53 protein-coding genes (1 of these 53 running past the window's edge) are annotated in these 56,629 nt (G+C 60.6%); 23 read left to right on the forward strand and 30 right to left on the reverse strand.

The window, feature by feature from the left end; all coding sequences use genetic code 11:
• Nucleotides 1-162: 162 nt before the first annotated feature.
• The 3 genes from NH234_RS14470 to NH234_RS14480 form a co-directional block, all read right to left on the reverse strand.
• Nucleotides 163-528, reverse strand: a complete 366-nt coding sequence (locus NH234_RS14470) for a histone-like nucleoid-structuring protein, MvaT/MvaU family (RefSeq protein WP_085696023.1) — start codon at nucleotides 526-528, stop codon at nucleotides 163-165.
• Between the two features lie 235 nt (nucleotides 529-763).
• The gene (locus tag NH234_RS14475; RefSeq protein WP_282317606.1) at nucleotides 764-2,299 is read right to left on the reverse strand and encodes an EAL domain-containing protein; all 1,536 of its coding nucleotides are present in this window, start codon (nucleotides 2,297-2,299) and stop codon (nucleotides 764-766) included.
• 115 nt (nucleotides 2,300-2,414) lie between these two features.
• Nucleotides 2,415-3,287, reverse strand: a complete 873-nt coding sequence (locus NH234_RS14480) for a LysR family transcriptional regulator (RefSeq protein WP_085730811.1) — start codon at nucleotides 3,285-3,287, stop codon at nucleotides 2,415-2,417.
• A 77-nt stretch (nucleotides 3,288-3,364) separates the two neighbouring features.
• Here NH234_RS14480 and NH234_RS14485 point away from each other — a divergent pair, with 77 nt between their 5' ends.
• Together NH234_RS14485 and hppD are read left to right on the forward strand one after the other, a co-directional pair.
• A complete protein-coding gene (locus tag NH234_RS14485; RefSeq protein WP_367253155.1) occupies nucleotides 3,365-4,312 on the forward strand; it encodes a DMT family transporter in 948 nt (315 codons plus the stop codon).
• 246 nt (nucleotides 4,313-4,558) lie between these two features.
• Entirely contained in the window at nucleotides 4,559-5,635 is a 1,077-nt protein-coding gene (gene hppD / locus NH234_RS14490) for a 4-hydroxyphenylpyruvate dioxygenase (RefSeq protein ID WP_085730812.1), read from the forward strand.
• A gap of 61 nt (nucleotides 5,636-5,696) precedes the next feature.
• Here the strand turns inward: hppD and rarD are convergent, their stop codons facing one another.
• The 3 genes from rarD to NH234_RS14505 all read right to left on the reverse strand — a co-directional run bounded on the left by rarD (nucleotide 5,697) and on the right by NH234_RS14505 (nucleotide 8,700).
• A complete protein-coding gene (gene rarD, locus NH234_RS14495) occupies nucleotides 5,697-6,578 on the reverse strand; it encodes an EamA family transporter RarD (protein ID WP_367253157.1) in 882 nt (293 codons plus the stop codon).
• A 139-nt stretch (nucleotides 6,579-6,717) separates the two neighbouring features.
• Entirely contained in the window at nucleotides 6,718-7,731 is a 1,014-nt protein-coding gene (locus tag NH234_RS14500; protein WP_367253158.1) for an aldo/keto reductase, read from the reverse strand.
• A 69-nt stretch (nucleotides 7,732-7,800) separates the two neighbouring features.
• Nucleotides 7,801-8,700 carry a LysR family transcriptional regulator gene (locus NH234_RS14505; protein WP_367253160.1) on the reverse strand — a complete coding sequence of 300 codons (900 nt, stop codon included), beginning with the start codon at nucleotides 8,698-8,700 and terminating at the stop codon, nucleotides 7,801-7,803.
• A gap of 99 nt (nucleotides 8,701-8,799) precedes the next feature.
• Between NH234_RS14505 and NH234_RS14510 the strand changes: the two genes are divergently transcribed.
• Both NH234_RS14510 and NH234_RS14515 read left to right on the forward strand, forming a co-directional pair.
• The gene (locus tag NH234_RS14510; RefSeq protein ID WP_085730816.1) at nucleotides 8,800-9,504 is read left to right on the forward strand and encodes an SDR family oxidoreductase; all 705 of its coding nucleotides are present in this window, start codon (nucleotides 8,800-8,802) and stop codon (nucleotides 9,502-9,504) included.
• Nucleotides 9,501-9,875 (forward strand): hypothetical protein, encoded by a 375-nt coding sequence (locus NH234_RS14515; protein ID WP_085730817.1) that lies wholly within the window; start codon nucleotides 9,501-9,503, stop codon nucleotides 9,873-9,875. The genes NH234_RS14510 and NH234_RS14515 overlap by 4 nt, the downstream gene beginning before the upstream one ends.
• 74 nt (nucleotides 9,876-9,949) lie before the next feature.
• Here NH234_RS14515 and NH234_RS14520 read toward each other — a convergent pair whose 3' ends face one another.
• A complete protein-coding gene (locus NH234_RS14520) occupies nucleotides 9,950-11,260 on the reverse strand; it encodes an MFS transporter (RefSeq protein WP_367253162.1) in 1,311 nt (436 codons plus the stop codon).
• Nucleotides 11,261-11,430: 170 nt separating this feature from the next.
• Between NH234_RS14520 and NH234_RS14525 the strand changes: the two genes are divergently transcribed.
• The 4 genes from NH234_RS14525 to NH234_RS14540 all read left to right on the forward strand — a co-directional run bounded on the left by NH234_RS14525 (nucleotide 11,431) and on the right by NH234_RS14540 (nucleotide 16,865).
• Nucleotides 11,431-12,555: a sugar diacid recognition domain-containing protein gene (locus NH234_RS14525; RefSeq protein ID WP_085730819.1), complete on the forward strand. Its 1,125-nt coding sequence runs from the start codon at nucleotides 11,431-11,433 to the stop codon at nucleotides 12,553-12,555.
• A gap of 91 nt (nucleotides 12,556-12,646) precedes the next feature.
• Nucleotides 12,647-13,786, forward strand: a complete 1,140-nt coding sequence (locus tag NH234_RS14530) for a glycerate kinase (protein WP_367253163.1) — start codon at nucleotides 12,647-12,649, stop codon at nucleotides 13,784-13,786.
• A 224-nt stretch (nucleotides 13,787-14,010) separates the two neighbouring features.
• Entirely contained in the window at nucleotides 14,011-15,636 is a 1,626-nt protein-coding gene (locus tag NH234_RS14535) for a methyl-accepting chemotaxis protein (RefSeq protein WP_367253165.1), read from the forward strand.
• 41 nt (nucleotides 15,637-15,677) lie between these two features.
• Nucleotides 15,678-16,865, forward strand: coding sequence for a pyridoxal phosphate-dependent aminotransferase (locus NH234_RS14540; RefSeq protein WP_367253167.1), 1,188 nt, complete (start codon nucleotides 15,678-15,680; stop codon nucleotides 16,863-16,865).
• A gap of 6 nt (nucleotides 16,866-16,871) precedes the next feature.
• Here the strand turns inward: NH234_RS14540 and NH234_RS14545 are convergent, their stop codons facing one another.
• The 8 genes from NH234_RS14545 to NH234_RS14580 form a co-directional block, all read right to left on the reverse strand.
• Nucleotides 16,872-17,840: a 2-hydroxyacid dehydrogenase gene (locus NH234_RS14545; RefSeq protein ID WP_367253169.1), complete on the reverse strand. Its 969-nt coding sequence runs from the start codon at nucleotides 17,838-17,840 to the stop codon at nucleotides 16,872-16,874.
• A 21-nt stretch (nucleotides 17,841-17,861) separates the two neighbouring features.
• Entirely contained in the window at nucleotides 17,862-19,160 is a 1,299-nt protein-coding gene (locus NH234_RS14550; RefSeq protein WP_085730823.1) for an MFS transporter, read from the reverse strand.
• A gap of 64 nt (nucleotides 19,161-19,224) precedes the next feature.
• Nucleotides 19,225-20,175 (reverse strand): sugar kinase, encoded by a 951-nt coding sequence (locus NH234_RS14555; RefSeq protein ID WP_367253171.1) that lies wholly within the window; start codon nucleotides 20,173-20,175, stop codon nucleotides 19,225-19,227.
• Nucleotides 20,168-20,950, reverse strand: a complete 783-nt coding sequence (locus tag NH234_RS14560; protein WP_367253173.1) for a TIM barrel protein — start codon at nucleotides 20,948-20,950, stop codon at nucleotides 20,168-20,170. The genes NH234_RS14555 and NH234_RS14560 overlap by 8 nt, the downstream gene beginning before the upstream one ends.
• 66 nt (nucleotides 20,951-21,016) lie before the next feature.
• Nucleotides 21,017-22,042 (reverse strand): LacI family DNA-binding transcriptional regulator, encoded by a 1,026-nt coding sequence (locus tag NH234_RS14565; RefSeq protein ID WP_367253175.1) that lies wholly within the window; start codon nucleotides 22,040-22,042, stop codon nucleotides 21,017-21,019.
• 158 nt (nucleotides 22,043-22,200) lie between these two features.
• Nucleotides 22,201-22,842, reverse strand: a complete 642-nt coding sequence (locus tag NH234_RS14570) for a DUF1345 domain-containing protein (RefSeq protein ID WP_085730827.1) — start codon at nucleotides 22,840-22,842, stop codon at nucleotides 22,201-22,203.
• Nucleotides 22,843-22,920: 78 nt separating this feature from the next.
• Nucleotides 22,921-26,019 (reverse strand): multidrug efflux RND transporter permease subunit, encoded by a 3,099-nt coding sequence (locus tag NH234_RS14575; RefSeq protein WP_367253177.1) that lies wholly within the window; start codon nucleotides 26,017-26,019, stop codon nucleotides 22,921-22,923.
• A gap of 15 nt (nucleotides 26,020-26,034) precedes the next feature.
• On the reverse strand, nucleotides 26,035-27,192 hold the full coding sequence (locus tag NH234_RS14580; protein ID WP_367253179.1) for an efflux RND transporter periplasmic adaptor subunit: 1,158 nt from the start codon (nucleotides 27,190-27,192) through the stop codon (nucleotides 26,035-26,037).
• Between the two features lie 184 nt (nucleotides 27,193-27,376).
• Here NH234_RS14580 and NH234_RS14585 point away from each other — a divergent pair, with 184 nt between their 5' ends.
• Both NH234_RS14585 and NH234_RS14590 read left to right on the forward strand, forming a co-directional pair.
• On the forward strand, nucleotides 27,377-28,078 hold the full coding sequence (locus tag NH234_RS14585) for a response regulator transcription factor (RefSeq protein WP_007960391.1): 702 nt from the start codon (nucleotides 27,377-27,379) through the stop codon (nucleotides 28,076-28,078).
• Between the two features lie 4 nt (nucleotides 28,079-28,082).
• Nucleotides 28,083-29,384, forward strand: a complete 1,302-nt coding sequence (locus NH234_RS14590) for an ATP-binding protein (protein WP_367253180.1) — start codon at nucleotides 28,083-28,085, stop codon at nucleotides 29,382-29,384.
• A 43-nt stretch (nucleotides 29,385-29,427) separates the two neighbouring features.
• On the opposite strand, the gene pncA is transcribed toward NH234_RS14590, so the two are convergent.
• Nucleotides 29,428-30,054 (reverse strand): bifunctional nicotinamidase/pyrazinamidase, encoded by a 627-nt coding sequence (gene pncA, locus NH234_RS14595; RefSeq protein ID WP_367253181.1) that lies wholly within the window; start codon nucleotides 30,052-30,054, stop codon nucleotides 29,428-29,430.
• Nucleotides 30,055-30,264: 210 nt separating this feature from the next.
• Here pncA and NH234_RS14600 point away from each other — a divergent pair, with 210 nt between their 5' ends.
• A complete protein-coding gene (locus tag NH234_RS14600) occupies nucleotides 30,265-32,238 on the forward strand; it encodes a hypothetical protein (RefSeq protein WP_367253182.1) in 1,974 nt (657 codons plus the stop codon).
• Nucleotides 32,239-32,248: 10 nt separating this feature from the next.
• A complete protein-coding gene (locus NH234_RS14605) occupies nucleotides 32,249-32,533 on the forward strand; it encodes a hypothetical protein (RefSeq protein ID WP_367253183.1) in 285 nt (94 codons plus the stop codon).
• On the opposite strand, the gene NH234_RS14610 is transcribed toward NH234_RS14605, so the two are convergent.
• The 3 genes from NH234_RS14610 to NH234_RS14620 form a co-directional block, all read right to left on the reverse strand.
• On the reverse strand, nucleotides 32,523-33,272 hold the full coding sequence (locus NH234_RS14610) for an anti-sigma factor (RefSeq protein ID WP_367253184.1): 750 nt from the start codon (nucleotides 33,270-33,272) through the stop codon (nucleotides 32,523-32,525). The genes NH234_RS14605 and NH234_RS14610 overlap by 11 nt on opposite strands.
• Entirely contained in the window at nucleotides 33,269-33,727 is a 459-nt protein-coding gene (locus tag NH234_RS14615; protein ID WP_256575995.1) for a sigma-70 family RNA polymerase sigma factor, read from the reverse strand. Before NH234_RS14615 ends, NH234_RS14610 begins: the two co-directional genes overlap by 4 nt.
• A gap of 89 nt (nucleotides 33,728-33,816) precedes the next feature.
• Nucleotides 33,817-34,350: a tetratricopeptide repeat protein gene (locus NH234_RS14620; protein WP_085730834.1), complete on the reverse strand. Its 534-nt coding sequence runs from the start codon at nucleotides 34,348-34,350 to the stop codon at nucleotides 33,817-33,819.
• A 157-nt stretch (nucleotides 34,351-34,507) separates the two neighbouring features.
• Between NH234_RS14620 and NH234_RS14625 the strand changes: the two genes are divergently transcribed.
• From NH234_RS14625 to nudC, 3 genes are all read left to right on the forward strand, one after another.
• The gene (locus NH234_RS14625; RefSeq protein WP_085730835.1) at nucleotides 34,508-35,281 is read left to right on the forward strand and encodes a class I SAM-dependent methyltransferase; all 774 of its coding nucleotides are present in this window, start codon (nucleotides 34,508-34,510) and stop codon (nucleotides 35,279-35,281) included.
• Between the two features lie 82 nt (nucleotides 35,282-35,363).
• On the forward strand, nucleotides 35,364-36,176 hold the full coding sequence (locus tag NH234_RS14630; protein WP_367253185.1) for a crotonase/enoyl-CoA hydratase family protein: 813 nt from the start codon (nucleotides 35,364-35,366) through the stop codon (nucleotides 36,174-36,176).
• Between the two features lie 6 nt (nucleotides 36,177-36,182).
• Entirely contained in the window at nucleotides 36,183-37,013 is an 831-nt protein-coding gene (gene nudC, locus NH234_RS14635) for an NAD(+) diphosphatase (protein ID WP_367253186.1), read from the forward strand.
• Here the strand turns inward: nudC and NH234_RS14640 are convergent.
• Entirely contained in the window at nucleotides 36,981-37,760 is a 780-nt protein-coding gene (locus tag NH234_RS14640; protein WP_367253187.1) for a TSUP family transporter, read from the reverse strand. The genes nudC and NH234_RS14640 overlap by 33 nt on opposite strands.
• Before the next feature lie 256 nt (nucleotides 37,761-38,016).
• Here NH234_RS14640 and sfnG point away from each other — a divergent pair, with 256 nt between their 5' ends.
• A complete protein-coding gene (gene sfnG / locus NH234_RS14645; protein ID WP_367253188.1) occupies nucleotides 38,017-39,111 on the forward strand; it encodes a dimethylsulfone monooxygenase SfnG in 1,095 nt (364 codons plus the stop codon).
• A gap of 39 nt (nucleotides 39,112-39,150) precedes the next feature.
• On the opposite strand, the gene NH234_RS14650 is transcribed toward sfnG, so the two are convergent.
• On the reverse strand, nucleotides 39,151-39,630 hold the full coding sequence (locus tag NH234_RS14650) for a nuclear transport factor 2 family protein (protein ID WP_085709991.1): 480 nt from the start codon (nucleotides 39,628-39,630) through the stop codon (nucleotides 39,151-39,153).
• Between the two features lie 52 nt (nucleotides 39,631-39,682).
• Complete coding sequence (locus NH234_RS14655; protein WP_085730840.1) at nucleotides 39,683-40,249, reverse strand: TetR/AcrR family transcriptional regulator; 567 nt, start codon at nucleotides 40,247-40,249, stop codon at nucleotides 39,683-39,685.
• A 206-nt stretch (nucleotides 40,250-40,455) separates the two neighbouring features.
• On the opposite strand from NH234_RS14655, the gene pssA reads away from it, so the two are divergent.
• Nucleotides 40,456-41,799 (forward strand): CDP-diacylglycerol--serine O-phosphatidyltransferase, encoded by a 1,344-nt coding sequence (gene pssA / locus NH234_RS14660; RefSeq protein WP_367253189.1) that lies wholly within the window; start codon nucleotides 40,456-40,458, stop codon nucleotides 41,797-41,799.
• A gap of 63 nt (nucleotides 41,800-41,862) precedes the next feature.
• Here pssA and efeO (NH234_RS14665) read toward each other — a convergent pair whose 3' ends face one another.
• From efeO (NH234_RS14665) to efeU, 4 genes are read right to left on the reverse strand one after another with little or no spacing between them, the layout of a single operon-like run.
• Nucleotides 41,863-42,687 carry an iron uptake system protein EfeO gene (efeO, locus tag NH234_RS14665; protein WP_367253190.1) on the reverse strand — a complete coding sequence of 275 codons (825 nt, stop codon included), beginning with the start codon at nucleotides 42,685-42,687 and terminating at the stop codon, nucleotides 41,863-41,865.
• A 21-nt stretch (nucleotides 42,688-42,708) separates the two neighbouring features.
• Nucleotides 42,709-44,007, reverse strand: a complete 1,299-nt coding sequence (efeB, locus tag NH234_RS14670) for an iron uptake transporter deferrochelatase/peroxidase subunit (RefSeq protein ID WP_085730843.1) — start codon at nucleotides 44,005-44,007, stop codon at nucleotides 42,709-42,711.
• Between the two features lie 17 nt (nucleotides 44,008-44,024).
• Entirely contained in the window at nucleotides 44,025-45,224 is a 1,200-nt protein-coding gene (gene efeO, locus NH234_RS14675; protein ID WP_367253191.1) for an iron uptake system protein EfeO, read from the reverse strand.
• Between the two features lie 8 nt (nucleotides 45,225-45,232).
• On the reverse strand, nucleotides 45,233-46,081 hold the full coding sequence (efeU, locus tag NH234_RS14680; protein WP_367253192.1) for an iron uptake transporter permease EfeU: 849 nt from the start codon (nucleotides 46,079-46,081) through the stop codon (nucleotides 45,233-45,235).
• Nucleotides 46,082-46,301: 220 nt separating this feature from the next.
• On the opposite strand from efeU, the gene NH234_RS14685 reads away from it, so the two are divergent.
• The 6 genes from NH234_RS14685 (at nucleotide 46,302) to NH234_RS14710 (ending at nucleotide 53,041) form a co-directional block, all read left to right on the forward strand.
• On the forward strand, nucleotides 46,302-47,318 hold the full coding sequence (locus NH234_RS14685) for an AraC family transcriptional regulator (RefSeq protein ID WP_367253193.1): 1,017 nt from the start codon (nucleotides 46,302-46,304) through the stop codon (nucleotides 47,316-47,318).
• Between the two features lie 141 nt (nucleotides 47,319-47,459).
• Entirely contained in the window at nucleotides 47,460-49,124 is a 1,665-nt protein-coding gene (locus tag NH234_RS14690) for an AMP-binding protein (protein ID WP_367253194.1), read from the forward strand.
• 16 nt (nucleotides 49,125-49,140) lie between these two features.
• Nucleotides 49,141-49,902 carry an SDR family NAD(P)-dependent oxidoreductase gene (locus tag NH234_RS14695; protein ID WP_230731039.1) on the forward strand — a complete coding sequence of 254 codons (762 nt, stop codon included), beginning with the start codon at nucleotides 49,141-49,143 and terminating at the stop codon, nucleotides 49,900-49,902.
• Between the two features lie 12 nt (nucleotides 49,903-49,914).
• Nucleotides 49,915-51,105 (forward strand): acetyl-CoA C-acyltransferase, encoded by a 1,191-nt coding sequence (locus NH234_RS14700; protein WP_367253195.1) that lies wholly within the window; start codon nucleotides 49,915-49,917, stop codon nucleotides 51,103-51,105.
• 20 nt (nucleotides 51,106-51,125) lie between these two features.
• Nucleotides 51,126-52,253, forward strand: coding sequence for an acyl-CoA dehydrogenase (locus NH234_RS14705; RefSeq protein ID WP_011334278.1), 1,128 nt, complete (start codon nucleotides 51,126-51,128; stop codon nucleotides 52,251-52,253).
• Nucleotides 52,254-52,267: 14 nt separating this feature from the next.
• The gene (locus tag NH234_RS14710; protein ID WP_085730850.1) at nucleotides 52,268-53,041 is read left to right on the forward strand and encodes an enoyl-CoA hydratase; all 774 of its coding nucleotides are present in this window, start codon (nucleotides 52,268-52,270) and stop codon (nucleotides 53,039-53,041) included.
• Nucleotides 53,042-53,078: 37 nt separating this feature from the next.
• Here NH234_RS14710 and NH234_RS14715 read toward each other — a convergent pair whose 3' ends face one another.
• The 4 genes from NH234_RS14715 to NH234_RS14730 form a co-directional block, all read right to left on the reverse strand.
• A complete protein-coding gene (locus tag NH234_RS14715; protein WP_367253196.1) occupies nucleotides 53,079-54,230 on the reverse strand; it encodes an acyl-CoA dehydrogenase family protein in 1,152 nt (383 codons plus the stop codon).
• A gap of 3 nt (nucleotides 54,231-54,233) precedes the next feature.
• Nucleotides 54,234-55,340: an enoyl-CoA hydratase/isomerase family protein gene (locus tag NH234_RS14720; RefSeq protein ID WP_367253197.1), complete on the reverse strand. Its 1,107-nt coding sequence runs from the start codon at nucleotides 55,338-55,340 to the stop codon at nucleotides 54,234-54,236.
• A gap of 167 nt (nucleotides 55,341-55,507) precedes the next feature.
• Nucleotides 55,508-56,362: an alpha/beta hydrolase gene (locus NH234_RS14725; RefSeq protein ID WP_367253198.1), complete on the reverse strand. Its 855-nt coding sequence runs from the start codon at nucleotides 56,360-56,362 to the stop codon at nucleotides 55,508-55,510.
• Nucleotides 56,355-56,629 carry the 3' portion of a RidA family protein gene (locus NH234_RS14730; RefSeq protein ID WP_367253199.1) on the reverse strand. 130 nt of this gene lie beyond the right edge of the window, so 275 of the gene's 405 nt are visible here — the last part of the coding sequence; its start codon lies beyond the right edge, outside the window; it ends in the stop codon at nucleotides 56,355-56,357. The genes NH234_RS14725 and NH234_RS14730 overlap by 8 nt, the downstream gene beginning before the upstream one ends.

Genomic DNA, 56,629 nt, shown 5'->3' on the forward strand with positions numbered 1-56,629 from the left:
AAGCATAAAGTTATTGCTGGACAATGAGGCAACATTCAGAAGCATAGTTTCAGCGCGAAAGGGGTTTGAGACTAAACTTTCCTGCCAGAAAAGTCGTTGTATTTGTTAAGTATTGTCCAAAAAAAAGCCCTGCATATGCAGGGCTTTCATGTTTGCGAGGGATTAACTGCGCAACCAAGAGTCAACGGTGGCTGCACCGTACTGTTCCTTCCAGGCCTTCAGCCCGCGGTGGTTGCCTCCCTTGGTCTCGATCAGCTCGCCGGTGTGCGGGTTCTGATAGACCTTGACCACGCGAGCGCGGCGGGTTTTAGGTGCGGCGGTCGATTGCAGACCGGATTTCGCCGGGTTCGGATCGAGAATGGCGATGATGTCTTTCAGGCCTTTGCCGTAGGTTTTCATCAGCCCCTGGAGCTTTTCTTCGAATTCGATTTCTTTCTTGAGCCCGGCATCGTTCTTCAGCGATTCCAGCTGCTTGAGCTGTTCCTGAAGGGCCTTTTCAGCTGCACGAAATTCAGCGAGTCTGGACAATATCTTTACTCCAATAGTGTGTTTGGCTGATACCAACCGCAAACAAAGCTATAAGCCAAGAGCCTTGAAGCGACTCGGTGATAGTGGCTCACCTGCCAATCTAGCAACAGGTAAGAAAAATTGTAGTAGTTAATGCGTCAAGAGTAAATCCTGATGTTTTCTTTATGTAAAAACAGCGATGTCTTGTATCAATTTGGTGCGAACGGTCTGAGCCCGTCGGTTTTATCGCGTTTAGTTAATGGTGAGTTAATGCATCGATGAAGTCTGCGGCCGGCATCGGTTTGCCAAACAGATAGCCTTGCAGAAAGTTGACGTGATGCGCGGCCAGATAATCGGCCTGGACCTGTGTTTCCACGCCTTCGGCCACAATGCCCAGATCCAGTTTGGCGCAGAGTTCGATGATGCTGTCCAGAATGTGTCGGGACAGGGCGTCCTTATCAATCATGGCGACGAATGTCTGGTCGATCTTCAAAAAGTCGACATTGAATGTTCTCAAATAGCCCAGGCTCGAATGACCGGTGCCGAAGTCGTCGATGGCGATTTTCACATCCATGGCGCGCAATTGTGCAAATAACTGATGGGTGATGTCGGTGGGCTCGATCAGCTCGCGTTCGGTCAGCTCCAGGACCAGGCTGATGCTGCCGGGGGCAAAAGCCGCCAGAAACTCGCGGCAATCTTCCAGCAACTCGAGATCGTGGCAGTGACTGGCCGTAATGTTGATGCCGATATGAAAAGGGGCTTCGAATGAAGCAGACAGCGGCCCGAGCACCACAGCGGTCTGCTGCATCAATGAACGGGTCATCGGCACGATCAGCCCGGAGTGTTCTGCGAACGGTATGAACATATCCGGACGCACCAGGCCTTCCTTGGGATGATTCCAGCGCATCAGCACTTCGCAGCCCGACCAGCGCTCGCTGTCGCCGTAGACCACCGGTTGAAAGTAGGGAATGAACTCTCCGGCTTCCAGCGCGCGCAGCATTTCGTGACTGGGGGATGTCGCGCGGTTCTGCACGATATAGCCAATCGCCCCGGACACCGCCCCAAAGAAAATCAGCAGACTGAATAGTGGCGGGTATTCGTCGCTCATGTAGTTCCAGGTTTCATCTTCAGGGAAACCGGCTCTCACGGTGTAGGCATAGTGTGGAGAGTTCAACGTGCTCTGGGCCACCGGTAACTCAGGGAGGGGGCCTTGATGCACTTTGCCGTCGGCCGAAAGCCAGTTATTACCCACTTGCAGCAATAACAATGTCTGCCGGCCGATCAGGCGCAGGATATTGCTCAGGTGATAGCCGTCCAGCGTCGTCAGGGCGCCGCCCCGGCCATCGCTCAGTCGATACACCAGCAGCGCCGTATCAGGCGTAACCGGGTTGCCGTTCATGAGCCATAACTTGCCTTGGGTGTAGTCCCCCGGATTGACGGTTTCCTTGAAGTCGCCGAACAACGAACTGCAATAGAGGTTGTTGTCCCACACCAGATTGGTCGAACGTACGAACGGGCGGCGGGTGACCTGTTCGCGCAGGGCCAGTTTGACATCCTCGCAGGTCTGGCCCGCCAACGGCAGCAATTCCCGGGCGGATTGGGCGGTGTTGTCGAGCATCAGGTCCAACTGGCGCAAGGCCTCCTCGGCGGTTTGCCGGGAGCTCTGCTCCAGCGTGCGCTCGGCCTGCATATGCAGAATGACAGTGCCGATGATGATCGGCAGCAAACCGCACAGCAGCGTCACGATGATTCGGGTGCTGCGTTGGCGGCGGGGCCTGACGGTCAGAGGCATGGGCGCATCCTGTTGCGGTGGTGTGTGGCTCTCGACGGCAGGCGGGGCAAGGATGCACCTTCTGGAAAGCGTTGAGTCTGTGCCCATGATAGATGGCCGTTGGCGCTTGCGCCGCTCAGCGGTAATCCAGTGCAGTCGCCAGTTTGATGAAAGCCAGAGTGGCGGGTGATGACTGACGCTGGTCCAGCACGGCCAGGCCGATGTGCCTCGCCACGGGGGGCGACAGTGGCCTTTTCACGTATTGCGGATCTGGCTCGTTGGGTAGCGAACCTTCGGCAACGATGGTGATGGCGTCGCCCCGGCTCACGGTATCGAGGGTACTCAGCAGTTGCGAGCAGCGGTATCGGATATTCGGGCTTAGCCTTGCCGCGTTGAACAGTCGCGATACCAGCTCCGAAGAGCCTGCTTCGGTGAGTACGAACGGGTCGCTGCAAAGGTCTTTCAGGCTCAGTTGCGCCCGCGTGGCCAGAGGATGGTCGAGCCGGAGCAGGGCGACCATCTGGTCCTCCATCAGGGCAAACGTATCGAAGCGTTCTTCGGGCAATACCACGAAACCTATATCGATCCGTCGCTCGTCAAGCCACTGGAGTACCTGGCGGTCCGGACCCTCGTCGATGTGAACCTCGATGCCCGGGTGCGCTTGCCGAAAATGCCGGAGAATCCGCGGCAACAACCTGATCGATGAGGTCGGGCCGAACGAGCCGATACGCAAGGTGCCGCTTTTCAGCCCGCGTGCATCGGCGGCTTCCTGGCGCAATGTGTTGGCCAGCCCGAGCATCGCCCGTGCGCGCAGCAGCAATTGCTCGCCAATATCGCTGAGTTCGACTTGCGATTGATGCCGGCGAAACAATTCGACACCCAGTTCCTGCTCCAGTGACTTCAAAGCATGGGACACCGCCGACTGGGAAATCCCCAGACGATGGGCCGCGAGGGTGAAGCCGCGTAGCTCGGCCACCAGAGAGAAAATTTCGAGCTGGGTCAAAGTCATGAGTAAAAGCTCATTTTACGATGATCGAGAATTATTCGAATGATACGGCATCCGTCAGTTTCGTCGTCGAGAGCGTTATGAATAGTCATGAATCAATCCATCCGGTGGCCTCGGACATGCCCGTCTATCTGAACCTCGCCATGGTCAGCATGATCTGGGGCGGGACCTGGGTGGCCGGGCGATTTCTCGCCGGCAGCCTGAGTCCGATCCTCGCTGCCAGCCTTCGGTTCTTGCTGGCCAGCGTCGCGTTGCTCTGTTTTCTATGGCTGGCGCGGATTCCCTTCGCACGCCCGAATCCCGGGCAATGGCTGCAACTGGCATTGCTGGGGTTCTTCGGGATTTTCTTCTACAACCTTTGCTTCTTTTACGGCCTGCAATACATCAATGCGTCGCGGGCCTCGCTGATCGTTGCGTTGAATCCGGCGGTGATCGGCCTGGCATCCTGGCTGCTGCTCAAGGAGCGTCTGAGTCGACTGAAAATCATCGGGATCCTGATCTGCATCGGCGGCGCCGGTGTGGTGATCGTGAGTCGTAATCCGCAACTGCTGGCTGCGACACCAGACGCCTGGATCGGCGATCTGCTGATTCTCGGCTGCGTGTTGAGCTGGGGTATTTACTCGCTGTTTTCCCGCAGCCTCAATCAGAGCATCGGCCCGTTGCAGACGGTGGCCTTTTCGATTCTGCTCGGCACGCTGATGCTCTGGGCGCTGGCTGCCGTTCGCGGCGAAGTGAGCGGGGCGGCGGTGGCCAATCTCGGGATGACGCAATGGCTGAGTCTGATCTATCTCGGGGGCTTGGGTTCGGCGCTGGCGTACATCGGTTACTACGACGGCATCCGCAAAATCGGTGCGACCCGCTCCGGCGTGTTCATTGCGCTTAACCCGCTGACCGCCGTGCTGGCTGGCGCCATCCTGCTGGGCGAGCAACTGACAATACCCATGAGTCTGGGCGGTGCGCTGATTCTGGCGGGCATCTGGCTATGCAACAAACCCCTTGCACCGGCCCGAAAAAAGCGGATTTTATAGAGAGGGCAGACAACCCTGATTACGCTGTGTAGAATCCGGTTACGCATACAATAATAATCGTCTTCTGGCAGCAGAAGCCTCGCCCGCAAGAGCCTTGGGTCGACAATGAAGATATTCGGGTTTCAACTGATCTACGGTGACTTCCTCGCCCGCAGTGTGCGTGGCATCTCCTGTGCGCCACCCACCGGCCTCAGCATTACTGACAAATAACTCTGGTTAATTGATAAGAATGATGAGGCGCCAACCATGGCAGATTTATACGAAAACCCAATGGGCCTGATGGGCTTCGAGTTCATCGAGTTCGCATCGCCGACACCTGGCACCCTGGAGCCGATCTTCGAGATCATGGGCTTCACCAAGGTCGCGACCCACCGTTCCAAGAACGTGCACCTGTACCGCCAGGGCGCGATCAACCTGATCCTCAACAACGAACCCCACAGCGTTGCTTCATACTTCGCCGCCGAGCACGGCCCGTCCGTTTGCGGCATGGCGTTCCGGGTCAAGGACTCGCAGAAGGCCTACAAACGTGCGCTGGAACTCGGTGCTCAGCCAATCCACATCGAAACGGGCCCGATGGAGCTGAACCTCCCGGCGATCAAAGGCATTGGCGGCGCGCCGCTGTACCTGATCGACCGTTTCGGCGAAGGCAGCTCGATTTATGACATCGACTTCGTGTTCCTGGAAGGCGTTGACCGCAACCCGGTCGGTGCCGGCCTGAAGATCATCGACCACCTGACCCACAACGTGTATCGCGGCCGCATGGCCTACTGGGCGAACTTCTACGAGAAACTGTTCAACTTCCGCGAGATCCGTTACTTCGACATCAAGGGCGAATACACCGGTTTGACCTCGAAAGCGATGACCGCGCCGGATGGCATGATCCGCATCCCGCTCAACGAAGAATCGTCGAAGGGCGCCGGGCAGATCGAAGAATTCCTGATGCAGTTCAACGGCGAAGGCATCCAGCACGTGGCGTTCCTCACTGACGACCTGGTCAAGACCTGGGATCAGTTGAAGAAGATCGGCATGCGCTTCATGACTGCGCCGCCGGACACCTACTACGAAATGCTCGAAGGCCGCCTGCCGAACCATGGCGAGCCGGTCGATCAACTGCAATCGCGCGGCATCCTGCTTGATGGCGCGTCGGACAAAGACGACAAGCGTCTGCTGTTGCAGATCTTCTCGGAAACCCTGATGGGCCCGGTGTTCTTCGAATTCATCCAGCGTAAAGGCGATGATGGTTTCGGCGAAGGCAACTTCAAGGCATTGTTCGAATCGATCGAGCGTGACCAGGTGCGTCGTGGTGTACTCGCTACCGAGTAATCCGCATCAAATGTAAAAAAGCCCGGCCTGCAATTGCAGGCCGGGCTTTTTATTGCGCGTCTTACGGGCGCCGCTGGCGCATCAGATGCTTGAACCCTTCAAACACCAGCACTACCACCGCGAGCCAGATCGGGATGTAGGTCAGCCACTCTCCGGGTTTGATACTCTCGCCGAGCAGCAGCGCCACACCGAGCAGCAACACCGGCTCCACGTAACTCAACAAGCCGAACAGGCTGAATGGCAGCAAGCGGCTGGCGATGATGTACACCACCAGCGCCGACGCGCTGATCAGACCGAGCAGCGGAATCAGCCACGCCAGCGCCGGGTACTGATCGAAGACGCCGAAACCCTGTTCACCACCGCGCACAAACCAGTACGCCGCCGGCAGCATCAGGGTCATGTCGACCCACAAGCCGCCGAGGTTGTCGGTCTTGAGGTATTTGCGCAGCACGAAATACAACGGGTAACCGACGACCACCACCAGCGTCGCCCAGGAAAACCCGCCGACCTGATACAGCTCGTTCAACACGCCGAGGCTGGCAAAGAACACCGCGATTTTTTGCAGGTACGACAGGCTTTCGCCATAAGCGATGCGTCCCGTCAGCACCATCGCCAGCGGCAACAGAAAGTAGCCCAGCGACACATCGAGGCTGTAGCCATTGAGCGGCGCCCACATGAACAGCCACAACTGCACGCCCAGCAACGCAGACGACAGGATCAGGCCACCGATCAGCTTCGGCAGCGCAGGGATTCGGCGCAGCAGCTCCAGCACCCGCCGCCATTCGCCGGACAACAACATGAACAGGGTCATGCAGGGCACGGTCAGCAGCATCCGCCAACCGTAGATTTCCACGCCGCTCAACGGGGTGAGCAACGAGGTGTAGTAATACATGACGGCAAACAGCGTCGAAGCTGTTACCGAGAGAGCGATACCTTTAGACAAACTGTCCTCGCGGGGGTGATGGTCAAACGGGGCGCGCAGGATACGTGTTTTTTGTGCTGAATATTGGCCGAGTGATCAATATTTCCAACATTCGACACAGGTCCCCTGAGAACAGAGACCTGTGTCGAAGCGTAGGTGCTTAAGCCAGCCGCGGTTTCCGGCCCGACACAAAATGGCTCACATCATTAAACCCCGGCGTAGACGCATGCCCCGGCGTCACCAGCGAATCGATAAACGCCTCATCCTCCGCTGTAATCTTCACCGCCTGCGCCTTGGTGTAGGCATCCCACTGTTCTTCAGTACGCGGCCCGACAATCGCCGACGTCACCGCGCCGTTGTTCAGCACCCAGGCAATCGCAAACTCGACAATCCCGACTCCGCGCTCTTTTGTGTATTGCTGAATCTGCTGGGCAATGCGCAGCGACTCTACTCGCCATTCCGTCTCCAGAATCCGCTTGTCCTGACGCCCGGCACGGCTGTTGGCGTCCGGGGTTACGTCCGGCGCGTATTTGCCGCTGAGCACACCACGGGCCAGCGGGCTGTAAGGCACCACGCCGAGGCCGTAAGTCTGGGCGGCGGTGATCTGTTCGGTTTCGGCCTGACGGTTGACGATGTTGTACAGCGGTTGGCTGATCACCGGGCGATCAACGCCGAGTTTGTCCGCCACGCGAATCACCTCGGCGATCCGCCAGCCACGATAGTTCGACAGGCCCCAATAACGGATCTTGCCCTGGCGAATCAGATCGCCAATCGCCGAGATCGTGACTTCCAACGGGGTGTTGTGGTCTTCGCGGTGCAGGTAATAGATGTCGAGGTAGTCGGTGCCGAGCCGGGTCAGGCTGGCCTCCAGACCATTGAAAATGTGCTTGCGGCTCAGACCGCTGCGATTCGGCACGCCGTCCACCGGGCCGAAGCCGACCTTGGTCGCCAGCACCCATTCATGCCGATGACGGGCGATGGCCTCGCCGACGATCTCTTCCGAGCGGCCGTTGGTGTAGACGTCCGCCGTGTCGATGAAATTGATGCCCTGATCCCAGGCCTTGTCGATGATACGCAGCGAGTCCTCCGCGCTGGTCTGCTCGCCGAACATCATCGTGCCGAGGGTGAGGGTGGACACCTGCAACCCCGAATGACCCAGTGTGCGATAGCTCATGCCGAAATCCTTTTGTCGGTGGGAAAGCCTCCATCAAATACCAGAAGCATCCGGCGCGGCAAAGTGAATTTATCGGCGCAATGCCTCGCAACGTTCGCGCAAAAATGCCTGCAACACCTTGACCCGTTCCGACACCTGCACCCGGTGCGGGCACAGCAGATTGAACGGCACACTCTCGCCGTACCAGTCATCGAACAGCGTCAGCAGCCGTCCGGCACGTACGTCCTCGGCCACGTCGAGCCAGGCCTTGTAGGCGATGCCGTGCCCGGCGAGTGCCCAGCGGCGGGCGACTTCGCCGTCGTCGCTGAGGTAGTCGCCGCGTACTTCAATCTCGACCGTTTCGTCCTCGCGATGGAAGCGCCAGGTGTTGTAAGGCCGACCGTTGCGCAGGTAGAGCAGGGCGCTGTGTTCGCTCAATTCGGCGGGGTTTTGCGGTGTGCCGTGACGCTCCAGATACGCAGGGCTGGCGCAGGCCATACGCCGATGCTCAGGCAGAATCGGCAACGCCACCAGCGTCGAATCACTCGGCACACCAAAGCGCAGCGCGACGTCCACCGTCTCGCGAAACAGATCTGCATGCCGGTCGTTCAGCAACAATTGCAGCTGAATGTGCGGGTGCTCGCGTTTGAAATCGTCCAGCCACGGCAGCAACACATTGCGCCCGAAGTCCGACGGCGCCGCCAGTTGCAGCACGCCGCTCAGGCCTTCGGTCTGCTGCTTCAGGGCCTGCTCGCCCTCGGCCAGCGTGGCCAGCGCCAGACGCACACTTTCCAGATAGCGCCGGCCTTCTTCGGTCAGGCGCATGCTGCGGGTCGAGCGGGCGAACAGGCGGATGCCGAGGCGGGTTTCCAGGCGTTTCAATGCGATGCTGGCGGCGGCCGGCGTCAGCTCCAGCGCCCTGGCGGCGGCGGAAATGCTGCCGGAGTCGGCGGTGCGGACGAAGATTTCCAGATCGAGGATCGAGCTCATTGGTAAAAATCCTTTAAAGATCCTTCCGATTTACCGGGATTTTTCTTCGATTGGCAACCGGAGAAGATGCAATCTCCTTAAGCCTACCGGAGAACTCTCATGAAACCACTCGACAACCAGACTGTTGTGGTCATCGGCGGCAGCAGCGGCATTGGCGCCGCTGTCGCGTCGAACGCTGCTGAACGTGGCGCCCGTGTTTATTCGGTCGGCCGCCGTGTCGCAACCTCCGAAACCCATGACGGTGTCCGTCATGAAACTGCCGATGTCACTGATGACGCCTCGCTGCGTCAACTGTTCGAAAGCATCGGCGCCTTTGATCATCTGGTGATTACCGCAGGGCCGAGCGTCAGCGCCAAGCCGCTGGCCGACAGCGATCTGCTCCAGGCTCAACAGGCGTTCGACGTGAAATTCTGGGGCACCTTGCGCGCCATTCAAGCGGCGCTGCCGTACCTGAGCGAGCGGGGTAGCATCACCCTGACGTCGGGGTTGCTTTCGCGCAAATTCGTCGCCGGGCAATTCATCAAAACCACCCTGAACGCGGCACTTGAATCCCTTGCCAAACAACTGGCCAAGGAGCTGGCGCCGCGTCGGGTCAACGTGATCAGCCCCGGCGTGACCGACACCGAAGCTTACGCCGGCATGGACGAAAGCCATCGCAGCGCGATGTTCGCCCGCACCTCGGCCGCTCTTCCGGTGGGCCGGGTCGGAACGCCGCAGGATCTGGCCGCCGCATTTATGCTGGTCATGGAAAACGGCTTCATCAGCGGCAGCATCATCGACGTCGACGGAGGTGGATTGTTATGACCTGGCACTTCGATCACCTGGCGTTCAATGCGCCGGACGGGCAACCGATTCAGGACGCTTTCAATTCCTTATTGGGACTGACGCCGGGGCGACGGCCGCCGTTTCCGTTTCCTGGGCGGTGGTTGTATCAGGACGGGGAGGCGCTGGTGCATGTGATTGAGCAGCCCGCGCTGGATGAGGCGGCGTTGAGTCATATTGCGTTTCGCACCGATGAAGATGCGGCGGTGGTTTTGAAACGGGTGCAGAGCAGTGGGTTGCCGTATCAGGTGGCGCAGGTGCCGGAGGACGGGATCTGGCAGATTTTTGTGCAAATGCCGGGGGGATTGGTGCTGGAGCTGGATGCGACAGCGGGGGATTTTGTGAGTGTTTAATCGTGGCGTTTACGATCTTGGGGCGCCAATAAAAAACGGCCCGAAGTGGGCCGTTTTTGTGTGCCTGCCGATAATCAGGCCCGCAACGTCCGCGTCATCCGCAACGCCAACAGACTCCCGCCAACGATCACACCCGACAGCAGATACAGCGCCGCATCAGTCGAGCCGGTGCTGTCCTTGACCCAACCCACCAGATAAGGACTGAGGAATCCAGCCATCTGCCCCATCGAGTTGATCAACGCCAGACCACCTGCCGCCGCACCTGCGCTCAGCATGGCAGTCGGCACCGGCCAGAACATCGGCAGACCGGTCAGCGCGCCCATGGTCGCGATGGTCAGACCAAGGATCGCAATCGGCGGGTTGGCCGCGAAGTTCACCGCGATCAGCAGGCCGATCGCACCCATCAGCATCGGCACCACCAAGTGCCAGCGACGTTCTTTGCGCAAGTCCGCCGAGCGACCGACCACCAGCATGAACACCGCCGCCAGCAGATACGGAATCGCGCTCAACCAGCCGATCACCAGGTTGTCGCTGAAACCGAGGTTCTTGATGATCGACGGCAGCCAGAAGTTGATCGCGTACACGCCGCTCTGAATGCAGAAGTAGATCAGGCCGAAGGCCCAGATCGCCGGGTTCTTGAACACGGCGATCAGCGAATCGGAGGTGGTTTTCGGTTTGTTCGCCAGGTCTTCGGCCTGATCCGCTTCCAGCACCGAACGCTCGTGCGGGGTCAGCCATTTGGCAGCGGCAAAGTTGTCGCTAAGCAGGAAGTAGGCGAGTGCGCCGAGGATTACAGTCGGAATGCCTTGCAGCAGGAACATCCACTGCCAACCGGCCAGACCACCCTGGCCCGCAGCGAAGTGATTGAGGATCCAGCCGGAAAACGGGCTGCCGAGCAGACCAGATACCGGAATCGCCGACATGAACAGCGCCATGATCCGGCCACGGCGGAAGGTCGGGAACCACTGCGAGAGGTAGAGCACAACGCCAGGGAAGAACCCGGCCTCGGCCGCGCCGGTGAACAGGCGCAGGGTGTAGAACTGGGTCGGTGTAGTGACGAACAGCAGGCAGGTCGATAACGTGCCCCAAGTGATCATCATCAGCGCGATCCAGCGCCGTGGGCCGAATTTGGTCAGCGCCAGGTTGCTCGGTACGCCGCACAGCACGTAGCCGATGAAGAAGATACCGGCACCAAGGCCGTACACGGTTTCGCTGAATTTCAGCGCGTCGAGCATCTGCAGTTTGGCGAATCCAACGTTGACCCGGTCGAGGTAGTTGAACAGGTAGCAGATGAAGATGAAGGGGATCAAACGCAGGGTAATGCGCTTGTAGACGGCATTTTTATCGTCAGCGATGGTCTGGGCGGCAGCGGCGCTCTGCGACATGGCGGCTCTCTCTTTATTATGATTTTTTGCGATGCAAAGGGTAACGTTGATCGCCCTGAGAGTCTCGGCCACCTTTGGCCGGATTGTCTTTGTGCCTGAGCACAGGGTTTGCCGGCAGACCCTGTGCGGGTGAACAACCGTCCGCGCCTGTTTTCAAGGATTTTCCCCTTATGTTCGAACTCGATCACGACCTCGCCCAGGACATCGTCGACCGGGCCATGGCCATTTTGCCGTACAACGTCAACGTCATGGACAGCCAGGGCCTGATCCTCGGCAGCGGCGAACCGGAGCGGATCAACACCCGCCACGAAGGCGCGCAACTGGTGCTGGCCAACGGGCGGGTGGTGGAGATCGACGCGCAGACCGCCGTGCATCTGAAAGGCGTGCAGCCGGGGATCAATCTGCCGTTGCTGCTTGATCAGCGTTTGATCGGCGTACTCGGCATCACGGGCGAGCCCGAACAACTGCGCACTTACGCCGAACTGGTGCGCATGACCGCTGAAATGCTGGTGGGGCAGCGCAATCAGCAATCGGAGCAGCAATGGCGGCGGCAGCGTTGCGATGACTTGCTTGCGCTGCTGTTGAGTGAAGCAGGGGATTCGCCGCGTTTGGTGGATGAAGCCCAGCAACTCGGGCTCAAACCGCAACTGACGCGGGTGCCGTATCTGTTTGAGCTGGGACTTGAACACGGACCGGGGCAAACCGTCGAGGCGCTGAGTGCGTGGCTTATGTCGCGCTATCCGGACAGTTGGTGCGTGAGTTCGGCCAATTCGTCGCTGCTCTGGTGCCGGCCGGCGAGTCAAAACGTCGAGCATGATCGCCTGCTGGAAAAACTCGATGGCCTGGGCTGGAACATCCTGCGCATCGCCGTCGGTGGACAGGCCGATGGACTGGCCGGGTTGCGCCGTTGCTATCGACGGGTCGGCGATTTGCTCGCCTATGGCCGCGAAGTACTGCCGCACTCACGATTGCTGACCCTCAATCGCTATCGCTTGCCGGTGATGCTCTGGCGTCATCGCAATGATGATGCGCTGGACGAATTGCTCAAACCATTGCGCAAGGTCATCGCCAAGGACAGCAACGGCCAGTTGCTCGCGACTCTGCGCACTTGGTGCGATCACGACGGGCAGAGCCAGGCCTGCGCCGATGCGTTGGGCATTCACCGCAACAGCCTGCGTTACCGGATGGAGCGGATTGCCGAGCTGAGCGGGGTCGATCCGTTGAAGCTCGACGGCATGTTGGCGCTGTATCTCGGGGTGCAATTGCTACCGCAGACCGACGATTTGTCGAAATGAACAATAAACGCCTGCGCCACTTGTGCAGCGGACAGGCGTCAACGGGCAAGGCGACTGGCAGCATGAGGGGCATTGGAACTGGAGAATTCGCATGAAAATCGTCATCGCCCCCGATTCGTTCAAGGACAGCCTGAGTGCCCAAGGCGTTGCAGAAGCCATCGCGCTGGGCCTGGCGCAGGTCTGGCCGCAGGCGACGCTGGTCAAATGCCCGATGGCCGACGGTGGCGAAGGGACGGTGGAGTCGATTCTCGATGCCTGCGAAGGCGAACTGCGCCGCACTCGTGTGCGTGGCCCGTTGGGCGCGGCGGTCGAAGCCGCGTGGGGGTGGTTGCCGCACAACCACACCGCAATCATCGAAATGGCCGAGGCCAGCGGCCTGCAACTGGTGCCGCCGGGGCAGCGTGACGCGTGTATCAGCAGCACGCTCGGCACCGGAGAATTGATCCGTGCGGCGCTCGATGCCGGCGCACAACGCGTGATTCTGGCCATCGGCGGCAGCGCTACCAACGACGGCGGCGCCGGCGCGATGCAGGCGCTGGGCTTGAAACTGCTGGATGCTCAAGGGCAATCACTGGTGCCGGGTGGTCTGGCGCTGGCGCAACTCGCACGACTGGACCTCAGCGAACTCGACCCGCGTCTGGCACAGGTGCGTTTCGACATCGCCGCCGACGTCAACAATCCGCTGTGCGGCCCTCATGGCGCCTCGGCGATTTTCGGCCCGCAGAAAGGCGCATCACCGGCGCAGGTGCAGCAACTGGATCAAGCCCTCGGTCACTTTGCCGAACTCTGCGCGCAAGCGTTGGGCAAGGATGTTCGGGACGAGCCGGGCAGCGGTGCGGCGGGTGGACTGGGCTTTGCGGCCAAGGCATTTCTCGGCGCACGGTTCCAGGCCGGGGTTGAAGTGGTCGCGGAACTGGTCGGGCTGGCCGACGCAGTAAACGGTGCTGATCTGGTGATCACCGGCGAAGGGCGCTTCGATGCCCAGACGCTGCGCGGCAAAACCCCGTTCGGCGTGGCGCGGATCGCCAAGCAATACGGCGTACCGGTGATCGTCATTGCCGGGACTTTGGGCGAGGGCTATCAGGCTCTTTACGATCACGGTATCGATGCAGCATTCGCTGTCACCAGCGGCCCGATGACCCTCGAACAAGCCTGCGCCGAAGCACCACGCCTGTTGCGTGAACGCGCCACCGATATTGCCCGCGTCTGGCGCATGGCGACTCCGGCCTGACCTGTCACCCATCATCCAAAACGCCGGGTGTTTCAATCGCGAAACACTCGCAATCATTTGAAAAATATTTACTCTTGACCTGAAAAAATCCTCAAGCCTGGCCGATATAAGGATCAGGCGCGCACAAGACTTCAACAAACTGTGGCGCCGGACTGTAGCCCGCCCTCGCGGGCCAGTGATTACGGCATGGATGCTCTTAGCTTCGACTTTCCGAGAGCCTTCCTATGTCCTTGCGTAATCTGAATATCGCGCCCCGTGCCTTCCTCGGTTTTGCCTTTATTGCCCTGTTGGTGATCGTGCTCGGCGTGTTCGCCGTCAACCGCATGTCGGTCATCCGCCAGGCGTCCATCGAGATGCAGACCAATCAGTTACCCAGCGTGGCTTATCTGGGGGTCGTGACGGAAAACGTCTTGCGTATGCGGATCCTGTCGTTCCGCGTTCTGGTTAACCGTGAGGCGGCCGGTCTGCAAGAGGCGCAAACCCGCATTGGCGTGTTAGTGGACAAGGTGCGCAGTGCTCAGGCCGCCTACGCCGCGTTGCCGGCAGAGAGCGAAGAGCGTGCGCAATATCAAGCGTTCGCCACGACGCTGGACAACTACCTGCAAGCCCAGAACCAGATGATGGAGCTGTCCCGTCAGGACAAGCTTGATGAAATGCGTACCCTGATCAACACAAAGATCAAGGACGGCACCGACCAGATGGGCGAACAGCTCAACAAACTGATTGCGATCAACGCCGCCGGTGCAAAGGAAGCCTCCATTCAGGCCGGTGAACATTACGACAGCGCCATCACCGGCGTCGTCATCGTGTCGATCATCGCTGCGGTGGCCACGGTGCTGCTGGCCTTGATGCTGACCCGCAGCATCGTTACCCCGTTGAATCGCGCCGTGACAGCGGCACAAACCATTGCCGGCGGCAATCTGACCAAAACCATTGAAGTCGACGGCAAGGACGAACCGGCGCGCCTGCTCGAAGCGCTGGCCGAGATGCAGGCCAACCTGCGCAAGACCATCGAACAGATTGCCGGCTCCGCCACGCAACTGGGCGCCGCCGCCGAAGAACTCAGCGCCGTGACCGAAGAAGCGTCCCGTGGCCTGCAACAACAGAACGATGAAATCGAACAGGCCGCCACCGCCGTCAACGAAATGACCGCTGCGGTGGAAGAGGTGGCACGCAATGCGGTGTCGACCTCCGAAGCTTCGAACCAGTCGTCCCACGCCGCCCGAGAAGGTCGCGACCAAGTGGTGAAAACCGTTGACGCGATCCAGACCATGACCCACGACGTGCAGAACACCGCGCAAATGATCGAAGGCCTGGCTGCTCAGGGCCGTGACATCGGCAAGGTGCTGGACGTGATTCGCGCCATCGCCGAACAGACCAACCTGCTGGCGCTCAACGCCGCCATCGAAGCGGCCCGTGCCGGTGAAGCCGGGCGTGGTTTCGCCGTGGTGGCGGACGAAGTTCGTGCCCTGGCACATCGCACCGCGCAATCGACCCAGGAAATCGAAAAAATGGTTGCCGGTATTCAGAACGGTACTGGCGAAGCGGTGGAGTCGATGCAGCAAAGCAACCAGCGCACCCACACAACGCTGGAAATGGCCCGTGCCGCCGGCATCGCGCTGGAGCAAATCACGCAATCGATTCACCAGATCAACGAGCGCAATCTGGTGATTGCCAGCGCATCTGAAGAGCAGGCGCAGGTGTCTCGTGAGGTGGATCGTAATCTGGTGAACATCCGCGATCTGGCCACACAATCGGCCGCCGGCGCCAACCAGACCAGCGCCGCGACTCACGAACTGTCGCGTCTGGCGGTGGATTTGAATGCGATGGTGGCGCGGTTTGTGATTTGACCTAGGGTGAAGGCTGGAGACCGCGCAATCAGGAGACGTACATGCGCTATTCAGCCTTGACCCAACGAATCGCCGGGGAGGGAGCAGCGGCCTGGCGGATTCACGACCGAGCGCTGGAGTTACGCGCCGAGGGCATTGATGTCTTGCTGCTGTCCGTGGGTGATCCTGATTTCGATACGCCGCTGCCGATCATCCACGGCGCCATCGACAGCCTGCTGGCGGGCGATACCCATTATTCCGAAGTGCGCGGCCGGCTGGAGCTGCGCAAACGGATCGCCGAGCGCCATCGGCGAAAAAGCGGCCAGGACGTGGACGCTGACCATGTGATTGTTCTGCCCGGCGCGCAATGCGCCGTGTATTCGGTGGCGCAATGTCTGCTGGATCCGGGCGATGAAGTCATCGTCGCCGAGCCGATGTACGTGACTTATGAAGGCGTGTTCGGTGCTTGCGGCGCAACCGTGGTGCCGGTGCCGGTTCGCCCGGAAAACGGCTTTCGTGTCGATCCGGCGGATGTCGCAGCGCGAATCACCCCGAAGACTCGGGCCATGCTGCTCAACAGCCCCAACAATCCTTCCGGCGCCAGTCTGTCGCTGCTGATCTGGCAAGAGCTGGCAGCGCTGTGCATCCGTCATGACCTGTGGCTGATCAGCGATGAGGTCTACAGCGAATTGTTATACGAAGGCGAGCATGTCAGCCCGGCCAGCCTGCCGGGCATGGCCGAACGTACCGCGACTATCAACAGCCTGTCCAAATCCCACGCCATGACCGGTTGGCGAATCGGCTGGATGATCGGGCCCAAACCCTTGGCCGAACATTTGGTGAACCTGTCGCTGAGCATGTTGTTCGGTCTGCCGGATTTTGTGCAGAAAGCCGCGCAGGTGGCGCTGGAGAAGGATTTGCCGGAAGTGACGCAGATGCGCGAGGAATACCGTTTGCGCCGGGATCTGGTGTGCGAGCGGTTGCGCAGCTGTCCGGGGTTGTACCCGATCAAGCCGGATGGCGGGATGTTCGTGATGGTCGATGTGCGTCAGACCGGGATCGGCGCGCAGGACTTTGCCGAGCGGTTGCTGGAGGGGTATGGGGTTTCGGTGCTGGCCGGTGAGGCGTTCGGGCCGAGTGCGGCGGGGCATATTCGCATCGGACTGGTGCTGGATCGGGTGAAACTGGCGGATGCGTGTTCAAGGATCGCGTTGTGCGCTGCGCAGCTTTTGCAAGTGCGCAGCGCCTGACCTCGATCAGCGTGGGGGATTTACCAGGTTGGCGGGCCTTTCACCCGCCAACGCCGCCAACAGATTCTCCACCGCACACCGCGCCATCGCTTCGCGCGTTTCATGGGTTGCCGAGCCCATGTGCGGCGTCGCCACGACGTTGTTCAACTGCAGCAACGGCGAATTGTGATTCAGCGGCTCGCGCTCGAACACATCCAGCCCCGCCGCGCGAATCCGGTTATGGCGCAAGGTTTCGATCATTGCCGCTTCGTCTACTACTTTGCCTCGGGAAATGTTGATGAAGATGCTTTCCGGGCGCATCAACGCGAACTGTTCTGCGCCGATCAAACCTTCAGTCTGTGCGGTCAGCGGCAGGGTCAGGCAGACGAAGTCCGCCTGCTGCAACAAATCCTCAAGGCTGCGGTACTGCGCATCGAAACGCTCTTCGACCACAGGTTTGCGCGATTGGCTGTGATAGATCACCGGCATCCCGAACCCGAAATGCCCACGCTGCGCCAGCGCCTCGCCGATCCGACCCATGCCGATGATGCCCAGCGTCTTGCCGTGCACATCGGTGCCGAAATGCGCCGGGCCGATGCTGCGATGCCAGTGGCCGCCGCGCACCATGTTCGCCAGTTCAACCACGCGCCGGGCGGTGGCCAGAATCAGCGCGAATCCGGTGTCGGCCGTGGTTTCGGTGAGCACGTCCGGAGTGTTGGTCAGCAGGATCCGGCGCCGGGTCAGGTAGTCGATGTCATAGTTGTCGACGCCCACCGAGACGCTGGAAATCGCTTCGAGTTTCGGCGCCAGATCGAGCAGCACCGCGTCCAGTTTCAGACTCGCGCCGAGCAATCCGTGGGCACTTGGCAAAGCGTCGCGCAGTTTCATCAGACCGTCGGCGTCGAGACTGTCGATCAGCGTTACGTCGACCTTTTCCTCAAGTCGCGCCATCAACGCCGGCGAAAGCTTTTTGTACAACACAACCTGCTTTTTCATCGCAGTCATCTCTCTATCAATTCAGGAATGAGCCGGCAGCGGAGGCGGTGCGACACGCTTGGCCGTCACCCGGTCGCTCGCGCCGGGCTTGAGAAAAATCGTCAGCACCACCGAGAGCATCAGTGCGCCGCTCATCAACAGGTACGAAGCGCCGGGCGAACCGGTTGAGCTGTTCAGGTAACCGACCAGATACGAACCACCGAAAGAACCGAGGGCGCCCATGCTGTTGATCAGCGCCATGGCGCCACCGGCAACGTTGGCCGGCAGGATCTCCGGCACGATGGCGAAGAACGGGCCGTAAGGTGCGTACATGCAGGCGCCGGCGATCACCAGCAACGTGTACGACCACCAGAAGTGTTCCGCGCCCAAGGCGTAGGAGCCATAGAAAGCCACCGAAGCAATCAACAGTGGCGGCCAGACGAAGCGTTTGCGCTTTTGCAGTTTGTCCGAGCCCCAGGACACCAGCAGCATGCCGATCACTGCCGCGAGATAAGGCAACGCCGACAGCCAGCCGGCCTCGATCATGTCCATTTGCGCGCCGGCCTTGAGGATCGACGGCAGCCACAGCACGAAGCCGTAGACGCCGATGCTCCAGCAGAAGAATTGCAGCGCCAGAATGATCACCTTCGGCGAACGGAAGGCTTCGGCGTAGTTCTTCACCGCTTTGATCCCGACCTGTTCGGCGGCGAGAACGCTCTCAAGATCATGCTTTTCCTGGTCGCTGAGCCACTTGGCCTGGGCCGGACGATCATCGGCGAGCTTCCACCAGATGAATGCCCAGAGCACCGCCGGCAAGCCTTCGATGATGAACATCCAGCGCCAGCTGAAATGCTGCACCAGATAACCCGAAACCACCGACATCCAGAGCATGGTCACCGGGTTGCCGAGGATCAGAAACGTGTTGGCCCTTGAGCGTTCGGCGCGGGTGAACCAGTGGCACAGGTACACCAGCATCGCCGGCATTACCGCCGCTTCGACCACGCCGAGCATGAAGCGGATCACGATCAGCCAATAGGCGTTGGAGACCACACCGGTCAGCGTGGCGAGCCCGCCCCAGAGGATCAGGCTGACGAAGATCAGTTTCTTCACGCTGTGCTTTTGCGCGTAGATCGCTCCGGGCACCTGGAAGAAAAAGTACCCGAGGAAGAACAGCGCGCCGAGCAGCGAGGACAGGCCCGGGGTGATCATCAGGTCTGCGGCCATTCCGGAGGCGGCGGCGAAACCGTAATTGGCGCGGTCCAGGTACGCCAGGCTGTAGGTGATGAACACGATCGGCATGATGTACCACCAGCGGCGGGTGGCGAGGGTTGCGGTTTTCATGGTCTTGCTCCTGAGCTTGTTGTTTTTGTCGCAGCAGGTTCAATGAATCGGTTGTCGCGTGTGCTCACGCGGCAGCGTGGGATGAATCAGCAGAAAGTTCGGATCGGGTCGGCAAACCCTCCATGTCACCACGGCTCTGCACCGCCCGGCTGCCGATCCAGTTGGCGCGTCTGACCGCCTCGGGAAAACTCTGATGCTCCAGCAGGGCGCTGATCATCCCCACCGCAAATCCATCGCCGGCGCCGACCGTATCGACCACGGTTTCGACCGGCACCCCGGCGACAAAACCCTGATCCAGATGTGTGCGGTAATACGCGCCTTGCGGCCCGAGCTTGATCGCCACGGCTTCGGCACCCTGATCGAGATAGAACGCAGCGATATCCGCCGGGTCTTCAAACCCGGTCAGCAAGCGGCCTTCACTCAACCCCGGCAACACCCAGTGGGCGAGGGCGGCGAGGCGGTTGATCTCGGTGATCATCTCCCGCTCGCTGGCCCACAGGCTCGGGCGCAGGTTCGGGTCGAACGACACGCTGCGCCCGGCGTTGCGCATGCGGGTCATCAGTTCACGGGACATTTCCCGGGCGGATGCGGACAGCGCCGGGGGAATGCCGGTGGCGTGCAGATGTCGGGCGCTGAGCAGCGTCGGGGTGATCGACTGCGGCGACAGGTGACTGGCCGCCGAGCCGCGACGGAAATACTCGACCGTCGGGTCGCTGCCGTCATCGTTGCGCGACTTGAGCTGGAAACCGGTCGGGTGCGCGTTGTCGACTTCGACATGGCTGCAGTCCAGTCCTTCGCGAACCAGGGTCTCGACTACAAATCGTCCCAGCGAATCGGCACCGACCCGACTCAGCCACGCAACGTTGAAACCCAACCGGGACAAACCGATGGCGACATTGCTGTCCGCCCCGGCAATGCGCCTGTGGAACTGATCGACGAAGGCCAGATCACCGCTCTGTTCGGCGACAAACATGGCCATGGTTTCGCCGAACGACAGAATATCGATCTCAGACATGGGCAGGCTCCAGACGGGATTGGCCGAGGCGGGCGAGGGCGACGACGTGTTCGGTGGTCAACTGCACCAGGTCCTCGCCCTGCAACGGGTATTCGGCGGCGCGCATAACGCCTTGGGCCATGTGCCGCAGCAGTTGTTCCCACAGATGCAGGTCCGTCGCGGCCGGTGGCACGGCCACCAGTTTGCCGTCGGCACGGCGGGCTACGGTTTTGCAATGCACGTAGCCGACGTGGCGGCCCAGCAGTCGAGCGGCACTGGTGGCGGACTGGTCTTGCCACTGCCAGTTGCCGATGTCGAAGGTCATCTTGATCGGCAGGTTGTGCTGCTCGACGGCGGCGAAGAAGCGCTGGAACGGCTCGATGCGACCGCCGTGCAGGGTCTGGTCGTTTTCTACCAAAAGCTGAACAGGACTTTGCGCAAGGATTTGCGCCAAGGCTTGCAGATCACCGTTGTCGGTGAAGAATCCAAGGGAAACCTTCAGCCACTTCGAACCGAACGCTTCGGCGTTTTGCAGCGCGGTGATGAGTTCGGGATTGGGCCGCGACTGACCGGCCAGCCACAGCTCGGTGGGCGAGGAATAGATGCTTTGCAGGCCTTGAGCGTGGGCGGCAGCAGCAAGTTGTGCGGGTACTTCGTTGGTCAGCAGTTCTTCGCGCCATTCGATGCGATTGGCGCCGGCGGCGGCCAGCACTTCGATGAATGAGCCTTGGCCGCGACGACGAACAAGGTCGGCGCCGTAGCTGGAGAGGCTGATGGAAATGGCAGGTTTATTCATTGTTATCTACCTCTGAAACCGGTTTCATTTTTGTTCAAAAAAATTTTTGGGTGGCCCCGTAGGGCCTTATTCCGCCTTATTGCGCGTTGAGCCGCGCTCGATCAGCACCGGCGCAAAATCCAGCGTCCGCGTCACCTCGGTATCCCCACGCAACCGCTTGAGCAAACACTCAAACGCCCGCGCCCCAATCTCCTCTGTAGGCTGTGCAAGGGCAGTAATCCCGCTGCCCACCAATGGATACCAATCCAGGTCATCCAGCGCGATCAACCCGACATCCTCGAACAACCGGCAGCCAATCTCACGTAAAGCCAGGGTGCAGGCCAGCGCCGCCACGCCATTGGCGCAGAACAGGGCCTTCGGGCCGTTTTCAGGTGTGTTCAAAAAGGTTTGAAGATCGTTCGCAAGGCGTGGGCCGGTTTCCAGTACTGCGCCACGCATGTCTTCGCGCTGGCCAACCTGCTGCTGAAAGCTGCTGACCCGCTCGATCCGCGAACTGGTCCCGTCATAGGGTTCAGTCACCAGCAGCACATCGCGATAGCCACGTTGCTGAAGATGTTCGAGCGCCATCTCGATGGCTTGCGGGTTGTTCAATCCGACCATGTCGCTGTCCAGCCCGTCGACCTTGCGATCCACCAGCACCAGCGGCATTTCCCGCTTCAACTCATCCAGTTCATCCCGGTGATGGCCCAGGGTGTTCACGATCAGCCCTTCGATGTTGTACGAGCGCAGCAGCGCCAGATGCTGGCGTTCCTGTTCGTCATCGCGGTCGGTGTTGCACACCACCAGGCTGTAGCCGTGCCGGCGGCAGGCAGTTTCCACCCCGTGCATCACGGCAATCGAATAAGGGTTGCGGATATCGGCCACCAGCATGCCGATCAGGCGCGTGCGGCCGCGTTTCAAACCACGGGCCATCTGATTGGGGCGATAGCCGAGTTCGGCGATCGCCTGCTCGATGCGCTGGGCAATGGCATCGGAGAGCAGGGCACGGTCATCGCCGATGAAGCGCGAGACGCTGGCCTTGGACACGCCCGCGTGTTCGGCGACGTTGAGCATAGTCACGCGGCTGCGCTGGGCGGCGGAGAAGTCGTTCACGGTCTGAAACCTTGTTATTGGATTTGTCAGGTCAGATCGCTGTATCTGGATCTGAAACCGGTTTCAGGAAACACCAGAAGAGAATCGATCGTCAAGAGAATGATCGGGAGAAATTCGTAAGTCGCCGACAAATGGCGTTTCGCAGGGAGCCGCTGACGTCAGCCGAACAACCCGGCGGCGATGTTGATCGAAAACCCGAGGATGGCGGTGTTGAATACAAACCCGATCAACGACTGCGCCAGCACAATCTTGCGTATCTCACGAGTCGCAACGCCCACATCCGCCGTCTGCACAGCCACGCCGATGGTGAACGAGAAGTACAGAAAGTCCCAGTAGTTGGGTGTCGTCAGGCCTTCGGCAAAACGCAGTGCCGGTTCCTTGCCATCCCAGGTGTAAAACAGCCGGGCGTAGTGGACGCAGAAAATCACCCCGATCAGCAGCCACGAACCGATGACGGTCAGTGCGGTAAAACCGTAGTGCAAGAGTTTGCGGGTGGTTTCCAGGTCCTTGCTGCCAGCCAGCTCGACGGTAATGGTCGCCAGGCTCGCCAACGCCGCGATGCAGACGACAAACAGCACCAGCCCGGCATTTTCATCCTCGACTTCGGCAATGCGTTTGACGTCCGGCGCTTTGGCGCGGATGGTCAGCCAAAGCATCAGGATCAGGTAAGTCCAGACCCCGGCATTCCAGCCGATGAGGATCTTGCTGATGACGGAATCGACGGGTGCCAGCAGGCCGACGGCAAGGCCGAACAGGGCGGCGGCGGAGAGGCGAGGATGGGTGCGAGCGAGGAAGCGCATGGGAACTCGATGGGCCAGGGTATGCAGACACCTTAGCCCAGCGCGGCGACCCGTGGCCACCGCGCCGGAAGCGGTCAATCAATCAGGCTTGGCAAACCTGCGCACAAGCTTGATCACGACAACGAAAAACACCGGCACAAAGATCACCGCGAGCGTCGCCGTAATCATCCCGCCAATCACCCCGGTACCAATCGCCTGCTGACTCGCCGAACTCGCGCCCGTGGCAATCGCCAGCGGTACCACGCCCAGAATGAACGCTAGCGAAGTCATGACAATCGGCCGCAACCGCAGACGCGCAGCTTGCAGCGTGGCGTCAATCAGATCGTGACCTTCGTCATACAGGCTCTTGGCAAACTCGATGATCAGGATCGCGTTTTTCGCCGACAATCCGATGATGGTGATCAGGCCGACCTTGAAGAACACGTCGTTGGGCATCCCACGCAAGGTCACTGCCAGCACTGCACCGAGTACACCCAGCGGCACAACGAGCAGCACCGAAGTCGGAATCGACCAGCTCTCGTACAAAGCCGCCAGACACAGGAACACGATCAACAGCGACAACCCGAGCAGGATTGGCGCCTGACTGCCGGACAAACGCTCCTGCAACGACAGCCCTGTCCATTCCTGACCCAGCCCTTTCGGCCCTTGGGCCACCAGCCGTTCGATCTCCGCCATGGCTTCGCCGGTGCTGTGACCGGGTTTCGGTTCGCCGGAAATCGAGATCGCCGGATAGCCGTTGTAGCGGGTCAGTTGCGCCGGGCCCTGAGTCCATGTGGCTCGGACGAACGCCGACAGTGGCACCATTTTTCCGGCGTCGTTGCGTACGTGCATTTTCAGCAAGTCATCGACCTGACTGCGGCGATCACCTTCAGCCTGCACGACAACCCGTTGCATCCGACCCTGATTGGGGAAGTCGTTGACGTACGAGGAGCCGATGGCGGTGGACAGCACGTTACCGACGTCGGCGAACGAAACTCCCAAGGCGTTGGCCTGCTTGCGGTCCACTTCCAGTTGCACTTGCGGTGCTTCGGCCAGCGCGCTTTCACGCACGTTCATCAGGATCGGGCTTTTCTCGGCGGCTTCCAGAAGTTGGGTGCGTGCCTCCATCAAAGTCGCATGACCGAGGCCACCGCGATCCTGCAGGCGGAACTCGAAACCGCTGGACGTACCGAGACCGTCCACCGGCGGCGGCAGCACGGCGAAAGCCACGGCATCCTTGATCTGACTCAGGGCGATGTTCGCACGGTCGGCAATCGAGCTCGCTGAATCGTCGCCGCCACGTTGCGACCAATCCTTGAGTGTGGTGAAGGCCAGCGCAGCGTTCTGCCCGCTGCCGGAGAAGCTGAAGCCGAGTATCACGGTGCTGTCGCCCACACCCGGTTCGCCGGCGTTGTGCGCTTCGATCTGCTCGACCACCTGCACCGTACGGTTCTTGCTCGCACCGGGTGGCAATTGAATGTCGGTGATGGTGTAACCCTGATCCTCGACCGGCAGGAACGAAGAGGGCAGGCGCGCGAAGCACAGGCCCAGACCCACCAGCAACACAACGTAGATCAGCAGATAACGACCGGTGCGTTTCAGCGCATAGCCGACCCAGTCCTGATAGCGATTCGTCAGCCACTCGAAGCGGCGGTTGAACCAGCCGAAGACCCCGTTTTTCTCGTGATGCTCACCTTTGGCGATTGGCTTGAGCAGCGTTGCGCACAACGCCGGGGTCAAGGTCAGGGCGAGGAACGCCGAGAACAGGATCGAAGTCGCCATCGACAGCGAGAACTGGCGATAGATGACGCCCACCGAGCCCTGCATGAATGCCATCGGAATGAACACGGCCACCAGCACCAGCGTGATGCCGATGATCGCGCCGGTAATCTGCCGCATCGCTTTGCGAGTCGCCTCTTTGGGCGACAGGCCTTCGGTGGCCATGATCCGTTCGACGTTCTCCACCACCACAATGGCGTCGTCCACCAGAATGCCGATCGCCAGCACCATACCGAACATGGTCAGCACGTTGATCGAGAACCCCAGCGCGAGCATGGTCGCGAAGGTGCCCATCAACGCCACCGGCACCACCAGCGTCGGGATCAGTGTGTAGCGGATGTTCTGCAGGAACAGGAACATCACCGCGAACACCAGCAACATGGCTTCGCCGAGGGTGTAGACCACTTTGGTGATCGAGACCTTCACGAATGGCGAAGTGTCGTAGGGAATCTTGTATTCCACGCCCGCCGGGAAATAACGCGACAGCTCATCCATCTTCGCCCGGATCAAAGTCGCGGTACTGAGGGCATTGGCGCCCGGTGCCAGTTGCACGCCGACGGCGGTGGACGGCTTGCCGTTCAGACGGGTGCCGAACTGGTATTCCTGACTGCCGATCTCGACCCGCGCCACATCCTTGATGCGCACGGTGGAACCGTCCGGATTGGCCTTGAGCACGATGTCGGCGAACTCTTCCGGCGTCGACAGTTGTCCCTTGACCAGAATCGTCGCGGTGATTTCCTGAGTGCTCGGGTTTGGCAGATCGCCAATGCTGCCCGCCGAGACCTGAGCGTTCTGCGCGACGATGGCGGCGTTGACATCAGCTGGCGTCAGGTTGAAACCGATCAGCTTCTGCGGGTCGACCCAGATCCGCATCGCCCGCTCGGCGCCATACAACTGGGCCTTGCCGACGCCGTCGATGCGTTTGATCTCGTTCATCACGTTGCGCGCCAGGTAATCGCTGAGCGCTACGTCGTCAAGTTTGCCGTCACTGGAGGTCAGGGTGATCAGCAGCAGGAAACCGGCGGAGACTTTCTCCACCTGCAAGCCTTGCTGATTGACCGCTTGCGGCAGGCGCGACTCGACCACTTTCAGGCGGTTTTGTACATCGACCTGCGCCAGTTCCGGGTTGGTGCCGGGCTGGAACGTCGCCTTGATCGTGGCGCTGCCGAGGCTGCTCTGCGATTCGAAATACAGCAGGTGATCGGCGCCGTTGAGCTCTTCCTCGATCAGGCTGACCACGCTCTCGTCGACGGTCTGCGCCGAGGCACCCGGGTACACGGCATAGATTTCGATCTGCGGCGGTGCGACATCGGGGTATTGCGCCACCGGCAATTGCGGGATGGCCAGCGCACCGGCCAACAGGATGAACAACGCGACGACCCAGGCGAACACCGGGCGGTCGATAAAGAACTGCGGCATAGAAGAGCGTCCTGCTTACTGACCAGAGGTCTGGGCAAGTGGAAGAGGGGTGTCGTCGATCTGCACCACTTCACCCGGACGGGCGTGCTGCAGGCCTTCGATGACAATGCGGTCGCCGGGCTTGAGACCGCCGGTGACGATCCAGCGGTCGTTCTGCACTGCGCCGAGTTGCACTGGCTGCTGGGCGACGCGCATCTGATCGTCGACGGTCAGCACCTGCGCCACACCGGCGCTGTCACGCTGTACCGCGCGTTGCGGCACGGTCAGACCGTGCTGGATCACGCCTTGCTCCAGACGCACGCGAACGTAGCTGCCGGGCAGCAGATCGAGATCCGGGTTGGGGAATTCGCTGCGCAGAATGATCTGCCCGGTGCCCGGATCGACCGTGATGTCGCTGAACAGCAATTTGCCCGGCAGCGGATAGAGGCTGCCGTCGTCCTGGATCAACGTGGCCTTGACCTGATCCTGGCCGACTTGTTGCAACTGGCCGGAACGGAAGGCCCGGCGCAGCTCATTCAGTTCACGGGTCGACTGGCTGAGGTCGGCATGGATCGGGTTCAGTTGCTGGATCAGCGCCATGGGCGTGGTTTCGTTCTGGCCGACCAGCGCGCCTTCGGTGACCAGCGCACGGCCGACTCGCCCGGAAATCGGCGCAGTGACGGTTGCGTAACCTAAGTTCAGTTTCGCCCGTTCGACGGCAGCCTTGTTGGCGGCGACGTCGGCGGCGGTCTGCCGGGCGTTGGCGCGGGCGTTGTCGTAGTCCTGAGCGCTGATGGCCTTGTCATCGATCAACTGGGCGTAGCGCTGTTCCTGCAGTTTTGCCTGGAACGCGTTGGCTTCGGCCTTGCGCAGGGCGGCTTCGGCGCTGTCCAGGTCAGCCTTGAGCGGTGCCGGATCAATGCGGAACAACACGTCGCCCTTTTTCACGTCGCTGCCTTCGCGATAGGTGCGTTGCAGCACCACGCCGGCGACCCGGGCGCGGACTTCGGCGATGCGCGGTGCGGCAATGCGCCCGCTCAGCTCGCTGCTGATCGACAGGGGACGCGCCTCAAGGGTTTCGACCCGCACGGTGGCCGGTGGCGCCTGTTCCTCAGTGCTCGAGGATTTACCACAGGCACTCAGCGTCAGCGCCAATGCGATCAGGCCGAGCCCGGCCAGCAGATTCTTCGACATGTACGACCCCCAATATTGATGTGCGCATCCTACGGACAGGCACCGAAGGTAGCGGTGAAGCTTTGTAGGTGCTGTGTGAAATTGTGTAAGGGTTTTGCTCTGGGACGAGTGAGGGCGTATATCCTTTACGCCTTGAAATTTATTGCGACATGACTGTCGCCACCGCTCGCTCTGGATCACCTCAATGCCCAACATCCTCCTGGTCGAAGACGACACCGCTCTCGCCGAACTGATTTCCAGCTATCTGGAACGCAACGGTTACTCCGTCAGCGTGATCGGTCGTGGCGACCATGTGCGCGAACGGGCGCGTCTAAACCCGCCGGACCTGGTGATTCTCGACCTGATGCTGCCGGGCCTCGACGGATTGCAGGTGTGTCGCCTGTTGCGCGCCGACTCGGCGACGCTGCCGATCCTGATGCTCACTGCCCGTGATGACAGCCACGATCAGGTGCTGGGCCTGGAAATGGGCGCCGACGATTACGTCACCAAACCTTGCGAGCCGCGAGTCCTGCTGGCGCGGGTGCGCACCTTGCTGCGGCGCAGCAGCCTCGGCGAGCCGATGACTGCCAACGACCGCATCCTGATGGGCAATCTGTGCATCGACCTGTCGGAACGCACTGTGACCTGGCGCGAACAACCGGTCGAGCTGTCCAGTGGCGAATACAACCTGCTGGTGGTGTTGGCCCGTCATGCCGGTGAAGTGTTGAGCCGCGACCAGATCCTGCAACGCCTGCGCGGTATAGAGTTCAATGGCACCGACCGTTCGGTGGATGTGGCGATTTCCAAACTGCGACGCAAGTTCGACGACCACGCGGGCGAAGCGCGCAAGATCAAGACCGTGTGGGGCAAGGGTTATCTGTTCAGCCGTTCCGAGTGGGAATGCTGAGTCGATGTTCAGAATCCTGTTTCGCCTGTATCTGGTGACGATCGTTTCCTACAGTGCGGCGATCTATCTGGTGCCGGATCTGGTGGTGATGGCGTTCAGGGATCGGTTCGTCACCTACAACCTCGATTATTCCCGTGGCCTGCAATCGTTGATCACCAAGCAGTTTCGCGCGGTGCCGCAGGATCAATGGCCGGCGGTTGCGGCGTCGATGGACAAGGATTTTCAGCCGCTGCACATCGTCCTCGCCCGCATCGATAACGCCGACTTCACCCCGATCGAACAAGAGCGCCTGCGTCGCGGCGAAAACGTGGTACGCATCGGTGACTGGGGCTGGCGCACGCTGGCGGTGACGCCGCTGAACGACCAGGTGGCCGTACAAATGGTGGTGCCACCGGATCCGATGGACGTGAATTTGCTGTACTGGAGCATCAACGTCCTGATCGGTGCGAGTTTGCTGGCGTGCCTGCTGCTCTGGCTGCGGCCGCACTGGCGTGATCTTGAGCGCCTGAAAGGCACCGCCGAGCGCTTCGGCAAAGGCCATTTGAGCGAACGTACGCAAATCGGCTCGAGTTCGAACATCGGCAGTCTGGCCAATGTGTTCGACACCATGGCCGGCGACATTGAAAACCTGCTCAATCAGCAGCGTGATCTGCTCAACGCGGTGTCCCACGAACTGCGTACGCCACTGACCCGACTGGATTTCGGCCTGGCGCTGGCGCTGTCCGATGATCTGCCGCAAACCAGTCGTGAACGCCTGCAAGGTCTGGTGGCGCACATTCGTGAACTGGATGAGCTGGTGCTGGAGTTGCTGTCCTACAGCCGCCTGCAAAATCCGGCGCGTTTGCCGGAACAGGTAGAAGTGTCGCTGGACGAGTTCATCGACAGTATTCTGGGCAGCGTCGACGAAGAGCTGGAATCCCCGGAAATCGTCATCGATGTATTGCTGCACAACCAACTGGAACGCTTCTCGCTGGACCCGCGCCTGACGGCCCGCGCAATTCAGAACCTGTTACGCAACGCCATGCGCTACTGTGAAAGGCGCATTCAGATCGGCGTGCAGGTTTGCCCGAAGGGCTGCGAGATCTGGGTGGATGACGATGGCATCGGTATTCCGGAAGATGAGCGGGAGCGGATTTTCGAACCGTTCTATCGACTGGACCGCAGCCGCGATCGGGCTACGGGCGGGTTTGGCCTGGGGCTGGCGATCAGTCGTCGTGCGCTGGAGGCGCAGGGCGGGACGTTGACGGTGGAAAGTTCGCCGTTGGGTGGTGCGCGGTTCAGGCTCTGGTTGCCAACGCCGACGTGATTTTGTTCCCACGCAGAGCGTGGGAACGATCATATAGCCGCAGTCAGAGCAGTTCAGTGGAGTGGATCAGCCCGACCCCGGCCACCTGCATCCGCTCGATCGCCGTCGCCAGCGAGCCATTCAAATCAATCGCCCGGCATGCATCCAGCACCACAAATGTATTGAACCCTGCCGCCCGTGCATCCAGCGCGGAGAACATCACGCAGAAATCCAGCGCCAGGCCGACCATGTACACCGTGTCGATGCCGCGTTCCTTCAGATAACCCGCCAGCCCCGTAGTGGTCGCCCGGTCCGCCTCCAGAAACGCCGAATAGCTGTCGATGTCCGGGTTGCAGCCCTTGCGGATGATCAATTGCGCATGGGGCAGGTTCAATTCCGGGTGGAGTTCGGCACCCCGGGTGGCCTGCACGCAATGATCCGGCCAGAGGGTCTGTTCGCCGTAGGGTAGTTGAATCACGTCGTAGGGCTTGTGGCCGGGATGACTGGAGGCGAACGACGCATGGCCTGCAGGGTGCCAGTCCTGTGCGATCACGACCTGTTTGAACTGACGAGCGAGATCGTTGACCAACGGCACTATCCGATCTCCCTCGGGCACCGGCAGTTGGCCGCCGGGAATGAAGTCGTTCTGTACATCGATGACCAGCAATGCACTACGAGGCGTGGTCGACATCGGTAATCCTTACTTGGAAAGTCACTGGTCCAGCATAGTACAGCGTGCTTCGTACGCTTGATCGGGCGCGCGCAATTCTTGATCATTTTCTTCGAGAAAACACCTGTCAGATATGACAGTTGTGGCCATCGCCGCAGAGGTATCTGATGTCGGCAACGCGATACTGCATTGATCAATCCCTTTCGATCTGCTGGCAAAGGACTGAAGACGATGGCCGTCCCTACACTCGTTCAACCTCATATTCCCGGTATGAAACAGCCAGTGTTCACAACGCCACCAGCCGATGCAGGTTTGCCGTTGGCGCTGACTCATCTCTATCCAGAGGGGGTCAAGGTTTTCATCGTCCCTCCAGCGGGTATGGTTGTGGATGACAGGCTTGTCTTGCGACTTGACGGTGTTGTAGTGGCAACTAAACCGATTTCCGCCGGAGAGGAAAACCAACGAGCGGACCTGTATGTTCCGGTGAAATTTTTGAAGGATGGGCCTAACACGCTGGACTACGGCCTGGAACGAGGCGGCGTCGAGATTGAAACTTCATGCCCGTTGCAGGTCTGGTTCCACCGTAACCGTCCGGGGCTGGTGGATCGTTTTCCCGAGGAGGAGGGGCATTCGGAGCTGAAGCTCAGCGTCGAGCCAGTGATACTCGATGAAGGCGTCAATCCCGAACGGGCACGGGAAGGCGTTGCTGCCACGCTTTCCTATCCGCTGATGAGACCTTTCGACAACGTGCAACTTGATTGCAACGGCGAGATCCTGACGCGGCTTGTGACCCAGGCCGACGTCGATAGCGGAGAGCCTTTGGTAATCTTGATCGATGAAGCGACCTTTATCAAAGCGGGCGACGCGGCGGATTTTTCGTTGAAGTTCACGGTGTGGGATTGTGTTGGTAATGGTCCGGACACCAACAATCCGTACTCGGTCGCATTATCTTTGTACGTCAATCTTTCGGGGCAATGGTACGACCCGCCGATTGTCAGTGAAGACCCTGCCGACGCCGAAGATGACCCCGATACGATCGACCTCAAAAAGCTTGCCGGCAGGTCCGCGACTGCGCAGGTGTATGTGTCAGGCAACTGGATGAAAGGTGACGACATTCATCTGGACTGCCGCTTTCAGGATGCGACCGGTGACGTGCAGTCATTGACGTTGATCAAGACCGTCACGATCAAGCCGTTCATGTACGCGTTCTCCATACCGAACGAGTCTCTGGTTGCTGCTTCGGGCGGCAAGGCGACATTTCGATACACCCGGGTAAGTGATGGTGTACCGCTGGATCGTTCCGAGACGTTGACCGTCCGCATCATTGGCGCCGCCACCAGTGAACTGCTACCTCCAACCCTCGTCGGGACCGGCTACAAGATTCATCCATTCGACTTTTCCAACGGTGTGACCGCTCGTGTCGAGTTCCTTGATGCCCAGGACGGCGATCAGGCTCGTCTGGTGGTCAACGGGGCTCCTGGGCTTGGTTCACCGGTGTTCAAGGCGGTCAACTTCAACAACAATCACCGTGCCAATTTTGTACTCAAGCCTGAAGTGCTTGCGGCCAATCACGGCCGAACGATGACACTGGGTTGGGAGTTGCTGCGGGCAGGAGGCTCGCAGCCATCGGGCGAGCGGGAGGTCACCGTCCACAGGATCGAAGACGCCGATTGGCGCTTGCCAACCCCGGGGTTGCCACAGGCTCTGGGTGATGAAATGCTCGATCTGGGCGCATTCAGCGGGCACGCTCAGGCATCCTGCAAATCGTGGCCGGCGATTGCTGTGGGGCAGCTACGCTGGTTTCGTCTATGCGGTGTCGGACACGATGACAAGGACTATGAGATCACGATCGCCGTGGGCGCTCCGGTCACGGAGCCTGAAACAACGGCCGGTCTGGACAATGCGCTGATGCGTGATCTGCTCCTGAATTTCAAACCGGGAACCCCCGCGATCCTGAAGCTGAGTGTGGCATTTGACGGTAAAAACGACGAACGCTCCGCCGTGGTTTTCAAAACCCGCGAGTATCAGGTCCTGAACCTGCCGACCGATGTATTGGAGGACTTTGAGCTGGCGCGCGCGCAAGTGGTGTCGAAGGGGGGGCGTCATGGAAACCGCCAACCTGCGAATCAGTTTTGTGTCGGGCAGTGGCGAGTGCGCGATCATGCCACGGTCCGATATCGGCCAATCGTTCTCCGGGCGGGTTGAAGGACAGGTGTTGAGTATCGGTCGCAACAGTAATCCTCCGGAGCCGGTGGTCGTCGAGCTGGAGTTGAAAAAAGCCTGTTCCCGCGTCAGTTTCTGGCAATTAAGCGTCAACTATGAAGACAGTTTCGTGGAGTATCTGTCTGCGGACAGAACCCTGCTTGCGAGCAAGTTTCTCGGCACGTCCTACAGCACGCCACAAAGCCTGCTGCATGAGGCAGATGGGATAAAAATCATCCGGATTGTCTGTCCGAAACCAGACTGGTTCTCCCTCGACACGATCAAAGTTAAATATTGATCAGGGTTCGGGCGAGACCGTGAAGCTCGGATGTCGGGTTGTAGCCGATCAACATCCATGCATGTTCGCGAACGGTCCAGTACACCACATTCATGTTGTGTCGACGTTCCTGCTCGACGGGAAGACTGCCACTGTTCGAGCGCGTCACGCATAGCGCAAGCGGTCCGTATCTGGCGTCCTGATAAACGATCTGCGCAATGGGTACGCCGTCGTATTCGAGTATTTGTGCACGCTTGAACACGGCGCCGGGCAGTTTCAGTTTCGCGGGCGAGAGGCTCAGGCCCAGTCGCGCATCGACGGATCGCAATTGCGCCAGCTGCGAGGCCTCGTCGGTGGGCAAGTGTTCGAGGGTCTGCGGTACATACAGCGCCATGTAGTCGCCCACCCGCGCGCGCCAGTTGTGCGCTTGCTGGGTCTGCCAAGTCAGGAACAACCGGTCTGCCGCCACCCCGGCGAGCGCCGCGCCGGCAGCGGCTGCACCGAGGAACCAGCGTCGGCTGAAACCGGGCTTCTGCGGTGATGGCGCGGCATCGAGCCGGGCCTGCAAGCGATCGAGCGGTGCCTGTTGCGCCAGTTCGTCGTAGGCAGCCTTGAACGGCAGGTTGCTGCGGCTCAGCCATTGCACCCGCAAACTCAGCAGCGGATCGTCGGCGATGAGGCTGTCGAGTTGGTCGCGCTGTTCGGGGGCCAGTTCATCGTCCAGATACGCCACCAGTTGCTCGTCGGAAGGCGTATTCATTGCCGGTCTCCTGCAGGGGTGTTCGGTACCGCTTGCAGCGGTGGGTATTCGGCCAGTTTCAGGCGCGCGGTGGCGAGGCGACTCATGACCGTGCCGATCGGCACTTGCAGGATCTCGGCCACTTCGCGATAGGACAGGCCTTCGACATAGGCGAGGTACACCGTTTCGCGCTGGGTTTCCGGCAGTGCATCGACGCGCCGGATCACCTGCGCCGCCATGACGTGGGTCTGCGCGGCGTATTCACCGTCGAACGTCAGTTGGCTGTCGGCGTCCACCACGCCCTGGCCCTGGCGCACCCGGCGGGCGCGCACTTCATTGAGCCAGATCGAATGCAGAATGCTCAGCAGCCAGCGATCCATGCGCGTGCCGGCCACGTACTGGCTCGAACGTTCAAGCGCCCGCACGCAAGTGGCTTGCACCAGATCCTCGGCCACATGCCGATTGCGCGACAGCAGCAGGCCGTAGCGCCACAGGCGCGCCAGATGTTGTCCTAGTTCGGCTCTGAAGGCCTGATCGCTGAAAATGTTCGCCTCCGCGTGTCGTGTCAGGTTTTCGATGAATCGTTGATGGCTTCGGCCAGGTCCCGGTATTCCTCGCAGGTCGTGCCGCAAATCTTCTGGATGTACTGCAACTGCTCCTGCGCCAGATCCACGCGCCCCTTGATGACATAAGCTTCGCCCAGGTATTCGCGGACTTGCGCGTACTGCGGATCAAGCTTCACCGATTGCAGGTAATAACCGATGCCTTCGTCGGTGCGCCCCAGTTTGCGCGTGGCATAACCGCGATAGTTGAGGGCCTTGGCGGTGTTCGGCTGTTTCAGGGTGTCGAGCAAGGCGAGGGCTTCTTCATAGCGACCGTCCTTGGCCAGGCGATAGGCGTAGTCGGTACGGTCGGCATCCGGCACCAGACTGCTGGTCTGCCGAACACATTTCTGCGACTTGCTGTCTAGCACCTGACCTTTCGGGCAGTTGGGTTTCTGCACCGGCTCGTCTTCATCGCCGTGAGCCAGGGCCAAAGGGCTGGAAAACATTGCGGCCATCAGCAACGGGGCGGCGAACATAACGGAACGGAAAGTCATGGGCAAGGCTCCATAGTGGGTCATGTCTGATGTTGAACACCGCAAGGTGAAGTTTTATTCATTGCTTTGTCAGATGCCATTCAAGGAAAGCTCAAACACGAGGGCTATGCTCGTGGCGTCTGTCGTCAATCCGCCGTTCTACCCTGGGAGTTGCGCCATGAAAGATCAGGTTCACCACTCCGCTGCCGCCGGTTACAAGACCGCTGCCGAAACCTACGTCAAAGGACGGCCGGACTATCCGCCGGCGGTGACCGAATGGCTGACGACAACCCTGGAGCTGAACGCCCGCAAGACCGTTATCGACCTCGGAGCCGGCACCGGCAAGTTCACCGGACGATTGGTGGCGACCGGTGCCCAGGTGATTGCCGTGGAGCCGGTGGCGCAGATGCTGGAGAAACTGTCTGCCAACTGGCCCGATGTCTTGGCCGTCAGCGCCATGGCGACGGATCTGCCGCTGCCCGACGCCTCGGTTGATGCGGTGGTCTGCGCTCAGGCCTTTCACTGGTTCGCCAGCACCGAGGCGCTGGACGAAATCGCCCGGGTGCTCAAGCCCGGCGGCAAACTCGGGCTGATCTGGAACCTGCGCGATACCAAGGTTGGCTGGGTGCCCAAGCTCGATGCGATCGTCAACGCTCTGGAAGGCGACACGCCGCGTTACTACACAGGCGCGTGGCGCAAGGTGTTCCCGCACCCGGCGTTCGGGCCGTTGCAGGCCGAGCATTTTTATCACGGCCATACGGGCTCGCCGGAAGATGTGATTTTCAATCGGGTGCGTTCCACCAGTTTCATCGCAGCGCTGCCAGATGCAGAGCGTGCACGGGTCGATGAACAGTTGCGGGCTTTGATCGCGTCCGATCCCGAACTGCGAGGCCGGGATGTGATGACCGTGCCCTACGAGACTGCCGCGTTCGTGGCGGTGAAGGGCGGCTAGAGTCCTGCATTTGGCCGAACCGCCGTTCTGAGGCCTTGATATAGTTCAGGCCTCATTTTCAGACCGGTAAAGGATTTCTGCCATGACTCAATACACCGCCTTCAGCGTCGAACTGGCCGACAACATCGCCCATGTGCAGATCAATCGTCCGGAAAAGATCAACTCGATGAACGCCGCGTTCTGGAGCGAAATTGTCGAGGTGTTCCAGTGGATCGACGAGACCGACGAAGTTCGGGTGGTGGTGCTCAGCGGTGCCGGCAAACACTTTTCCTCGGGTATCGACCTGATGATGCTGGCCGGCGTGGCCAATGAGCTGGGCAAGGACGTCGGCCGCAATGCGCGCCTGCTGCGCAAAAAGATTCTGACCCTGCAAGCCTCTTTCAATGCCGTCGACAAATGCCGCAAACCGGTGCTCGCCGCGATTCAGGGTTATTGCCTGGGCGGTGCCATCGACCTGATCGCCGCCTGCGACATGCGCTACGCTGCGGAGGATGCGCAATTCTCCATTAAAGAAATCGATATTGGCATGGCGGCTGACGTAGGCACTTTGCAACGGTTGCCACGGATCATCGGTGACGGCATGCTGCGGGAACTGGCTTACACCGGTCGTACCTTTGGCGCCGACGAAGCCCGCAGCATTGGGCTGGTCAACCGCGTCTACAGCGATAAGGACAGCCTGATCGAAGGTGTGATGGACATTGCCCGGGACATCGCCGGCAAGTCGCCGATCGCGGTCACCGGCACCAAGGAAATGATCAGCTACATGCGCGACCACCGTATCGACGATGGTCTGGAGTACGTTGCCACCTGGAACGCCGCCATGTTGCAATCCACCGACTTGCGTGTGGCCATGGCCGCCCATATGAGCAAACAGAAACCCGAATTTCTGGATTGAGAAACCATGACATCTCGCTGGACCACCGCAGTACTGGACACCGATCAACCGGGCGGCTGGGCCGTCGCGCGCAGCCCCGAAGGTTTTCTGTTCGATGACAACGGCGCGCTGTTCCCCCGGGAATGGCTCAAGCGCCAGGACTTGTCGATTCTCGCTGAACACGGCATTGGTCATCTTGATGGCGAGCCGGTCTACCTGTTGGAACTGCGCAGTACCAGCGAGGTGCCGGGTTGCAACTGGAAAGGTCTGCGGGCGTTCATGCTCGATGGCGATCACACCGTCTACAAAGTGCTGGGGTACGCTGCACAAATCGGCACCTGGGCCCGTGAACATCGGTTCTGCGGCAACTGCGGTCAGGCCATGACCCAGGTGCCAGGGGAGCGGGCGATGTATTGCCAGCCGTGCGACTTGCGCAGTTATCCGCGGATTTCGCCAAGCATGATCGTGCTGGTGACCCGTGGAGATGAAGTGCTGCTGGCGCGCTCACCGCGTTTCGTCACTGGGGTCTACAGCACACTGGCCGGGTTTGCCGAGCCTGGAGAGTCGGCCGAGGATTGCCTGATTCGCGAAGTGCGCGAAGAAGTCAGCATCGAAGTGAAGAACATCCAGTACATGGGCAGCCAGTGCTGGCCGTTCCCGCACTCGATGATGCTGGGTTTTCATGCCGAATACGCCGGTGGCGAGATTGTCTGCCAGGAGGACGAGATCGAAGACGCCCAGTGGTTCAACGTGCACGATCTGCCGCCCTTGCCGGCGTCCAAATCGATTGCACGTTACCTGATCGACGTCTACGTGGCGCGGCGCTTAGGCCACGCTGAACCAGTGCTGCCAGGCTAGACGCACGGTCAACCCCAGCACCACGGTGATGAACACCGGACGAATGAACTTGGCGCCGCCGCTGATCGCGGTGCGCGCCCCGAAGAAGGCGCCGACCATCACCGACAGGCCCATGCTCAGGCCGATGATCCAGTCCACCTGCCCGGAAAACACGAACACCGACAGCGCCGCAATGTTGCTGACGAAGTTCATGCTGCGCGCTACGCCGCTGGCCTTGACCAGATCGATCGGGTAGAGCAGCAGGCTGCTGACGGTCCAGAACGCGCCAGTGCCCGGGCCTGCCACACCGTCATAGAAACCGAGGCCGAAGCCCTGGGCCGATTGCCACTTCTTCTTGATCGGTGCGTCGCTGTCCAACGGTGCCTTCGGCGTGCCGCCAAACAACAGGTACAAGCCACAGGCGAAGACGATCACCGGCAGCATCTTGTTCAGCCACTCGGCTGGCAGATAGTGGGCGACGATGGCGCCGGTCAGCGCGCCGACCAGCGTGCCGACGATGGCGTGCATCCACTGCCTGGGATGAAACAGCTTGCGCCGGTAGAAGGTGAAGCTGGCGGTGGCCGAACCGAAGGTCGAACTCAACTTGTTGGTGCCCAGCACCAGATGCGGCGGCAAACCGGCGGTGAGCAGCGCAGGCGTGGTCAACAGACCGCCACCGCCGGCGATGGCATCGATGAATCCGGCAATGAAAGCGACAAGGGCCAGAACGGCCAGGGTGGTGAGGTCAACGCTGAGTTCGAAAGGCATGGAATCGGCTTATTCGGCAGGTTGCAGAGCTGGGCTGCGGGGAGGGCAGTCATGTTACTCATTTCCAGGTGTTGCGGCGACCCATAAGGCCCGGCCACCGACTGCCCAACTGTTGCCCAGCCAACACGCACCCAACAAATCACCCTCGCACTGCGCATCCCGATTACCTGAAACCCTAATAAAACCGGGCTTCAGAGGCTGGCACGCTTGCTGCTCTAGCTCTCTCACCTTCATCAACTGTCCCGAGGACACGCCAATGAGTCAGCAAGCCGTGAAATTTGCCTACTGGGTGCCGAACGTCAGCGGTGGGCTGGTGGTCAGCAAGATCGAACAACGCACCGACTGGGGCATCGACTACAACCGCAAACTGGCACAACTGGCCGAGGCGGCGGGCTTCGAATACGCCCTGACCCAGATCCGCTTCACCGCCGGCTACGGTGCCGAGTTCCAGCATGAGTCGGTTGCCTTCAGCCACGCGCTGCTCGCCGCCACCAGCAAACTCAAAGTCATTGCCGCCATTCTGCCCGGCCCGTGGCAACCGGCGCTGGCGGCCAAGCAACTGGCGACCATCGATCAACTCACCAACGGGCGGATTGCGGTGAACATCGTCAGCGGCTGGTTCAAGGGTGAATTCCAGGCCATCGGCGAACATTGGCTGGAGCACGACGAGCGCTATCGTCGCTCGGAAGAGTTCATCCGTTCGCTGCGAGGGATCTGGAGTCAGGACAACTTTACCTTCCGGGGCGATTTCTATCGTTTCGACAACTACAGCCTCAAACCGAAACCGCTGGGCCGCCCGGAAATCTTCCAGGGCGGCAGCTCCCGTGCGGCGCGGGACATGGCGGCACGGGTGTCGGACTGGTATTTCACCAATGGCAACAGCGTGGAAGGCATCAAGGCCCAGGTCGACGATATTCGCGCCAAAGCGGCGGCGAACCATCATTCGGTGAAAATCGGGGTGAATGCGTTTGTCATTGCCCGTGATACCGAAGAGGAAGCCAAAGCGGTGCTGGCGCAGATCATCGATCAGGCTGACCCCGAGGCAGTGAACGCTTTTGGGGATGCGGCGAAACAGGCGGGCAGGGCATCGCCGGAGGGCGAGGGCAACTGGGCGAAATCGACCTTTGAAGATCTGGTGCAGTACAACGATGGCTTCAAGACCAATCTGATCGGCACGCCGCAGCAGATTGCAGAGCGGATCGTGGCGTTGAAAGCGGTGGGTGTGGATCTGGTGTTGGCGGGGTTCCTGCACTTTCAGGAAGAGGTGGAGTATTTCGGCAAGCGAGTGTTGCCGTTGGTGCGGGAGCTGGAAGCCAAAACGCAATCGGTCCCGACTGCCGAAGTTGCCTGAGAATCCCTCCTGCACTTTGTGCAGGAGGGATCGGTTGAATTACAGACCCAGTTCAGACAACCCCGGATGATCATCCGGGCGCCGGCCCAGCGGCCAGTGGAACTTGCGTTCGCTCTCCTTGATCGGCATGTCGTTGATGCAGGCATAACGCTGGAACATCAGGCCATGCTCGTCGAACTCCCAGTTTTCGTTGCCGTAGGAACGGAACCAGTTGCCCGAGTCGTCGTGCCATTCGTAGGCGTAGCGCACGGCGATGCGGGTGTCGGAGTAAGCCCAGAGTTCCTTGATCAGACGGTAATCCAGTTCCTTGGCCCATTTGCGGGTCAGGAAGGCCTTGGCTTCCTCGCGGTTGTTAGCGAATTCGGCGCGGTTGCGCCATTTAGTGTCCAGGGTGTAGGCCAGCGACACGCGCTGCGGGTCGCGAGAGTTCCAGCCATCCTCGGCCAGGCGAACTTTTTCAATGGCCGATTCACGGTTGAAGGGTGGCAATGGCGGACGCACTTCGGCTGCAGTAGACATGTTTGTCTCCCGATCAAATTAACGATTTAACAACTTGTCGCTTATTGAGGCTTTACAGGTCCAATAACTTTCGCGCCATGCATTGCGCATTATCGGCGGCACTGTGATCACCCATCACAAGCGCTACGGTAATGGCGCCGTCAATCAGGATCAGCAACTGTCTGGCCAGCAGTTGCGGGTCCTCGGCACCATGTTCGGTACACAGCTCGCACACGTAGTCGAGCAGCTTCTGTTTGTGGTCTTTGGCGACCTGGCGCACCGGATCCTGCGGATCGCCGGTCTCGCCGCTGGTATTGATGAAGGCACAGCCCCGGAAGCCTTCCGAGGCGAACCAGCCCTTGAGCACGGTAAACAGATTGAGCAGGCGATCAGCCGGGGTTTCGGCCTGATCGACGGCGCTTCTGTACCAGTGCATCCAGCGCACGTCGCGGCGTTGCAGGGCGGCGACGGTCAACTCCTCCTTGCTGGCGAAGTAGCGGTAGATACTCTTTCTGGAAACACCGGCGGTTTTCACCAGAAGATCCATCCCGGTGGCAGCGATGCCACTTTTGTAGATCAACTTTTCGGTGACATCCAGAATGATGTCGCGGGTCGTGTCGTTGCTAGTGATTTCGTTCATGTGGCAAACAGTAGAACGATCGTTCTCCTTGGTCAAGCACTTATTTTGAAATGGCTTTCGCGAGCATGCTCGCTCCCACATTTGAAAGGCGACCCACTGTGAGAGCGACCCTGGGGGCGATGAAGTTATTACAGACACTCACAAGACCCGAGGGAGTTGATGGTGTAAGCTCTCGGGTTCTTCGGATTCGACCCATTGCGAGCCCTATGCCGTTGCTTTTCAAACGCTCTCTGCTGCCCAAGTTGCGCAGCTTTCCGCTGACCGCCGAGGCCGTGACCATTCTGTCCGGCGCCGCCGAGTTCCGTCGTTGCCTGCTGGAGAAAATCGCCCAGGCGACCCAGCGCATCTACCTCGTCGCGCTCTATCTGCAAAACGACGAAGCCGGTCAGGAAATCCTCGATGCCTTGCACGCCGCCAAGCTCAAGCGCCCGGAGCTTGAAATCGTTGTGGTCGTCGACTGGTTGCGCGCCCAGCGCGGTTTGATCGGTGCCGGCAAGCAACCGGGCAACGCCGCCTGGTATCAGGAAATGACCCGCACCCACCAGAGCGTGGTGCCGGTCTACGGCGTGCCGGTGCAGACCCGTGAGCTGTTTGGTGTGCTGCACCTGAAAGGCTTCGTAATCGACGATTGCGTGGTCTACAGCGGCGCCAGCCTGAACAACGTCTACCTGCACAAGTTCGACAAGTACCGTTTCGACCGTTATCACGTGTTGCAGAGCCGTGAACTGGCGGACTCGATGCACCATCTGGTCAAGCACGGCCTGATCGAATCCAAAGCGGTACATCGCCTCGACCTGCCGAACCTGCCGACCACCCGCAGCCTGCGCAACGACATCGGCGATCTGCGCAGCCGTCTCAAATACGCGGCGTATGACACCAGCGCCGGCAGCACGGCGCATACCGGCCTGTCGGTCAGCCCGTTGCTCGGCGTGGGCAAGAACAATCCGCTGAACCGGGTGATTCTGGAGCTGATCGCCAGCGCCCAGAAGCAACTGACCATCTGCACGCCGTACTTCAACCTGCCGCTGGGGGTGATCCGCGAGATCAACCGAGCGCTGGCACGCGGCGTGAAGATCGACATAGTGGTCGGCGACAAGACCGCCAACGACTTCTACATTCCGCCGACCGAGCCGTTCAAGGTAATCGCCGCGCTGCCGTACCTGTACGAGATCAGCCTGCGCCGTTTCGCCAAGCGGCATCAGCGCAATATCGACAACGGTCAGTTGAACCTGCACCTGTGGCGTGAAGGCGACAACAGCTATCACCTCAAGGGCATGTGGATCGACCAGCGCTACACCTTGCTGACCGGCAACAACCTTAATCCGCGGGCGTTCCGTCTCGATCTGGAAAACGCCCTGCTGATCGACGACCCGAAAGGCGAGTGGCTGGAGCCGCGTCGTCTGGAGCTGGAAAACATCTTCGAACACACCACGCGGATCGGGCGATTCCAGGACTTGGAAGCCTTGCCGGATTACCCGGCCGGGGTGGCCAAGTTCCTCAAGCGCGTGAGCCGGGTGCGGGTCGAGCGGTTGCTGTACCGGATTCTGTAACGGCGGAAAACAAAAATCCCCCGAACGCGCCAAACGCGTCCGGGGGATTTTTATGCGCAGAACTCAGTTCAGGCCGAGCTTGCCACGCAAGGTCGACAGGTCTTCTGCCAGGGTATTGACTGGCCCAACCAGCGCCTTGCGGTCGTTTTCCTTCACTTTGTCATAGGTCTCGAAACCACCGTCCTTGGTCTTGTACTTGGCCAGGACCTTGTCCACGGTGGCGAAGTTCTTGTCGACTTTGACAACGAAGGCCTTGTCCTGCTTCTCTATCTGCGGACGGAACAGGTCGACGATTTTCTTCGCGCCATCGATGTTGCCCTGGAAGTCATAGAGATCGGTGTGGCTGTAGCGGTCTTCTTCACCGGAAATCTTGGTGGCGGCGACTTCTTCCAGCAGTGCGGCAGCACCGCCCACGACTTTCTCGGGCGGGAAGGTCAGGCCGGCGACGCGGGTCTGCAGGTCCTGCACGTCTTTATCCAGTTTGTCGGCCAGATCGTTCAGACCCTGGGTGCTCTTCTCCGAGAACAGCGAGTACTCGAGGCGGTGGAAACCGGTAAAGTCTTCAGCCTTCACGCCTTTTTCGTGGTCGTCGACGCGGGAGTCGATGGACGCATCGAGGTCACTGAACAGCTCGGCAATCGGCTCGATCGACTCGTAGTAGACGCGGGTTGGTGCATAGAGCTTCTGCGCGGTCGACAGGTCGCCCTTTTTCACGGCGTCGGTGAATTGTTTGGTGTGGGTGCCCAGTTGGTCCAGTTGCTCGGTGACGTAGATCTTGTAGTCCGAAACCGGCCCGACCAGATCCAGCGGTGCAGTCGCCGCGAACGCCGACAGCGGGGTGTTGAGTAGACCAAGGGTCAGCAATAACGCGATGGGCGTCTTTTTCATGGGGGCGGCTCCTGTTGAATGCTATGCAGTTGTTTTTGGTTGGGTAGCGTTGAGCAGCGAGCGACCGATGAAATCCTTGTCGCCCGTAACACCCGGCAGGGTGAAGAAGTAACCGCCGCCGACCGGCTTGAGGTATTCCTCCAGCGGCTCGCCATTGAGGCGGGTTTGCACGGTGATGAAGCCTTTTTCCAGGTCGGCCTGGTAGCAGATGAACAGCAGGCCCATGTCGAGTTGGCCGTTCTTGTTCACGCCGTTGGAATAGTTGAACGGCCGGCGCAGGATCAAGTTGGCCTGGCTTTCAGCGGTGCGCGGGTTGGCCAGGCGGATGTGCGCGTCGAGCTTGGTCAGCTTGCCTTCCGGGTCCTTGCTGTAGTCCGGGACTTCGGTCTCATGGCTGGCGCCCATCGGTGCGCCGGTGGTTTTGACCCGGCCGATGATGCTCTCCTGTTCCTGCAATGGCGTGCGGTCCCAGCGTTCGACGAAGTTGCGGATGATCCGCACCGCCTGATAGCTGCCGTGTGCCGCCCAGGCCGGCTCGTCGCTGCCCGGTTGCACCCAGACGATGCGATCCATGGCTTTGCCGTCGTTGGAATCCGGGTTGGCCGAACCGTCACGGAAACCCAGGAAGTTACGCGCCGATTGCGCCGGCACACCGGGTTTGGCCGGGGCTTGCGGCGGCACGCTGCCTTCCTGCTTCCAGCGCACCAGCAGCAGGTCCGGCAGGTTCTTCACGATATCGCGCAGGGCGTGGATGTTGGTGTCGGCGGTGTTGGAGCAGAACTGCAGGCTCAAGTCGCCGTGGCAGCAGTCGGCTTCCAGCGCATCGTTGGGGAAGCCGACCATGCGGATCAGGCGCTTGGGCTTGGCGGCGGCGAGGCCGAAGCGCTCGTCGAACAGCGACTCGCCCACGGACACCGTGATAGTGAGGTTGTCCGGGGTGACCACCGGGCCGAGGATGCCGGAATCCGGCGGTGGCAATTTCGGGTCGATCTGCGCCACCGGGCCGCCCTTCATCAGGAACGCGATGCGCTCGTTGAGGGTGCGGAACAGGCGTTCGAGATCTTCACGGTCGCTGGCCAGCACATCGAACGACACCAGCATGCCGGACGCCGGGCGCGGGGTGACGATGCCGGTCTGGTGCACACCATGAAAATCATGGTGATCCTGGGTCTTGTCACTGCTCGGCGCTTCGGTCACCTGCGCAGGGGCGGCTGCCATGGCCGGGCAGCTCAGGGCGGTACCGGCCAGAGCGACGCCGGCGGCGCCCATGCCCATCAGTACGCGACGGCGTTGCAGGTTGAAGTGTTCGGAATCGTTCATCGGTATTCGTCTTCTACTTACAGGCCGGAGAGGCCGAGGGCGGGATCGATGGCGTCGAGGGCATCGGCCAGAGCCTTGGCCTTGTCGGCGATCTGTTTGCGTTGTTCACCGCTGACGGTGTCGTAACTCGCGTAGCCGTCCTTGACCTTGAAACCGTTCAGCGTGGTATCGAAATCAGTCAGCGCGCTGTCGATTTTCGGCAGCAGGTCGGCGGCGGATTTCGTCAGCAGTGGCCGCAGCAGCTCGACGACTTTGTGCGCCGTCTCCAGGTTCGCCGCAAAACCGTTGAGGTCGCCGTGGCTGTAGCGTTCCTCTTCGCCGCTCGCAGCGCGCACGTCGGCCAGGGTGTTGAGGTTGCGCACGAGGATTTCCACCAGTTGCTCCGGCGGCAGCGATTGGGCCAGCAACTGTTGTTTCAGCGTGGTGACGTCGCCCAGCAGGCGTTCGGCAATCGGCGACAAACCGTCGAGATCGCGTTGCTGGAACAGCGCGTACTCGATGCGATGGAAGCCGACGAAGGCCGGGTCCTGTTCGCGTTTTTCAAAGTAATCGGCGCGGGCGTTGATGCTGTTGTCCAGTTCCGCCAGGCGTTGTGCGGCCGGGGCCAGACGCTGATACGCCGCGCGGGCCGGCAGGTACGCCGCTTGGGCCTGAGCCAGATCACCGCTGGTGATTGCCTGATTCAGCGCCGTGACGGCTCTGATCAGCGCGCTGCTCTGGGTGGCCAGATACACGCGGAATTCCGACAGCGGCCCGACGAAAGCGACCATCGATGGCTTGGCCTTGGCGGCAGCATCCGAGGCAGCGGTTGGCGTTACATGCAGCACGCCGCGCGGGTTGCTCAGCAGGCCGCAGGTGATGGCGTAGTCGCCGGGTTGCAGGTTGGCGTTGATTACCTGGCTAAGGCCCGGCGCGATGTTTTCGCGTTCTTCGATCACCAGCACGCCGTCGAGAATTTCCCATTCAACCGCCCGGTCGGAGCGGTTGACGATGCGGAAACTGGCGCGGCCCGCAGGTACGCTCAGCTCGTTCGGTTCGCAACTGCCGGGGTGGATGTTGACCACCACTTCGTCATGGTTGTGCTGACGCTTGGCCGCAGCCATTTTCGAGGCGTAGTAGAACAGGCCACCGGCGGCGATCATCACGACCACCGAACCGGCCACCGCCCAGCGCAAGGCGCGGGGAGGGGAGGCCTGAGGGATATTAGGCTTTGACATGGAGGCCCTTATTGGCTGGAAACGGAATTCGAGGCGGCGGCTTTGGGCGCCGGGGTGGAGGACGGATAGAAGAACATCACCAGCGCCACCACCAGATAGATCAGGTACGCGCCGAGGGTGCTGACGGTCGGTGCATCCTGATAACCGAACATGCCGGCCAGCACCGAGCCCAGCGGGCCGTCCATCGGCAGCGTCGCGCTGAAGTCGAAGAGCACGGTTTGCAGGTGATTCCAGACGCCGGCTTCATGCAGTGCCTGCACCGAGTTGGAGAGGATGCCGGCGGCGACCACTAGGATGAACAGCCCGGTCCAGCGGAAGAACGCCGACAGATTCAGGCGCATGCTGCCGCTGTAGATCAGGAAGCCGACGACGATGGCCAGGATCAGGCCGAGCAGGGCGCCGATCGGCGCGCCCGGTCCTTCGCTTTGCTGGAACACGGCGAGCAGGAAGAACACCGTTTCCAGGCCTTCCCGGGCAACGGCGAAAAACACCATGGCGATCAGTGCGATGACCTGATGCTTCGATGCGGTCAGCGCATGATCGAGGGACGCCTGCAGCGAATGCTTGATTGAACGCGCGACCTTGCGCATCCAGAACACCATGGAACTGAGAATCCCCACGGCCACAAGGCCGACCACGCCTTCGAACAGCTCCTGCTGTTTCTGCGGGAATTCGGCGCTGACCAGTTCCAGGCCACCACCGACCAGCAACGCCAGCGCAGCAGCGAGAAACACGCCGATCCACACGGCCGGCATCCATTGGCCACGGCCGGTCTGTTGCAGGTAGCTGGCGATAATGCCAACGATCAGCGCGGCTTCAATGCCTTCACGCAGCATGATCAGAAAGGGAACGAGCATTCGGCATCCACTGTGTAACGAAATGAGGTTACAAGTTGTAACATAATGAAAGTCATTCTCACATGCTACTCATTGACATTTACCTGAACGGTAGCTGAACAGGCTTGAAGATCAACCATTCTCAAATACGCAACGGACATTCCTGGATGGAGCGAGCCGTGCCAGGGCAGCTGCGTTAAGATGCCTGCCACCCGAACAACAACAGGATTTGCCTCGATCCATGTCGGAAAAAGACACCATCGCCATTCAACTGGTGCGTGAAGCACTGCAGCAAAGTTGTGCCCCGGGCGTGGCCACGGAAGAAGTCTTGAACAAGGTCGGCATCGATCCGGTGCTGCTGCTCACCGATGACGCCCGCGTCCCGGCCGGCCAGTACGCACGGTTGTGGCGACTGCTGGCGCGGCGCGGCGATGACGAGTTCTTTGGCATGGACCCGCGCAAGCTGAAGTCCGGCAGCCTGGAATTCCTCTGCCGCAGTGCGATGGCCCAGCCGAATCTGGCGGCGGGGCTGAGCGCGGGGTTGAGTTTCCTGTCGTTGATGCTCGAACGCATGCCGGCGCAACTGGTGCACCAGCAGAGTCTGGCGGAGATCGTGCTTCTGGAAGAAGATCCGGAACCGCGCCGCGCCTTCACCTATTTCACTTACTGGATGATCGTCCACGGCGTGGCGTGCTGGCTGGCGGGGCGGCGGATTCCGATTCTCGCCATCGAACTGCGCTGCCCGGCGCCGGACTTCTGTGATGACTATCGGGTGATGTTTTCGGAGAACCTGCGCTTCGACCGGCCGCGTACGCGGATGATCTTCGCCGCCGACGTGCTGGATCTGCCGATCAAGCGCAGCGCCGAGGAGTTGAAACGCTTTCTGGCCCATGCGCCGGCCAACATTCTGGTGAAGTACCGCGATCCGGAAAGCCTCGCCAGCCGGATCAAGCAAGATCTGCGTCAGTTGCCCGCCGATCAATGGCCGGAAACCGAAGCCCTGGCCCAGCAACTGTGCATGTCGGCCTCGACCCTGCGCCGGCGTCTGTCCGAAGAAGGGCAGACCTATCAGGGTTTGAAGGACAGCGTACGCAAGGAACTGGCGATCACCTGGCTGGCGGAGCCTTCGATCAGTTTTGCCGAGATCGCCACGCGGCTGGGGTTTGCCGATGCGAGCTCGTTCTACAAGGCGTTTCGCAAGTGGTCGGGGACCAATCCGGGGCATTACCGCAGCCTGATCCTGAACGAAGCGGTCTGATCCTCGATTCGACACAAACCTTGGCCAAACCAGTCATCCATCTTGATGGCTTTGGCCATTGCCCCGCACCCCGCATGGCGCGAGTATTCCTCTGTTGTTTACGGTTCCCCAACCTAATAAAAACACAGAGGGATTCTGGCAATGCGCGATTACTTGTCTGCCACCCAGCAGTTTGATTATCAGCACACCGTGGACGCCGCACTCAGCGGCTCGCTCGAGGCGCTCAACGCTTGCGTCGAATGTTGTGACCGTCACGCCTTGCCGGGGCGCATCGCGCTGTTCTGGGAGGGGCGCGATGGCGCCAGTGCGACTTACACCTTCAGTGATCTGCAGGACAAGGCCGCGCGTTTCGCCAATTTCCTGCTTGCCCAAGGCGTGAAGAGGGGCGACAAAGTCGCCGGCCTGTTGCCGCGCAATATCGAATTGCTCATCACCGTATTCGCCACTTGGCGCATCGGTGCGGTGTATCAACCACTGTTCACCGCGTTCGGCCCCAAAGCCCTCGAACATCGCCTGAACAGCTCCGGTGCCAAAGTCGTGGTGACCGACGCTGTCAACCGGCCGAAGCTCAGCGAAGTCGCCGATTGCCCGACACTGGTTACCGTCGGTGGCCCGAAAGGCCAGGGCATCGTCCGTGGCGACTTCAGTTTCTGGGCCGAGCTACCCAACCATTCCAATGTCTGCGAACCGGTGATGCTGACCGGCGAAGACCCGTTCCTGCTGATGTTCACCTCGGGCACCACCGGCCCGTCGAAAGCGCTGTCGGTGCCGCTCAAGGCAGTCGTGGCGTTTCAGAGCTACACCCGTGATGCCGTGGATCTGCGCCCGGAAGATGCGTTCTGGAACGTCGCCGATCCAGGCTGGGCCTACGGCATTTATTTCGGTGTCACCGGCCCGTTGTCGATGGGCCACCCGATCACCTTCTACGATGGCCCGTTCACCCTCGAAAGCACGTGCCGGGTGATCAACAAGTACGGCATCACCAACCTCACCGGTTCGCCCACGGCGTATCGCCTGCTGATTGCCGGCGGCGACGAGTTCGCCAAGTCGATCAAGGGCAAGCTGCGGATCGTCAGCAGCGCCGGCGAGCCGTTGAACCCGGAAGTGATCCGTTGGTTCGCCGACAACCTCGACGTGGTCATTCACGATCACTACGGCCAGACTGAACTGGGTATGGTCCTGTGCAACCACCACGGCCTCGAACACCCGATCCACCTCGGCGCCGCCGGGTTTGCTTCGCCGGGCCATCGCATCGTGGTGCTCGACGATCAGTACAACGAACTCGGCGTCGGTCAGCCCGGGATCCTCGCCATCGACCGCACACAGTCGCCGATGTGCTGGTTCGCCGGTTACGAAGGCGCGCCGACCAAGGCCTTCGTCGGCGATTACTACCTGAGCGGCGACACCGTCGAGTGGAACCCGGACGGCAGCATCAGCTTCGTCGGTCGCAGCGATGATGTCATCACCACGTCCGGCTACCGGGTCGGCCCGTTCGACGTGGAAAGCGCCTTGATCGAACACCCGGCAGTGGTCGAAGCGGCGGTTGTCGGCAAACCCGATCCTGAGCGCACCGAACTGGTCAAAGCCTTCGTCGTGCTCAACCCGCAATACCGCGCGGAACCTGCGCTGGCCGAAGAGTTGCGCCAACACGTGCGCAAGCGTCTGGCCGCGCATTCGTATCCCCGTGAAATCGAATTTGTCAGCGAGTTGCCGAAAACCCCGAGCGGCAAATTGCAGCGCTTTATCTTGCGCAACCAGGAAATCGCCAAGGCTCAAGAGGCCGCGGCGCACAACGTTTCAGCTTGATTCCAAGGAAACAATCATGCAGATCGAGAACAAGGTTTTTATCGTCACCGGCGGCGCATCCGGCCTGGGTGCCGCCACCGCTGAGTTACTGGTGAGCGCCGGCGCCAAAGTGATGCTGGTGGACATGAATGCCGACGCCGTTGCCGCCCAGGCCCAGCGCCTTGGTGCGCAGAGCGTGGTAGCCGATATCAGCAACGAAGCCGCCGCCGAAGCCGCCGTGCAGGCGACCGTTAAAGCCTTTGGCAGCCTCAACGGGCTGGTGAACTGTGCCGGAATCGTTCGCGGCGAGAAGATCCTCGGCAAAAACGGCCCGCACACCTTGTCCAGTTTCGCTCAGGTGATCAACGTCAACCTGATCGGCAGCTTCAACATGCTGCGCCTCGCAGCGGCAGCGATTGCCGAAAGCGAGGCCAACGCTGACGGCGAGCGTGGCGTGATTATCAACACTGCATCGGTCGCTGCGTTCGACGGCCAGATTGGCCAGGCCGCGTACTCCGCGTCCAAAGGCGCCATCGCCAGCCTGACCCTGCCTGCCGCCCGGGAACTGGCGCGCTTCGGCATCCGCGTGATGACCATTGCCCCGGGCATTTTCGAAACCCCGATGATGGCTGGCATGACCCCGGAAGTGCGCGATTCGCTGGCCGCCGGTGTACCGTTCCCGCCGCGTCTGGGCAAGCCTGCCGAGTACGCTGCGCTGGTGCGGCATATCATTGAAAACAGCATGCTCAACGGCGAGGTGATCCGTCTCGACGGCGCCTTGCGCATGGCCGCCAAGTAAGGAGGATTTCTCATGACCATCTCCAACGATCCGATTGTCATCGTCAGCGCCGTCCGCACCCCGATGGGCGGTTTTCAGGGCGAACTGAAAAGCCTGACCGCGCCGCAACTAGGCGCCGCTGCAATCAAGGCTGCGGTCGAACGCGCCGGTGTCGCCTCCGATGCAGTCGATGAAGTGTTGTTCGGCTGCGTGCTGCCGGCCGGTCTCGGCCAGGCGCCTGCGCGTCAGGCCGCACTGGGCGCCGGGCTGGACAAATCCACTCGCTGCACCACCGTCAACAAGATGTGCGGCTCGGGCATGGAAACCACCATCCTGGCCCACGACATGCTGCTGGCCGGCAGCGCCGATGTGGTGATCGCCGGCGGCATGGAAAGCATGTCCAACGCGCCGTACCTGCTGGACCGCGCCCGCGCCGGTTACCGCATGGGCCACGGCCGGGTGCTGGACTCGATGTTCCTCGACGGCCTCGAAGACGCTTACGACAAGGGCCGGCTGATGGGCACCTTCGCCGAAGATTGCGCTGAAACCAACGACTTCAGTCGTGAGGCTCAAGACGCTTTCGCCATCGCCTCGACCACCCGCGCCCAACAGGCGATCAAGGACGGCAGCTTCAAGGACGAAATCGTTCCGCTGACCGTGACCGTCGGCAAAGAACAAGTGGTCATCAGCAACGACGAGCAGCCGCCAAAAGCCAAACTGGACAAGATCGCTTCGCTGAAACCGGCGTTCCGCGAGGGCGGCACCGTAACCGCAGCCAACTCCAGCTCGATCTCCGACGGCGCCGCCGCGCTAGTGCTGATGCGCCAGTCGCAAGCGCAGAAACAGGGTCTGAAACCGCTGGCGGTGATTCATGGTCACGCGGCCTTCGCCGACACCCCGGGCCTGTTCCCGGTGGCACCGATTGGCGCGATCAAGAAACTGATGAAGAAAACCGGCTGGTCGCTGGATCAGGTCGACTTGTTCGAAGTCAACGAAGCCTTCGCTGTGGTCGGCATGGCGGCGATGAAGCACCTGGACATTCCACACGACAAACTCAACATCCACGGCGGTGCCTGCGCCCTGGGCCACCCGATCGGGGCCTCCGGCGCGCGCATTCTGGTGACCTTGCTCTCGGCCCTGCGCCAGAAAGGCCTGAAACGCGGCGTCGCGGCGATCTGCATCGGCGGCGGCGAAGCCACGGCGATGGCTGTCGAGTGCGTCTGAACCCGAGTTAAGGATTTGCCATGATTCCCAATGACGACCAACAACAAATCCGCGACATGGCTCGGCAATTTGCCGAGGAACGGCTGAAACCGTTCGCCGCCGAGTGGGATCGCGAACACCGCTTTCCGAAAGAAGCCATCGGCGAAATGGCCGGGCTGGGCTTCTTCGGCATGCTGGTGCCGGAGCAGTGGGGCGGTTGCGACACCGGTTACCTGGCCTACGCCATGGCCCTGGAAGAGATCGCCGCCGGCGACGGCGCCTGCTCGACGATCATGAGCGTGCACAACTCGGTGGGTTGTGTGCCGATCCTCAAGTTTGGCAACGACGACCAGCGCGAACGTTTCCTCAAACCACTGGCCAGCGGCGAGATGCTCGGTGCATTTGCCCTGACCGAACCGCAGGCCGGTTCCGACGCCAGCAGCCTGAAAACCCGCGCACGCCTTGAAGGCGATCACTACGTGCTCAACGGCTGCAAACAGTTCATCACCTCCGGGCAGAACGCCGGAATCGTGATCGTGTTTGCGGTCACCGATCCAAGTGCCGGCAAGCGCGGGATCAGCGCGTTCATCGTGCCGACCGACTCGCCGGGCTACAAAGTCGCCCGGGTTGAAGACAAGCTCGGCCAGCACGCTTCGGACACCTGTCAGATTCTGTTCGAAGACGTGAAAGTGCCAGTGGCCAACCGTTTGGGCGAGGAGGGCGAGGGTTACAAAATCGCCCTGGCCAACCTTGAAGGCGGCCGTGTCGGCATTGCTTCGCAATCGGTGGGCATGGCCCGCGCCGCGTTCGAAGCAGCTCGTGATTACGCCCGTGAACGTGATACCTTCGGCAAGCCGATCATCGAGCATCAGGCCGTGGCTTTCCGCCTCGCGGACATGGCCACTCAGATCGCCGTGGCGCGGCAGATGGTGCATTACGCCGCCGCTCTGCGCGACAGCGGCCAGCCGGCGCTGGTCGAGGCGTCGATGGCCAAATTGTTCGCCTCGGAAATGGCCGAGAAGGTCTGCTCCATGGCCTTGCAAACCCTCGGCGGTTACGGTTACCTCAACGACTTCCCGCTGGAGCGCATCTACCGCGACGTGCGGGTCTGCCAGATCTACGAAGGCACCAGCGACATTCAGCGCATGGTCATTTCGCGCAATCTTTGAGAAGGAATCTGCACATGAGTTACGAAACGATTTTGCTGGAAACCCATGGCCGCGTCGGCGTCATCACCTTGAACCGTCCGCAGGCGCTGAATGCCCTCAACGCGCAACTGGTCAGCGAAGTGAACCGCGCCCTCGACGGCCTGGAAGCCGACGCGAACATCGGCTGCATCGTCATCACCGGTTCCAAGAAAGCCTTCGCCGCCGGCGCTGACATCAAGGAAATGGCTGATCTGACCTACCCGCAGATCTACATGGACGACCTGTTCAGCGACAGCGACCGCGTGGCCAACCGCCGCAAGCCGATCATCGCTGCCGTCAACGGCTTTGCCCTCGGCGGCGGCTGTGAACTGGCGCTGATGTGCGACTTCATCCTGGCCGGTGACAACGCCAAATTCGGCCAACCGGAAATCAACCTTGGCGTGCTGCCGGGCATGGGCGGCACCCAGCGCCTGACCCGCGCCGTGGGCAAGGCCAAGGCCATGGAAATGTGCCTGAGCGGGCGTTTGATCGACGCGGTGGAGGCCGAGCGTTGTGGCATCGTTGCGCGGATCGTGCCGAGCGACGAGTTGCTGGATGAGGCGCTGAAAGTCGCGGCGGTGATCGCCAGCAAGTCGCTGCCGATTGCGATGATGGTCAAGGAAAGCGTCAATCGCGCGTTCGAAGTGAACCTGACTGAAGGCGTGCGTTTCGAGCGCCGGGTGTTCCATGCGGCGTTTGCGACGCAGGATCAGAAGGAAGGGATGGCAGCGTTTGTGGCCAAGCGGTCGCCGGAGTTCCAAGGCAAGTAATGGCGTTCGCCCCCACGCATTGCGTGGGGGCGCCCAATCAGAGTTGGTAGTTCTTCAACTCCCGAGCAATCACCATCCGCTGTATCTCGCTCGACCCCTCATAGATCTGGGTAATCCGCGCATCCCGGTAGTATTTCTCCACCGGGTAATCCTCCAGATACCCATACCCGCCATGAATCTGAATCGCTGACGAGCACACCTTTTCAGCCATCTCCGAAGCAAACAGCTTGGCCTGCGAAGCCTCCGACAGACACGGTTTGCCCGCCGTGCGAAGCCGCGCCGCATGCAGGATCATCAGGCGCGCGGCGTTGATCTGCATCTGCATGTCGGCCAGCAGGTTGGCGATGCTCTGGTGCTCGACAATCGCCTTGCCGAACTGCACCCGATCACGGGCATAACCCAGCGCTGCTTCAAACGCCGCACGGGCGATGCCCAATGCTTGCGCCGCGATGCCGATGCGTCCGCCTTCAAGGTTGGAAAGGGCAATCGCCAAACCTTTACCGCGTTCACCCAACAGATTCGCTTCAGGAATGCTGCAATTGTTCAGCGTCACCGCGCAGGTGTCGGAGGCGCGAATGCCCATCTTGTGTTCGGTGCGGTCGACGATGAAACCCGGCGTATCGGTCGGCACCAGAAACGCCGAGATGCCGCGCTTGCCGAGATCCGGATCAGTCACCGCAAACACAATCGCCAGTTTCGCTCGCTTGCCGTTGCTGACAAATTGCTTGGCGCCGTTGATTACCCATTGCCCGTCGCGCAGTTCGGCGCGGGTGCGCAGGTTGTGCGCTTCGGAGCCGGCCTGGGGCTCGGTCAGGCAGAAGCAGCCGATCACCGCGCCACTGGCCAGATCCGCCAACCAGGTCTGTTTCTGTTCTTCGTTGCCGTAGTTGAGCACCGGCCCGCAGCCCACCGAGTTGTGGATGCTCATGAACGCGCCGGTAGCGCCGTCACCGGCAGAAATCTCTTCCACCGCCAGCGCATAGGCCACGTAGTCGACGTAAGTGCCACCCCATTCTTCCGACACCACCATGCCCAGCAGGCCGAGTTCGCCCATCTTCGCCACCAGACCGTCATCAATCCAGCCGGCCTTTTCCCAGGCCTGGGCGTGAGGGGCGATTTCGCCACGGGCAAAGTCCCGGGCCATGTCGCGGATCATTACCTGGTCTTCAGTCAATTCGAGATCGTGCATGGCTCAGCTCCCGCTCTCTGCGAAACCGTGGAAGAAACTCGCGACGTGCTCGGCGTGCAACGCGGCAAGGGTCGGCGGGTTCCAGCGTGGTGATTTGTCTTTGTCGATCAGCAGGGCGCGCACGCCTTCGATCAGGTCGCCGCGTTCGAACCACTGGCGATCCAGATGCAGTTCGAGGGCGAAGCACTGTTCCAGGCTCAGGTGCCGGCCGCGACGCAGCATTTCCAGGGTCACGCCCATGGCCAGCGGCGAACGGGTTTCCAGCAGGTCGGCAGTGGTGGTTGCCCATTCATGGCTGTCGGCGACGGTCACGGCGCGCAGTTGCTCGACGATGCTCGGCACGTCAGGCAAGGCGAAGAAGTGGTCGATGGCCGGGCGCAAGGCTTCAAGCGGCGCATCCGGCAGGGTTTGCACGGCGTGGCGGGCCAGCAGGTTTTGCAGATCCTTCAACGGCGTATCGTGCCACTCCAGGTGATCGAGCTGTTCGTCGAGGATGCCGAGTTTGCTGCTGTCCAGATACCAGTCGGCGAGGCCGCAATACAGCGCATCCGCCGCACGGATCTGCACGCCGCTGACGCCCAGATAAATCCCCAGCTCGCCGGGAATCCGCGGCAGGAAATAACTGCCACCGACATCCGGGAAATAGCCGATCGCCACTTCCGGCATCGCCAGACGGCTCTTCTCTGTGACCACCCGCAGATCGGCGCCTTGCACCAGGCCCATGCCGCCGCCGAGGACAAAACCGTCCATCAGCGCCAACACCGGTTTGCGGTAATGGTGGATCGTCAGGTCGAGGGCGTATTCCTCGACGAAGAAATCTTCGTGCAGCGTGTCGCCGCTTTTGTGGCTGTCGTACAGGGATCGAATGTCGCCACCGGCACAGAAAGCTTTCTCGCCGGCACCGCGCAGCACGACGGCGTGGATATCGGCATCGGCGGCCCAGGCGTCCAGGTGTTGCTGGAGCTGGCGCACCATGTCGAGGGTCAGGGCATTGAGGCCGGCGGGGCGGTTGAGGGTCAGATGACCGATGTGATTGCGAACCTCGGCCAGCACTTCGTGTGGCGTGGCATCCATGGACGAAGTCCGCGGGGATGAAGCCTGAGCAGTCATCACTAACTCCCTGCTTTTATTGTCTTTATTCGAGAAGCCCGCGCGCGGGCGTTAGCGGATCGTAACAGTGCAAATTTGCCGTGTACAACGGGGATATGTGCATGGGGTGTCTGCATTTTTGCTTGGCCCGGAAGGCCGCTTGCGGACGTTGATTCCCGTCCCGGCCGTCATTTACCGCAGAACTGTGCCTGAAGGGTCCGGGCGCAAAACAGCAGGGCGCGTCTGGCTTCTTCATGGGCGGCGGGGTAGTTCATAAAGCCGTGGCGCATGCCCGAAAACTCTTTGTGTTTTACTGTGACACCTGCTTTGCGCAGTTGTGCAGCGTAGGCACGGCCTTCATCACGCAGAACGTCATGTCCGCAGGTGATGATCAGTGTCCGAGGCAATCCATGCAGCGACGCGCTGAGTAGAGGAGATAGCCGTGTATCCGTTCGAGATGTTCCGGGCGGTAGATAGTGACCGAGGTACCATTCGAGCATGTCTGTGGTCAGCCCACGCCCTTGCGCGAACTTTGTGTGGGAGCGTCGGCGCGTGTGGCAGTCGAGCAAAGGATAAAGCAACAACTGAAAGCAGATACGTGGTCTGTCACATTCAGTGTCGCGCTGGCTGATAACGGCGGCCATCCCGCCTCCTGAGCCACCTCCTGCGACTGCAATTGCTGAAGAGTCCAGTCCGGAACCGGCGCCTTGTCGCGTCACCCACTTGAAAGCTGTCCAGCAGTCTTCCAGAGCTGCCGGAAACACGTGTTCCGGAGGACGGGCGTAATCAACGGCAACCACTTTGCAACCGGCCCACTCACACATCAACCGACAGAACCCGTCATGGGTGTCCAGGTCTCCCGTGACCCAGCCACCGCCGTGGAAGAAAACCAGCACGGGAAACGGCCCCTTGCCGGGTGGCGTGTATAGGCGCAGCGGCAGTGACCGGCCCTGGCTTTCAATCGCCAGATCATGAACGCAGGTCACTTGCGCCTGACGCAGCGCCGTTCTGGTGTCCTCTACAGTCAACGAGGTTTCATTCATGGCCGCAACCCTTGCCCGAACGGGCCTCTGCCTCGATCTCGATAACGTATTCAGGGCTGACCAGTCGAGAGACTTCCAGCAGCATTGTCGTCGGTGGATACCCTTCGAAAAACGCTTTGTGCGCCCGCGCGATTTCTGGCAAGAGATCCATGTTGGTGGTGTACATGCGTGTGGCAATGATGCGGCTACGATCTTCACCCAGTTGTTTCAGCGCCTGTTCGATGATTTTCAGGCATCGCCGTGTCTGGGCATAGGCATCACCGGGCT

Origin of the sequence: Pseudomonas sp. stari2 (assembly GCF_040760005.1) — a bacterium.
Classification (GTDB): domain Bacteria; phylum Pseudomonadota; class Gammaproteobacteria; order Pseudomonadales; family Pseudomonadaceae; genus Aquipseudomonas.

Bases quoted from the DNA above. Each gene is read 5' to 3' on its own strand.
- NH234_RS14475 (WP_282317606.1), bottom strand. From the start codon at position 2,299: ATGCCTCTGACCGTCAGGCCCCGCCGCCAACGCAGCACCCGAATCATC.
- NH234_RS14480 (WP_085730811.1), bottom strand. From the start codon at position 3,287: ATGACTTTGACCCAGCTCGAAATTTTCTCTCTGGTGGCCGAGCTACGC.
- NH234_RS14485 (WP_367253155.1), top strand. From the start codon at position 3,365: ATGAATAGTCATGAATCAATCCATCCGGTGGCCTCGGACATGCCCGTC.
- hppD (WP_085730812.1), top strand. From the start codon at position 4,559: ATGGCAGATTTATACGAAAACCCAATGGGCCTGATGGGCTTCGAGTTC.
- NH234_RS14500 (WP_367253158.1), bottom strand. From the start codon at position 7,731: ATGAGCTATCGCACACTGGGTCATTCGGGGTTGCAGGTGTCCACCCTC.
- NH234_RS14505 (WP_367253160.1), bottom strand. From the start codon at position 8,700: ATGAGCTCGATCCTCGATCTGGAAATCTTCGTCCGCACCGCCGACTCC.
- NH234_RS14510 (WP_085730816.1), top strand. From the start codon at position 8,800: ATGAAACCACTCGACAACCAGACTGTTGTGGTCATCGGCGGCAGCAGC.
- NH234_RS14515 (WP_085730817.1), top strand. From the start codon at position 9,501: ATGACCTGGCACTTCGATCACCTGGCGTTCAATGCGCCGGACGGGCAA.
- NH234_RS14520 (WP_367253162.1), bottom strand. From the start codon at position 11,260: ATGTCGCAGAGCGCCGCTGCCGCCCAGACCATCGCTGACGATAAAAAT.
- NH234_RS14525 (WP_085730819.1), top strand. From the start codon at position 11,431: ATGTTCGAACTCGATCACGACCTCGCCCAGGACATCGTCGACCGGGCC.
- NH234_RS14530 (WP_367253163.1), top strand. From the start codon at position 12,647: ATGAAAATCGTCATCGCCCCCGATTCGTTCAAGGACAGCCTGAGTGCC.
- NH234_RS14535 (WP_367253165.1), top strand. From the start codon at position 14,011: ATGTCCTTGCGTAATCTGAATATCGCGCCCCGTGCCTTCCTCGGTTTT.
- NH234_RS14540 (WP_367253167.1), top strand. From the start codon at position 15,678: ATGCGCTATTCAGCCTTGACCCAACGAATCGCCGGGGAGGGAGCAGCG.
- NH234_RS14545 (WP_367253169.1), bottom strand. From the start codon at position 17,840: ATGAAAAAGCAGGTTGTGTTGTACAAAAAGCTTTCGCCGGCGTTGATG.
- NH234_RS14550 (WP_085730823.1), bottom strand. From the start codon at position 19,160: ATGAAAACCGCAACCCTCGCCACCCGCCGCTGGTGGTACATCATGCCG.
- NH234_RS14555 (WP_367253171.1), bottom strand. From the start codon at position 20,175: ATGTCTGAGATCGATATTCTGTCGTTCGGCGAAACCATGGCCATGTTT.
- NH234_RS14560 (WP_367253173.1), bottom strand. From the start codon at position 20,950: ATGAATAAACCTGCCATTTCCATCAGCCTCTCCAGCTACGGCGCCGAC.
- NH234_RS14570 (WP_085730827.1), bottom strand. From the start codon at position 22,842: ATGCGCTTCCTCGCTCGCACCCATCCTCGCCTCTCCGCCGCCGCCCTG.
- NH234_RS14575 (WP_367253177.1), bottom strand. From the start codon at position 26,019: ATGCCGCAGTTCTTTATCGACCGCCCGGTGTTCGCCTGGGTCGTCGCG.
- NH234_RS14580 (WP_367253179.1), bottom strand. From the start codon at position 27,192: ATGTCGAAGAATCTGCTGGCCGGGCTCGGCCTGATCGCATTGGCGCTG.
- NH234_RS14585 (WP_007960391.1), top strand. From the start codon at position 27,377: ATGCCCAACATCCTCCTGGTCGAAGACGACACCGCTCTCGCCGAACTG.
- NH234_RS14590 (WP_367253180.1), top strand. From the start codon at position 28,083: ATGTTCAGAATCCTGTTTCGCCTGTATCTGGTGACGATCGTTTCCTAC.
- pncA (WP_367253181.1), bottom strand. From the start codon at position 30,054: ATGTCGACCACGCCTCGTAGTGCATTGCTGGTCATCGATGTACAGAAC.
- NH234_RS14600 (WP_367253182.1), top strand. From the start codon at position 30,265: ATGGCCGTCCCTACACTCGTTCAACCTCATATTCCCGGTATGAAACAG.
- NH234_RS14610 (WP_367253184.1), bottom strand. From the start codon at position 33,272: ATGAATACGCCTTCCGACGAGCAACTGGTGGCGTATCTGGACGATGAA.
- NH234_RS14620 (WP_085730834.1), bottom strand. From the start codon at position 34,350: ATGACTTTCCGTTCCGTTATGTTCGCCGCCCCGTTGCTGATGGCCGCA.
- NH234_RS14625 (WP_085730835.1), top strand. From the start codon at position 34,508: ATGAAAGATCAGGTTCACCACTCCGCTGCCGCCGGTTACAAGACCGCT.
- NH234_RS14630 (WP_367253185.1), top strand. From the start codon at position 35,364: ATGACTCAATACACCGCCTTCAGCGTCGAACTGGCCGACAACATCGCC.
- nudC (WP_367253186.1), top strand. From the start codon at position 36,183: ATGACATCTCGCTGGACCACCGCAGTACTGGACACCGATCAACCGGGC.
- NH234_RS14640 (WP_367253187.1), bottom strand. From the start codon at position 37,760: ATGCCTTTCGAACTCAGCGTTGACCTCACCACCCTGGCCGTTCTGGCC.
- sfnG (WP_367253188.1), top strand. From the start codon at position 38,017: ATGAGTCAGCAAGCCGTGAAATTTGCCTACTGGGTGCCGAACGTCAGC.
- NH234_RS14650 (WP_085709991.1), bottom strand. From the start codon at position 39,630: ATGTCTACTGCAGCCGAAGTGCGTCCGCCATTGCCACCCTTCAACCGT.
- NH234_RS14655 (WP_085730840.1), bottom strand. From the start codon at position 40,249: ATGAACGAAATCACTAGCAACGACACGACCCGCGACATCATTCTGGAT.
- pssA (WP_367253189.1), top strand. From the start codon at position 40,456: ATGCCGTTGCTTTTCAAACGCTCTCTGCTGCCCAAGTTGCGCAGCTTT.
- efeO (WP_367253190.1), bottom strand. From the start codon at position 42,687: ATGAAAAAGACGCCCATCGCGTTATTGCTGACCCTTGGTCTACTCAAC.
- efeB (WP_085730843.1), bottom strand. From the start codon at position 44,007: ATGAACGATTCCGAACACTTCAACCTGCAACGCCGTCGCGTACTGATG.
- efeO (WP_367253191.1), bottom strand. From the start codon at position 45,224: ATGTCAAAGCCTAATATCCCTCAGGCCTCCCCTCCCCGCGCCTTGCGC.
- efeU (WP_367253192.1), bottom strand. From the start codon at position 46,081: ATGCTCGTTCCCTTTCTGATCATGCTGCGTGAAGGCATTGAAGCCGCG.
- NH234_RS14685 (WP_367253193.1), top strand. From the start codon at position 46,302: ATGTCGGAAAAAGACACCATCGCCATTCAACTGGTGCGTGAAGCACTG.
- NH234_RS14690 (WP_367253194.1), top strand. From the start codon at position 47,460: ATGCGCGATTACTTGTCTGCCACCCAGCAGTTTGATTATCAGCACACC.
- NH234_RS14695 (WP_230731039.1), top strand. From the start codon at position 49,141: ATGCAGATCGAGAACAAGGTTTTTATCGTCACCGGCGGCGCATCCGGC.
- NH234_RS14700 (WP_367253195.1), top strand. From the start codon at position 49,915: ATGACCATCTCCAACGATCCGATTGTCATCGTCAGCGCCGTCCGCACC.
- NH234_RS14705 (WP_011334278.1), top strand. From the start codon at position 51,126: ATGATTCCCAATGACGACCAACAACAAATCCGCGACATGGCTCGGCAA.
- NH234_RS14710 (WP_085730850.1), top strand. From the start codon at position 52,268: ATGAGTTACGAAACGATTTTGCTGGAAACCCATGGCCGCGTCGGCGTC.
- NH234_RS14715 (WP_367253196.1), bottom strand. From the start codon at position 54,230: ATGCACGATCTCGAATTGACTGAAGACCAGGTAATGATCCGCGACATG.
- NH234_RS14720 (WP_367253197.1), bottom strand. From the start codon at position 55,340: ATGACTGCTCAGGCTTCATCCCCGCGGACTTCGTCCATGGATGCCACG.
- NH234_RS14725 (WP_367253198.1), bottom strand. From the start codon at position 56,362: ATGAATGAAACCTCGTTGACTGTAGAGGACACCAGAACGGCGCTGCGT.